The sequence below is a fragment of the Pseudomonas sp. ANT_J12 genome (assembly GCF_008370045.1).
Taxonomy (GTDB): Bacteria; Pseudomonadota; Gammaproteobacteria; order Pseudomonadales; family Pseudomonadaceae; genus Aquipseudomonas.
The window spans coordinates 56,904-114,574 of record NZ_VOBN01000006.1 but is presented as its reverse complement, the minus strand read 5'-3'; the positions used below and the strand labels follow the sequence as shown (position 1 = coordinate 114,574).

The following is a 57,671-nucleotide window of genomic DNA, read 5'->3' as shown; positions in this document are numbered from 1 at the left end:
GTCATCGGCCGCCGGCAAACGCTCGAACTGCAACTCGCCAGGGGCAGGAGAATGCGCGAAACCCGGCAACCCTTCGAGGATGCTCGCCCAAGGACGACCGTCGGCATCCACCGCGCCGAACAACATGAACGGCAGTTGCTGATAGAACTGGCGATGCTGGTCCGGCATTTCGCTGCGAATCACCCGGCGACCCAGGGTTTCCATGCGCTCGGCGACGCCCACGTGCTCCTGCAATTGTTTCTCGCCGGCGTGCCACGGTGAATGTTCCATCACAGCCTCTCCCCTGCGCCCAAGGCACAGCGTGTACCACTCAAGTAGGTCAGGCGCTTTGTTGCAGGCCGACGGCGGTGCGCGGCATGCCGACAAACCCGGGCAAGGCTTCGATCCGCGCCAGCCAGGCACGCACGTTGGCGTAATCCGCCAGGGACACGTTGCCTTCCGGGGCATGGGCGATGTAGCTGTAGGCCGCGACGTCGGCGATGGTCGGTTCGTTGCCCACCAGGTACTCGGAATGGGCCAATTCCTGATCCATCACTTTGAGCAGGTCGTGGGAACGGGCAATCACTTCTTCAGCGTTGTAAGACGCGCCAAACACGGTGATCAGCCGAGCCCTGGCCGGGCCGAAGGCAATCTGCCCGGCCGCTACCGATAACCAGCGCTGGACCTTTGCAGCACCCACCGGGTCCGTCGGCAGCCAGCGGCCATGGCCATACTTCTGCGCCAGGTAAACCAGAATGGCGTTGGAGTCGGCCAGTATCACGCCTTGATCATCCAGCACCGGTACTTGGCCAAACGGGTTGATCGCCAGGAACTTCGGCTGTTTATGCTCGCCTTTGGCCAGATCGACGAGGATCAGCTCGGTCGGCAGTTGCAGCAGCGACAGCATCAACTCGGCACGGTGAGCATGGCCGGAGCGGGGGAAGTTGTAGAGTTTGATGGCGTGCATGAGCGGCTCCGCTGGGTGATGGCGCCGTTCAGGGATGATCAGCACCGATGGCACGCATCATCTACCCATCGCCAAAACAACAGAATCACCAGCAAACGCAATCAATTGTTTCAGCCGGCGCAATAAACCAGCGCGCTTTCCCCTGTAGGAGCAAAGCTTGTGTGGCGAGGGAGCTTGCTCCCGTTCGGCTGCGAAGCAGTCGCCAAGCGTTGGGGCCGCTGCGCGACCCAGCGGGAGCAAGCTCCCTCGCCACACAATCCCACTGCGTCTTAGCCTAGGGCCGGGTGTTCACGCAGGGCCTTCACTGCAAAATCCACAAAACTGCGAATCCGCGCCGGGGCCTTGCGCCCGCCCTGATACACGACATGAATGGGCAACGGCGGCAGTTCGAAGTCCGCCAGGACGATTTCCAGTTCACCGTTCGCGACTTTGCTTGCCACTTGATAGGACAAGACTCTGGTCAGGCCCAGGCCCAGGCTCGCGGCGTTGATCGCCGCCTGGTTGGACGACACCACCAGCCGCGATTCCGCACGCACGCCCAGCGGCTGCCCGTCATCGAGAAAAGGCCAGGTCCTGAGTTGCCCGATGGCCGACGTCGCGACCACCGGCACGCCGTTCAAATCCTGGGGATGACGCGGCCGGCCATGGGTTTCCAGATAGGCCGGCGAGCCGCAAATCACCCGCCGCACTTCGCCCACCCGAATCGCGTGCTGGCTGCTGTCCGGCAGCTCGCCAATGCGCACGGCCACATCGATGCCCTCCTCGACCATGTTGACGATGCGATCCAGCAGCAACCCGTTGATCGTGACGTCAGGAAACCGGTTGAGATAACTCACCATCACCGGCGTGACAAACAACTCGCCGAACAACACCGGCGCCGTCACCGTCAGTTGCCCACGGGGTTGCGCGTGGCTGCCCGCCGCCGAATCCTCGGCTTCCTGCACTTCGGCGAGGATTCGGCGACAGTCTTCCAGATACCGCTGGCCCGCCTCGCTCAAATGCACGCTGCGGGTGGTGCGCGTCAGCAACTGCGTACCGATGCGTTGCTCCAGCGCCGCCACCGCCCGGGTGACGCTGGCCGCCGACATGCCCAAACGCCGTGCCGCCGCCGAAAAGCCCTGGTCCTGGGCGACGGCGGCGAAGACCTGCATTTCCTGGAAGCGGTCCATCGATGAACTCCTGAGCACTGAAATACCCCAGGCCAAGTGATCTCGATTGGCCCAGGATTCGCGGGAAGACGGGTTTTGCTGGCATTCTGATTAGTGTGACGTATAACCCTGAACGTTCGCGCTTTCAATTATTGAGACCGTCTCACGATGCCTTCCATTTACCAGCTCAAACCTGCCTTCCAGAATCTGTTGCGCCCGCTGGTGCAACGCTTGTTCGATAACGGCACCACCGCCAACCAGATCACCGTGCTGGCCGCCGTCATTTCGGTGGTGGTGGGCGTGGCGATTGCCTGTTTCGCCCAGCACCCGTGGGTGTTTGTGCTGATTCCGGTGTGGATGATCCTGCGCATGGCGCTGAACGCCATCGACGGTATGCTCGCCCGTGAGTTCGGCCAGCAGTCGCGCCTGGGTGCCTATCTCAATGAACTGTGCGATATCGTCGCCGACTGCGCGCTGATCCTGCCGTTTGCGCTGATTCCCGGCGTGAATCTGCTGGTTGTGCTGTTGGTCACGCTGCTGGCATTGTTCAGCGAGTACAGTGGCGTGCTTGGCCCGATGGTCGGCGCTTCGCGGCGCTATGACGGGCCGATGGGCAAAAGCGATCGCGCGTTTGTCCTCGGTGTCGTGGCCACCGGCATCGCCATTGGCTGGATCAACCCGTTGTGGATTAACGTGGTGTTTGGGGTGGTCGCCGTCCTGCTGGCATACACCTTGGTCAACCGGGTCCGTCAGGGCCTCAAAGAAGTGCAGGAAAACGTCCCCTCGGCGTAAGCCCTCTGAGCATAAGGAAGATGCAATGCGTGAACCCCAGCAGCAGACCTTCACCACCCACGACGGCGTCGAGCTGTTCTACCGCCACTGGCCGGCCACTGCAGCCAATCCGGGCGAGCCGCGCAAAGCCGTGCTGCTGTTCCACCGCGGCCATGAACACTCCGGGCGCATTGCCCACCTGGTGGATGAACTGGACCTGCCGGGCTTCGACTTCTTTGCCTGGGATGCCCGTGGCCATGGCCAATCGCCCGGTGCGCGCGGCGACAGCCCGAGTTTCGCCACCAGCGTGCGCGATGTGCAGACCTTCTGCGACCACCTGAGCGCCGCCCACCAGATCGACGCAGAGAACATGGCGGTGATCGCCCAAAGCGTCGGCGCCGTGATCGTCTCGACCTGGGTCCACGACTACGCGCCGCGCATCCGCTCGTTGGTGCTCGCCTCGCCCGCGTTCAAGGTCAAGCTCTACGTGCCGTTCGCCCGGTCGGGCCTAGGGCTGATGCGCAAGTTTCGCGGCAACTTTTTCGTCAACAGCTACGTCAAGGCCAAGTTCCTCAGCCACGACCCGGAGCGCGTGGCCTCCTACGACAGCGACCCGCTGATCACCAAGGCGATTTCGGTGAACGTGTTGCTCGGCCTGTACGAAGCCGCCGACCGCGTGGTGGCCGATGCCCAGGCGATCCAGGTGCCGACCCAGTTGCTGATCTCCGGCTCGGACTTCGTGGTGCACCGCAAACCCCAGGAACAGTTTTTCGAACGCCTGGGCAGCCTGAAAAAAGAGAAACACATCCTCCCCGGTTTCTTCCACGACACCCTCGGCGAACGTGATCGCGCCGTGGCCGTGGCCAGCGCCAAGCGTTTTATCCTGCAAAACTTCGACTACCCGCTGGACCGCGCCTCGCTGCTCGATGCCGACAAAATCGGCCTGACCTGCGCCGAATCCGAATCCCTCGCCGCCCCGCTGCCGCATAACTCGTTGCGTGACCTGTACTGGCGCATGACCCGCGCCAGCATGCGTTTGGGCAGCAAACTGTCCGATGGCGTGAAGCTCGGCTTCGACACCGGTTTCGACTCCGGCAGCACCCTGGACTACGTGTACCGCAACCAGCCCACCGGCAAGGGCGGGCTCGGGCGGATGATTGACCAGAACTACCTGAACTCGATCGGCTGGCGCGGCATTCGCCAGCGCAAACTCAACGTCGAAGAACTGCTGCGCCTGACCATGGCCAGACTGCGCGACGAAGGTCGCCCGGTGCGTATCGTCGACATCGCCGCCGGTCATGGCCGCTACATTCTCGAAGCCTTGCAGGGCGTCAGCCCGTTGCCGGAATCGATCCTGCTGCGCGACTACAGCGACATCAACGTACGCGACGGTGGCGCGCTGATCCGCGATAAAGGCCTGGGCGACATCGCGCAATTTGTGAAGGGCGACGCGTTTGATCGCGCCGACCTGGCTGCGCTGGAGCCCAAGCCAACCTTGGCGGTGGTGTCCGGGCTGTATGAATTGTTTGCCGACAACACGATGGTCGGCGGTTCGCTCGCGGGCCTGGCCGAAGCGGTGGAGCCCGGTGGTTATCTGGTCTACACCGGCCAACCGTGGCACCCGCAACTGGAACTGATCGCCCGCGCCCTCACCAGTCACCGTCAAGGCCAGGCGTGGGTAATGCGTCGGCGCAGCCAGGCGGAAATGGATCAACTGGTGGAAGCCGCGGGTTTCCGCAAGATCACCCAGCGTGTGGATGAATGGGGGATCTTCACCGTGTCCCTCGCGCAACGGGTGCAATGATGCCGGACGCCTCAAGCGCAAGAGAGCCAGGGCTGCTGAAACCGGCGGTGCTTTGGTTGCTGTTGCTGGCGCCGCTGTTTTTCGCCAGCTACGGCTTTGCCACGTGGTTCACCACCCAACGCAGCGACGTCGGCACCTTCGTTTTCGAGTGGGAAAGCGCCATGCCCTTCTGGGCGTGGACCATCGTGCCCTACTGGACGATTGATCTGCTGTACGGCTTTTCGCTGCTGCTGCCCAACAGCCGGCATGAACTCAAACGCCATGCCCTGCGTTTGCTCAGCGCCCAGGTGATTTCGGTCAGTTGCTTCCTGTTGTGGCCGCTGCGCTACACCTTTGAACGGCCGGAACTGGACGGGGTGTTCGGCTGGCTGTTCGCGGTACTGGCCGGGTTCGACAAACCGTTCAATCAGGCGCCGTCGCTGCACATCGCGCTGCTGGTGATTCTGTGGGTGATGTACCAACGGCACTCGCAAGGCGTGTGGCGTTGGCTGGTGCATGGCTGGTTCGCACTGATCGGGATTTCGGTGCTGACCACTTATCAACATCACTTTATCGACTTACCCACAGGTGCCCTCGCCGGTTGGCTGTGCGTGTGGTTGTGGCCGCTGGATCGGCCGAGTCCGTTGAGCAGCTTGCGGTTGGCCAAGGATCCGAAGCGCTGGAGCCTGGCGTTGCGTTATGGCCTCGGTGCCGCCGTGTTGGCCATTCCGGCCTTTGGCCTGGGCGGCGGAGGGTTGTGGTTGATTTGGCCGGCCGTGGCGTTGCTGCTGGTGGCGCTCAACTACGCGGTGCTCGACGCCGCCGGGTTTCAGAAACGCGCCGACGGCCGCTTGAGCCCCGCCGCCCGTTGGTTGTTTGCGCCATACGTGGCGGCGGCGTGGATCAACTCACGACTGTGGACACGCAAGCATCCACAGCCGGATGAGGTTGTGGATAACGTTTGGCTGGGCCGGCTGCCGAGTGCCGCGCAGCTGAGGCCGTTCAAAGCGGTGGTTGATCTGTGTGCCGAGTTGCCGCTCGACCCCGGCGGCCGCGCTTATCACAGCATTCCGGTCCTCGACCTGACGGCACCCAACGCAGAACAATGCCTCGCCGCCGCCCAGGCCATTGAACGCCTGCGCCAGCAAGGTCCGTTGCTGGTCTGCTGCGCGTTGGGTTATTCGCGCAGCGCCACGGCGGTGGCGGCGTGGTTGCTGCACAGCGGGCGAGCCACCACCGTCGATGGGGCCATGGCGATGATTCGAGCCGCACGCCCGCACGTGGTGCTACACCCGGCCCATCGCCAAGCGCTGGAGAACGCCTATGCCGGTTGATATGGAGCTGCAGGTGGTCGCCAGTCTGTTACGCCGCGGCCGCGCCCTCGATCAGTTATCCACAGGGCTGACGTTGCTCGGGGTGGTGTTCGGTCTGCTGCAACTGCTGCTGGTCACCCCGGTGGCACTGGGCCTGCTCCTTAGCGTCTGGCTGATCGTCGTGGGTCTGGTGCAAAAATACTGGGCGCTACGTGTCGCTTTCGATGCTGACTTGTTTGATGCGGTCGCCCAGGACGCTGACGCCGTGCCGCACCGCACGGTCGATCTCGATCAAGCCCTGCACAGCCTCGGCCTGCAACCGGCCAACCGTGCCGGGCGGCCCTGGGCCGAACGTCAGCGCGGGGCGCTGAACCTGCTGCGCAAACAAGCTGTCCTACTGGCCATGCAGGTGCTGCCGACATTGGCGCTGATCCTGGCCAGCCCTTGGCTGTCCTTCGCCGGATAAGGAAATCTTTTATGTTCGAACCTGTGGTCGCCACCCTCATCACCTCCATGGCCCGCACCGTCACCGGCGCCCGCAGCCTGTGGATGGGCTGCGCGCCGGAACCGGTGCAGCGGATTTATTTCGCCAACCACAGCAGCCACGGCGACTTCGTGCTGCTCTGGGCCTCGCTGCCGCCCGCCCTGCGCAAACTCACGCGCCCGGTGGCCGGCAGCGACTACTGGAACAAAAGCGCGGTACGCCGCTACATCATCAACCGGGTGTTCAACGGCGTGCTGATCGACCGCGAGCGCAAGGACCCTGTGGATAACCCTTTGCAGCCGATGCTCGACGCCCTGGCAACGGGTTATTCATTGATCATCTTCCCCGAAGGCACGCGCAACCCGGAAGACGGGCTGCTGCCGTTCAAAAGCGGCCTGTATCACCTGGCCAAAAGTTACCCACAGGCCCAGGTGATCCCGGTGTGGATCGCCAACCTCAACCGCGTCATGCCCAAGGGCCGGGTACTGCCGTTGCCGCTGCTGTGTACCACCAGTTTCGGCACGCCCCTGCAATTGGAAGAAGACGAGAGCAAAGAGCAGTTCCTGACACGCAGCCGCGACGCGCTGTTGGCCCTCGCCCCGGAGCATTCCTGACATGGATAGACAAACCCTGATGCTGTTCGGCGGGATCGGCCTGATTCTGGTGCTGGCGTCGCTGATCGGCCTGATCCTCAAGTTGCGCACCCGTGGCACACCGAATCCGGTGGTGGATAACCTCAACGCCCGCATCAATGCGTGGTGGGTGATGGTGGTGGTGATCGGCCTTGCCTTCTGGCTGGGCACCGGCGCGGTGATCCTGCTGTTCTACGCGGTGTCGTTCTACGCCCTGCGCGAATTCCTCACCCTCACGCCGACCCGGCGCAGCGATTACCCGGCGCTGGTGGCCGCGTTTTACCTGGCGTTGCCGCTGCAATACCTGCTGATCTATTTCGATTGGTACGGGCTGTTTTCGATCTTTATCCCGGTTTATGTGTTTTTGCTGCTGCCGATCCTCGCCTCCCTGGGCGGCGACAGCACGCACTTCCTCGAACGGGCGTCGAAAGTGCAGTGGGGCTTGATGATCGCGGTGTTCTGCGTGTCGTTCGTGCCCGCCCTGCTGACCCTGGACATCGCCGGTTATGAAGGCCGCAACCTGCTGCTGATCGCTTACCTGGTGATCGTGGTGCAGCTGTCGGACGTGTTGCAGTACGTGTGCGGCAAGCTGTTCGGCAAACACAAGATCGCGCCCAATCTGTCGCCGTCGAAAACCGTCGAAGGCTTTGTCGGCGGCGTGCTGCTGTCCTCGCTGATTGGCGCGGCGTTGTGGTGGACCACGCCGTTCAACCCGTGGCAGTCGTTCCTGATTGCCCTGCTGATCAACCTGCTGGGCTTTGCCGGCGGCATTGTGATGTCGGCGATCAAGCGCGATCGCGGCGTAAAGGATTGGGGGCACATGATCGAAGGCCACGGCGGGATGCTGGATCGGCTGGATTCAGTGTGTTTCGCGGCGCCGATCTTCTTTCACCTGGTGCGCTACTGGTGGACTTGAGAGCCTTGATCTAAAAGCCCCGTAACACTTTTCAGGTTCGCGTGTAGGATATGCCGCACTTTGCCAAGGATGCGCACCATGTTCGACACGTTCAAAAAAACCTGCCGCCGTTTTTTCGGTGTTTTTTTAAGCGTGATGGGTGCGCTTTTCAGCCTCATGGGCTGGCTGCTTAAAGCGGTCTTCGGCCAATGGCAGCCGCCGTCCTGGTTGGCTGCCCTCGGCAAACGCCTGGTTGCGTTGGGGCACAAGGCCCGGCCTTATCCAAAGCAGATTGCGGCGGCGGTGCTGGGTGTTGCGCTGCTGGTGGCGGCCGGTGTGTATGGCTGGCACTGGTATTCCCACCTGCCGCAACCGCACACCGTGACCTACTCGGTGCAATCGCCGAGCCTGACGAACTACGCCGTCACGCCGCCCACCGTCAACAACGTGCGAGTGCGCTTCACTGAATCCGTGGCGCCGTTGCAGGACATCGGTAAACCGGTCACCAAGGGCATCACCCTTAAACCCGCCGTCAAAGGCGTCTGGCGTTGGGAGGATGATCGCAATCTGGTGTTCACGCCGGAACAGGATTGGCCGATCAAGGCCGAATACAGCCTCGACCTCGCCAAGAAAGGCCTGCTGGCCGGCGGCGTGCTGCTGAACCAGTACGCCAGCAAGATAACCACCGACGCCTTCCGTGTGCGCCTGGTCCAGAACGAGCTGTATCAAGACCCGGTCAACCCGACGCTGAAGCAGCAAGCCGCAACCTTTGGCTTCACCCATCCGGTGGACGAAGACAGCGTGCGCAAACGCGTGACCGTCACCCTTGGCAAAGGCCTGGCCTACCGCGACGCCCAGGCACCGAACAAGCCTGAAATCACCTTCGACGAACACAAGCTCAACGTCTACGTCCGCTCCGCCGCCCTCGCCACTCCGCTGGAAAGCGTGGCGGTGACGATCAAGCTCGATGAAGGCATCAAGGCCCGGGACGGCGGCAATGCCAGCCCTGCTCCGCTGAGCGCTGAAGTCACCGTACCCGGCCGCTATCGCCTGACCTTCGGCAACGCCGACGTGCAGTTTGTCGACAACGAACGCGGCGAGCCGGAACCGGTGCTGATGTTCAGCAGTTCCAGCGCCGTGGCCGATGAAATGCTGGCCGGCAAGGTGCAAGCCTGGCTGCTGCCGGAAAAACCCGCCGACGATCAAACGCCCTGGTACGGCCAAGACATCGACGAAAAGCTGCTGGCCCGCAGCACCAAGGTCGCGCTGACCCACGTACCGAGCATCGAACCGCTCAACACCCAGCACGCCTTCAAGTTCAAGGCGCCGGCGGGGCGTGCGTTGTACATCCGCGTCCCGGCCAACCTCGAAGCCATCGGCGGTTACCTGGCGAAGAATCCGACGGTGTCGCTGGTCAGCATGCCGGCCTACCCGCGCAGTTTGCGCTTCCTGTCCGACGGCGCGCTGCTGAGCCTCACCGGCGAGAAACGCCTGGGCTTCATGTCCCGTGGCGTGCCCGGCGCCCATGTGGAAATCGCCCGTTTGCTGCCCAACCAGTTGCAACACCTGGTGGACCAGAGCAGCGGCAGCTTCGCCCGGCCCAATTTCAGCAATGACTATTTCGACCGGATGGTCGAGCGCATGTCCCTGGACATCCCGCTGAACGCCGCCGACCCGTCGAAAACCGTCTACGACAACGTCGACCTCAGCCGCTACCTCAACGCCAATGGCGGGCGTCGCGGGATTTTCGTGCTCAAGTTGAGCTCCCAGGATGATCAGGCCGAGCGCACCTTCGACCGCTACTCCGAGAGCACCACCAGCGACTTGCGCTTCATTGTGGTCACGGACCTGGGGATCATCGCCAAACGTTCCAGCGACGGCAGCCACGATGTCTACGTGCAATCCATCGGCAACGGCTCGCCGGTGAGCGAAGCTCAGGTCGACATCATCGGCCGCAACGGTTTGCCCGTGAGCAGCGGCAAAACCGACGCCGAAGGCCACGTGCACTTCGCCAAGCTCGATGAGTTGCGCCGTGAGAAAACCCCGTTGATGTACGTGGTGACCCGTGGCAACGACCAATCCTTCCTGCCGATTGCCCGCCAGTCCCAGCTACTGGACCTGTCGCGCTTCGACATCGGCGGCCTGGAAGAAGACGGCGCCACCGAGCGCCTGAGCGCTTACCTGTTTACCGATCGTGGCCTCTATCGTCCCGGCGAAACGGCGCACTTGGGCATGATCGTCCGTAGTGGCAACTGGAAAGGTGGTTTGCAAGGCCTGCCGGTGGAACTGAAAATCCTCGACCCACGGGGCATGGAAGTCATTCGCCAGCCGCTCAAACTGTCGGCTTCGGGCTTTGAAAGCTTTGATTTCCCCAGCAGCGAAGTGGCGCCCGCCGGGGACTACACCGCGACCCTGCAATTGATCGGCGAGAAGCAGTCGCGAACCGACCTGGGCAGCGTCAGTTTCAAGGTCCGCGATTTCGAGCCGGACCGCATGAAGGTCAACCTGACCCTGCACGACACGCCTGTTGTCGGCTGGATCCCGCCCGAGCAAGTGGTGGCCAAGGTCACCGCCCTGCACCTGTTCGGCGCCCCGGCCACGGGTCGGCGTATTACGGCAAAAATGTCCCTGAACCCGACGGCGGCGGCGTTTGATCGTTACCCGGATTATCGCTTCCACCTGCGCGATGCCCTGGAAGAAGCCAGTTCCGAAGACCTGGCGGAAGCCGAGGCCGACGACAACGGTCAAGCGGTGCTCGACCTCGACCTGCAACGCTTCGCCAACAGCACCTATCGCCTGCAAGTCATGACCCAGGTCTATGAGGCCGAAGGTGGCCGCAACGTTGCGGCCCAAAGCAGCCTGCTGGTGTCTTCCGCGCCGTATCTGGTGGGCGTGACCAGCCCGGATGCCCTCAGCTATGTCGCCAAGGACGCCCCACGCCAGGTGCAATGGCTGGCCATCGCGCCGGACCTCACGCCACGGGCGGTGGATGGCCTGAGCACCGAGCTGGTGGAACACCGCTACGTTTCGGTCCTGGTCAAACAAGCCAACGGCACGTTCAAATACGAGTCGCGGATCAAGAACATCAGCCAGCCTGCCACGCCCCTGACCCTGGGCAAGGCCGGCGCCAAGCAGACGCTGAACACCGCCACCCCGGGCGATTACACCCTGCAATTGAAGGACCCGAGCGGCAACGTCATCAACGCCATCGACTACAGCGTCGCCGGGCGTGCCAACACGTCGCGCTCCCTGGAGCGCAACGCCGAACTGCAACTGCGCCTGGACAAGCGCAGCTACGCCACCGGCGACGAAATTGCGATCAGCATTCGCGCGCCTTACACCGGCGCCGGGCTGATCACCATCGAACGCGACAAGGTCTACACCCAGCAATGGTTCAAGGCCGACAGCACCAACAGCGTTCAACACATCCGGGTGCCGGCCGGGATTGAAGGCAACGCCTACATCAACGTGCAATTCGTGCGGGACATCGGTTCGTCCGAGGTCTACATGAGCCCGTTGTCCTACGGCGTGGTGCCGTTCGGCATCAACCTCGATGCACGGCGCATGGCGCTGAAGGTCGAAGGCCCGGCGAAAATCGAGCCGGGGCAAGTGCTGGATATCAAGGTCACGGCGGACCGACCTTCCCGTGCCGTGGTTTACGCGGTGGACGAAGGCATCCTGCAAGTCGCGCGCTACAAGGCGCCGGACCCGCTGGCCTTCTTCTTCCAGAAACGCGCGCTGGAGGTCAACACCAGCCAGATCCTTGACCTGATCCTGCCGGAATTCAGCCGCTTGCTCAGCGGCGCGGCACCGGGCGGCGATACCGAAAACGCCCTGGCCTCGCACCTCAACCCGTTCAAGCGCAAACACCAGCCACCGGTGGCCTGGTGGTCGGGGCTGATCGACTTGCCGGCCGGGGAAACCGTGCTGCATTACCAGGTACCGGACAGCTTCAACGGCAAATTGCATCTGTTCACCGTGGCCGTGGATGCCGACAGCGTCGGTGTCAGCGAGGCCGCCACCGAAGTGCGCGGGCCGCTGGTGATCACGCCGAACGTGCCGGCGTTTGTCGCGCCGGGCGATGTGTTCAGCGTCAGCGCCGGGGTGTTCAGCAACCTCGACACGGCCGCCAAGGTGAAATTCGAGCTGCAAACCAGCAGCGGCCTGAAAGTCGAAGGCGCTCAGGACAACACCCTGGAGCTGCAACCGCGCAAGGAAGGCGTGGCGCAGTTCCGCATCAAGGTCCTGGAAAACCTCGGCTCGGCGGACCTGCGCTTTATCGCGGTGCTGCCGGACGGCAAACGGATCCAGGTCGCCGAAACCACGTCGATCCGCCCGTTGACCGAACACCGTGTGGCCCTGAACCTCGGCCGTTTCGACAGCGCCAGCAAAGAGCTGAAGCCGACCCGCGATCTGTTCGGGCAGTTGCGCAATGTGCAAGTAGGTGTCGCCGCCTCGCCGCTGGTCTGGGCCATTGGCCTCAAGCATTACCTGGATGACTACGGGTACGCCTGCACCGAGCAATGGGTGTCCAAGGCCATGCCGGCGTTGATCTGGGGTGGCACCGCACCCGAGGCCGAACAAGCCTTTACCGGCGCGGTACGGATGCTGCGTCAGCGGCAGAATCAGGCCGGTGGTTTTGGTCTGTGGGCGGCCAACCCGGACGTCGCGCCTTACGCCAGCCTGTACGCCACTGACTTCCTGATCGAAGCCAAGGAACGTGGCCTGGCCGTGCCGGAAGATCTGCTGGTGCGCGCCAATGCCTACCTCACCGACCTGGCCAACGGCCCGAGCGAAGGTTTGGCCGAACTGCGCAACCGCGCCTACGCCAGCTACTTGCTGAGCCGTCAGGGGATTCTGGTCAGCGGCGCCGTGAGCGATATCCGCGAGCGTTACGAAACCTACTTCAAAGCCTCATGGACCAACGACCTGGGCGCCGCTTACCTCGCCGCCAGCTACAAATTGCTCAAGCAGGATCGCCAGGCCGACGCGCTGTTCCGCAAGATCCCATGGCGCTCCGTCGCCGATGCCTGGGACAGCGACGGTCTGTATTACGACCCGCTGGTGCATGACGCCGAGCACCTGCATTTGCTCAGCCGCCATTTCCCCGAGTTGCTGGACGATGTGCCGGTGGCCCTGCTGGATAAACTCGGCAAACGCCTCAACGAGCAGCGCTACAACTCGCTGTCCGCCGCGCTGTTGTTGCGTGGCTTGGACAACTACGGCCAGCGTGCGCAAACCGACATGACCCTCAAGGCCTCGGCCTGGTTGGGCGACAAGCAGCAACAACTGTTGGAAATGGCCGGTCAACCGCCCCGCGCGCCCGTACCGGTCGGCACGAAGAAACTGCTGCTGGAAAAAACCGACGGCCCGGCGGCGTTCTACATGTTCAGTGAGGCTGGTTTCGATCGCGGCACCCTCAAGCCGATCAGCAATGGCCTGGAGATCATCCACGAATACCTCGACCTGGACGGCAAAGCGGTCAGCCAGGTGAGTGTCGGCGATGAGTTCCTGGTGCGCTTGCGGTTGCGCGCGACCGATCGCGACCAGGTGCAGCAAGTGGCTGTGGTCGATTTGCTGCCGGGCGGGGTCGAGCCGGTGTATCGCCTGCCACCGGAACCGAAAGCCGCCAGCGAGGAGGACGATGAGTCGCAATACAGCGACGACAGCGAAGAAGCCGAGGCCTGGCAACCTCCGGTCGGTGAAAGCGCGTTGAGCGACTGGTCGCCGAGCTACATCGATGTGCGTGATGATCGCGTGGTGTTCTACGGTACGGCGCGGCGCGATGTCGGCACGTTCGTCTACCGGGTACGCGCCACCAACGCCGGGACCTTCAAGACGCCACCGGCCTACGCTGAAGGCATGTACGAAACCACCCTGCAGGGCCGAGGCAAAGTCGGTCAGCTGGAAATCGTCAAACCTTGAGAACACCGGGGCGACGATTGAAATTCCTGCTAGCCGGTGGATTGGCGGTGGGGGCGACGTTGCTGGGGCTGAGGCTGTGGCCCCATGCGCCGCTGAGCGAAACGACGTCATCGTCACGCCAGGTGTTGGCGGACGATGGCTCGCTGCTGCGCATGACCCTGGCCGCCGATGGCCAATATCGGCTTTGGCTGCCACTGGAGCGCCTCTCGCCGACGTTGGTTGAAGCACTGCTGCTCAAGGAAGACCGCAATTTCTTCTGGCATCCGGGGATCAATCCGCCCGCCCTGCTGCGCGCGGCCAGCGCCACGTACAGCGGTGGCCAGCGTCAGGGCGGTTCGACGCTGAGCATGCAACTGGCGCGGCGCCTGTGGGACCTAAACACCCGACAGATCCCCGGCAAGCTGCAACAAATGGCCTTGGCCCTGTGGCTGGAGGCGCGCTACAGCAAGCACGAGATTCTTGAGGCCTACCTCAATCTGGCGCCCATGGGCGGCAACATCGAAGGCGCCGAAGCGGCGAGCCGGATTTACTTCGGCAAACCGGCGGCGCAGTTGTCGTTGTCCGAAGCCTTGGCGCTGGCGGTGATTCCCCAGCAACCGGGACGCCGCGCCAGTTTCGGGCCGTCGTTGCAGAACGCGCGGCTGCGCTTGATGGCGCAGTGGCGCGACACTTATCCCGATGACCCACGCAACAGCAGTTTGCTGGAGCTGCCGCTGGAAGCACGCAACCGCCAACAGATTCCGTTTCTGGCGCCGCATTTGAGCGAGCAATTACTGGCGGCCCAGACCGGCAATGAACTCAACAGCACGTTGAATGTGCCGTTGCAGCAACTGCTGGAGCGGCTGATCGGCGGGTTTATTGCCGAGCGCAAAAGCACCGGTGTCGAAAACGCCACGGCGATCCTGATCGACAGCCGCGACCAGAGCGTCAAGGCCCTGGTCGGCTCGGCGGACTACTTATCCACAGCCCTGCACGGGCAGGTCAACGGCATTCTGGCGCGACGCTCGCCGGGTTCGACCCTCAAGCCGTTTCTTTACGGGCTGGCGTTGGACCAGGGGCTGATCCACCCGATGAGCATCCTCAAGGACATGCCGAGCAGCTTCGGCTACTTCCAGCCGGAAAATTTCGACGGCAGTTATATCGGTCCGTTGACCGCCCGCGATGCCTTGATCCGCAGCCGTAATATTCCGGCGGTGTGGCTGGCCAGCCAGGTCAAATCCCCATCGTTGTACGGTTTTTTGCAGCAGGCCGGGATCAAGGGGATGCGCGGCGAAAGCCATTACGGTCTGGCCCTGGCCTTGGGCGGCGGCGAGATGACGCCCGAGGAGTTGGCGCGGCTGTACCTGATGCTGGCCGGCGATGGGCATTTGCGGCCCCTGCGTTATCTGCGCGAACAACCGCAAAGCAGCGGCGATGCCTTGCTGACGCCGCAAGCTGCGTTCATGGTCCGCGACATGCTGCGGCGTAACCCGCGCCCCGATGGCCTGCCCGCCGACAGCCGTGGCCGGCATTGGCGCACCGCGTGGAAAACCGGCACCTCGTGGGGTTTTCACGATGCCTGGAGCGCCGGCATCGTCGGGCCCTACGTGTTGGTGGTGTGGGTCGGCAACTTCGACGGCCGCCCCAACCCGGCGTTTATCGGCGCCAAAACTGCAGCGCCACTGTTCTTTCGCATCGCCGACGCCCTGCCGCTGGCCTTGCCCACGGTGGCGGATCGCGTCGACAAACCGCCCGCGGGCCTCAAGCGCATCGACATCTGCGCAGCTTCCGGCGAGTTGCCCAACCGCTGGTGCCCATTGACGCGCAAAACCTGGTACGTCCCCGGCGTCTCGCCGATCCGCGTGTCCAACCTGCATCGCCCGGTGCTGATCGACACCCGCACCGGCAAAGCCGCCTGCGCGCCATTCGACCCGCAATACACCCGCGAAGAAGTCTTCGAGTTCTGGCCCAGCGACGTGCAACGCCTGTACCGCGCCGCCGGCCTGCCCCGGCGCACACCACCCAACGTGGTCAAGAACTGCCAACCCAACCCCAGCGGCGATCAGAGCGAAGCGCCGCAAATCCGCTCGCCACTCACCCAGGTCAGCTATCAGCTGCGGCTTTCCCAGCCACAGGACAGCCTCTCCCTGAGCGCCAATGCGGCCAGTGATGCAGTGAACCTCTATTGGTTTGCCGACCAGACCCTCATCGGCCAAGGCCCGCCGCAGACCGCGCTGAATTGGCGGCCGGGCAAGTCCGGGGTGTATCAGTTGCGCGTCAGTGATGATCAGGGGCGAAGCGCGACGAGAGGGCTGCGCGTGGAGTTTGTGCCTTGAGCGACTGTATTAAACAGCCGCTCGATTAAGGCACTGCGCAGCAATCTCTATCCGTAACGTTTGTGGATAACTTATTCCACCGTCACCGACTTCGCCAGGTTGCGCGGCTGGTCAACGTCCGTGCCTTTCAACACCGCGACGTAGTACGACAGCAACTGCAACGGGATGGTGTAGAGGATCGGCGACAGGATGTCGTGGATGTGCGGCATCTGAACCACGTGGGTGCCTTCGCCATTGGTCATGCCGGCCTTTTCGTCCGCGAAGACGATCAGCTCGCCACCCCGGGCGCGGACTTCCTGGAGGTTGGATTTCAACTTCTCCAGCAATTCGTTGTTCGGCGCCACGGTGACCACGGGCATGTCGTTATCCACCAGCGCCAACGGGCCGTGTTTCAGTTCACCGGCCGGGTAGGCTTCGGCGTGGATGTAGGAGATCTCTTTGAGTTTCAGAGCCCCTTCCATCGCCACCGGGTATTGCGCGCCGCGCCCCAGGAACAAAGTGTGGTTCTTGTCGGCGAACAGCTCGGCGATTTTTTCCACGGTGCTGTCCATGGCCAGGGCTTCGCCCAGACGGGTCGGCAGGCGACGCAGTTCTTCGACCAGCGTGGCTTCGACGCCTGGGGCCAACGTACCGCGGACCTGACCGAGGGACAGGGTCAGCAGCAACAGGCCAACCAACTGCGTGGTGAAGGCTTTGGTCGAGGCCACGCCGATTTCGCGACCGGCCTGGGTCAGCAAAGTCAGGTCGGACTCACGCACCAGCGAGCTAATGCCGACGTTGCAGATCGCCAGGCTGGCGAGGAAGCCCAGTTCCTTGGCATTGCGCAGAGCGGCCAGGGTGTCGGCGGTTTCGCCGGACTGGGAGATGGTCACGAACAGGCTGTCGGGTTGCACCACGACTTTGCGGTAGCGGAATTCGCTGGCGACTTCGACCTGGCACGGAATCCCGGCCAGCTCTTCGAGCCAGTAACGGGCAACCATGCCGGCGTGGTAGCTGGTGCCGCAGGCAACGATCTGCACGTTGCGCACTTTGGCGAACAGCTCGGGGGCCTCTGGACCGAAGGCTTGCACCAACACTTGTTGCTGGCTCAAACGCCCTTCCAGGGTGCGTTGCACCACCGTGGGTTGCTCGTGGATTTCCTTGAGCATGAAGTGGCGGTACTCGCCCTTCTCGGCGGATTCGGCGTTGTCGCCATACTGCACCGCTTCGCGCTCAACGGCTTTGCCGTCGATGTCCCAGATCTGCACGCTGTCGCGGCGAATCTCGGCGATATCGCCTTCTTCCAGGTACATGAAGCGGTCAGTGACCTGACGCAGGGCCAATTGGTCGGAGGCGAGGAAGTTTTCCCCCAGGCCCAGGCCAATCACCAGCGGGCTGCCACTGCGGGCGGCGACCAGGCGATCCGGCTGATCGGCGCTGATCACCGCCAGGCCATAAGCACCGTGCAGCTCTTTAACGGTGGCTTTGAGGGCCACGGTCAGGTCGTGCAGGTCTTTGAGTTTATGCGCCAGCAGGTGGGCAATGACTTCGGTGTCGGTGTCCGAGGTGAACACGTAACCCTGGGCTTTCAATTGCTCACGCAGGGCTTCGTGGTTTTCGATGATGCCGTTGTGCACAACGGCCAGGTTCTGCCCGGAGAAGTGCGGGTGGGCGTTGCGTTCGCACGGTGCGCCATGGGTGGCCCAGCGGGTGTGGGCGATGCCCAGGCGACCGATCAGCGGTGTCTCGGCGAGGGCTTGATCCAGCTCGCTGACCTTGCCCGGACGGCGCAGGCGATCAAGGATCCCGTCATTGGTGAAAACCGCCACGCCCGCGCTGTCATAGCCCCGGTATTCGAGGCGCTTCAGCCCTTCGAGCAGGATGGCGGTGATGTTACGTTCTGCGACGGCGCCGACAATTCCACACATGCTATTTCTCCTGACTGACAGCCGCGAGGATCAAATTGATACCGCGAGCCTGAATCTGATCCCGTGCCTCAAGTGGCAGGCGATCATCGGTAATAAGGGTATGGACGCTGCTCCAGGGCAGTTCCAGGTTGGGAATCTTGCGACCGATCTTGTCGGCTTCGACCATCACCACCACTTCCCGGGCGACTTCAGCCATCACGCGGCTCAAGCCCAGCAATTCGTTGAAGGTGGTGGTGCCACGGACCAGATCGATGCCATCGGCACCGATGAACAACTGGTCAAAGTCGTAAGAGCGTAGTACCTGCTCGGCGACCTGCCCCTGAAAGGACTCGGAATGCGGGTCCCAGGTGCCGCCGGTCATCAACAGCACCGGTTCGTGCTCCAACTCGCTCAGGGCGTTGGCCACATTCAGGGAATTGGTCATCACCACCAGGCCCGGCTGCTGGCCGAGTTCCGGGATCATGGCGGCGGTGGTGCTGCCGCTGTCGATGATGATCCGCGCATGCTCGCGAATCCGCAGCACGGCGGCACGCGCGATGGCTTGCTTGTACTTGGACACCGGTTGGCCGAGGTCAGCCACCAGTTCCTGGGGCATGGTGATCGCGCCACCGTAACGGCGCAGCAGCAGGCCATTGCTCTCAAGGGCGGCGAGGTCTTTGCGGATCGTCACTTCCGAGGTCTCGAAGCGCTTGGCCAACTCGTCCACGCTGACTTCCCCCTGCTCGGTGAGCAAGGCGAGGATGTTGTGGCGGCGTTGTGGTGTATTGCGCTTCGACATGGGCTGGTAAGTTTCGATTCGAAAGATAACGAAAGCAATCAGAACCTATTGGCGAAACTTCGTCAAGGGGATGTTTGAGGCGTCGAGGGACGATTTCTAAGATGACCATTCATCGCAACTGTTATTTTTGACAGTTACAACGCCCGGGCAATGACGTTTTTAATCTGCGTAGGTACCGCCACGACCAGAGCCTCCCTCAATGAACACTCGCGTTAAAGACGTACTGGACAACGCCTTGAGCGCCCTGCTGGGCAAACAGCAAGCTGACGGCCATTGGGTCTTCGAGTTCGAGGCCGATGCGGGGATAACCTCTGAATATGTGTTGCTGATGCATTTCCTGGGCGAATCCCTTGAACCCACCTTGCAAACCAGGCTCGCGCGCTACTTGCGAGATCGGCAACAGGCAGAAGGCGGATGGTCGTTACTGCAAGGAGGCCGTTTTAACCTCAATGCCAGTGTCAAAACCTACTTTGCGCTCAAGCTGCTCGGACATACGAAGGACGAGCCGCACATGCAACGTGCTAGCACGCTTATTCGCCAGCACGGCGGGGCCGCTAACTGCAACGTGGTCACCCGCATCTGGCTCGCCTTGTACAACGTCATCCCCTGGCGTGTATTGCCCCTGATTCCCGTGGAAGTGATGTTGCTGCCACGCTGGTTTCCGTTTCATCTGTCGAAGATTTTCTGCATCCCTCGCCTGTTCACGGTGGCTGTTTCCGTGTTGCAGGTCTTGCGGCCCACGGCGCGTAATCCCCAAGACGTCGGCATCACCGAGCTGTTTATCCACCCGGCAAACGAAACCACTCCATTCCCCCGGGCGCCCCACCAAAACCGGGTCTGGTTTGTCTGTTTTTCCGCGATCGATCGTCTTTTGCACCGCATCGATCCGTGGCGTCCCAAGGGCCGACGTAAAAAAGCGTTGGATACAGCGGTGGCGTACGTGACCGGACAGCTCAATGGCGAAGATGGCTACGGCGCAACGCTGCCGACCATCGCGATCAGCTTGATCATGCTTCAGGCCCTGGGTTATCCCCGTGACCATCGCGCGATGCAAACGGCGCGTAGAGCCTGCGAAAAACTGTTGGTGGTGACCGAGCAGCAGGCTTACTGCCAACCATGCGTGTCGCCCGTCTGGGACACGGCATGGGCCTGTCAGGCATTGCTGGAAACCGGCAATCGCCGGGGATGGGAGGCGGCAGTGCGCGGCATCGACTGGCTCAAGCAACGGCAGATACTCGACGTGTACGGGGGCTGGGCGGTGACCAGGCCTCACCTGCGTCCCGGCGGCTGGGCGTTTCAATACGTGTTGCCCAACCATCCCGATGTCGACGACGCCGCTCTGGTCGCGACCGTCATGCACAAGGCCATGCAGGTCGTTCCCGGTGCTGACTACGGCGAGTCGATTGCCCGGGCACAGGAATGGATAAAGGGTATGCAAGGTCGCCATGGCGGCTGGGGCGCCTACGAGGCTGACAACACCCAGTATTACCTCAACAGTATTCCCTTTGCCGAACACGGCATGATGATTGATCATCCCACCGCCGATGTCAGCGGCCGCTGCCTGGCGCTGCTCGGGCAACTGGGTGCAACCCCGGTCTGCGATGACATCACGGGCAAGGCACTGAATTACCTGCTGGCGGAGCAGGAAACGGATGGCAGTTGGTACGGGCGATGGGGCATCAACTTCATCTATGGCACCTGGTCGGTGCTGGAGGGGCTTGCCGCCATGGGTTACGACACCCAGTCATCGGCTGTTCAAAAGGCTCGCCACTGGCTGATCCTGAGGCAGAACGAGGACGGAGGCTGGGGCGAAGATGCTTGCGGCTATTCCCTGGATCACCCACGCCATCAGCCTTCGGTCAGCACCCCATCCCAAACGGCATGGGCCTTATTGGGATTAATGGCGGCCGGTGCCGTGGAGCATCCCGTCACGGCAAAAGGCATTGAATACTTGCTCAAGGCGCAAAAAAACGAGGGCACCTGGACAGACCCGCATGCCACGGGCACCGGTGTACCTCGGGTGCTTTACACGACGTATCACGGATACGGTTTGTACTTTCCAATGTGGGCCCTGGCACGCTACTGCACGTTGCGCCAGGCCCGGACTCCAGCGACTGAGGTGATTTGAAGCATGGAAGAATCACTGATTCTGGTGGATCGCAATGATCAGCAAATCGGCACCGGTCACAAGTTGCCCATTCACCGCGAAGGGCTGCTGCATCGCGCGTTCTCGCTCTTCATCTTTGATGGCCAAGGGCGGTTGATGCTGCAGCAGCGCGCGCTGAGCAAATACCACTCCGGGGGCCTGTGGACCAACTCATGTTGTGGCCACCCTCGCCCGGGCGAGAGCACCGCCCAAGCGGCTCACCGCCGGCTTGGGGAGGAAATGGGCTTCGATTGCCCGCTGGAAGAAGTCACGACCCTGATTTACAAGTCTGAAGTCTCGGGGGATCTGATCGAGCACGAATTCGATCATATTTTCATCGGTCGGTTTGATGGCGAACCCGAGGTAAACCCGGAGGAAGCCGCGCAATGGCGGTGGATTGAAACATCCGAGTTATTGCAGTGGATCGATGCCGAGCCCGAAGCCTTCACCGTCTGGTTCAAGACCATCCTGAGCGCCCCGGCCTGCCAGCTCGAACAATGGCGATTACGGGCACAGTCCGACGCCTATGTTGACCCGACCCGTTATCAGGACGAGATCCTCACCCGGGTATCGCGCAGTTTTGCCCTGACCATCCCCCAGTTGCCGCCCGAACTTTACCCGGTGGTGACCAACGCCTACTTGCTCTGTCGGATTGCCGATACCATCGAAGATGAACCCGGCCTCACGGCCCGGCAGAAACGCCAGTACGAAAATGCGTTCCTGAATGTTGTATCAGGCGAGGCGGATGCCCAGGCCTTCAGTGATGATCTGAGTGAGCACCTGACGGATCAGACCCTTCAGGCTGAACACGACCTGGTCCGCCATCTGCCACAGATGTTGACGATATTCCACGCCCTGCGCCCTTTTCAGCAGGAGGCGATCCTGCAGTGCCTGAGCGTGATGACCCAGGGCATGAGCGAATTTCAGGAGAATGCCGGCGTGCAGGGTTTGGACACCTCTGAGCAGCTGGACCGTTATTGCTACTGTGTGGCTGGTGTCGTGGGAAAGCTGCTGACAGAGCTGTTCATCGATTTTGAACCCGCCCTGCTGCCCCAGCGAGAGAACCTGCATCGGCTGGCCCTTTCCTTTGGCATGGGCCTGCAGTTGACCAATATCCTCAAGGATCAGTGGGACGACCGTTTACGGGGCGCCTGCTGGCTGCCTCGGGACCTGCTCGCCAAGCATGGTGTCCAGTTCGCACAGCTCAAGGCCGGGCACAACGACCCACTTTATGCACAGGCCGTTGCGGAGCTGATTGGCACCGCCCATTCCCATTTGCAGCGGGCGCTGCAATACGCCCTGCTCATACCGGCCAGGCATTCGGGTATTCGGCGTTTTCTGCTGTGGAACATTGGCCTGGCGCTGTTGACCCTGCGTAACGTCCATAAAAATCCGCTCAGGCCGGTCAAAGTGTCCCACGCCGGTGTCGCGTGGATCATGCTGCTGACACGACTGTCCCAGCGCTCGGATTCAGGCTTGCGCATGCTCTACAAAATCGCTTCGCGCGCACTGCCAGTAACCCCGCTGGAAGCCGGGTGGAACACCACCTGTGGATAACCCATAAAAAAGATCGCAGCCTTCGACAGCTCCTACACGGGATACGTATCACCCTGTGGGAACTGCCGAAGGCTGCGATCTTTTTATTTTACGAGCTGTGGATAACTCAGCTCTTCTTGATTTTCTCCGGCCGCTTCCAGCCATCAATGTTCTTCTGCCGCGCCCGGCCTACAGCCAACTGCGCGTTATCCACATTCTGCGTAATGGTCGAACCCGCCGCAGTGGTTGCGCCGGACGAGATATCCACAGGCGCTACCAACGAGTTGTTGGAGCCGATGAACACATCTTCACCCAGCACGGTTTTCCATTTGTTCGCGCCGTCGTAGTTGCAGGTAATGGTGCCGGCGCCGATGTTGGTGCGCGCGCCGATTTCGGCATCGCCCAGGTACGTCAGATGACCGGCCTTGGCGCCTTCGCCCATATGCGCGTTTTTCAGCTCGACGAAGTTACCCACATGGGCCCGCGCCTCAAGCACGGTACCCGGACGCAAACGGGCGAACGGGCCGGCATCGCTGCCCTCGCCCAGAATCGCGCCTTCGATGTGACTGTTGGCCTTGATCACCACGCCTTTACGCAGGGTGCTGTCCTTGATCACACAGTTCGGGCCGATGACCACGTCGTCTTCGATCACGACGTTGCCTTCGAGGATCACGTTGATGTCGATGAGCACGTCGCGACCGACAGTCACTTCACCGCGCACATCGAAGCGAGCCGGATCGCGCAGGGTTACGCCCTGGGCCATTAACCGGCGACCGGCGCGCAACTGATAGTGACGCTCCAGTTCCGCGAGTTGCTTGCGGTCGTTGGCGCCCTGCACTTCCATGGCGTCATGGGGTTGTTCGGTAGCCACCACCAGACCATCGCTGACGGCCATGGCAATCACGTCGGTCAGGTAGTACTCGCCCTGGGCATTGTTGTTGGAGAGCCGGCTCATCCAGTCGCCCAGACGCTCAAACGGCACCGCCAGAATCCCGGTGTTGCCTTCGGTGATCTTGCGCTCGTCTTCATTGGCGTCTTTCTGCTCGACGATCGCGGCGACCTTGCCGTCGGCATCACGCACGATACGGCCGTAACCGGTCGGGTCGGTCAGCTCTACGGTGAGTAAGCCCAGTTGCTGCGGCGTCACCTGCTTGAGCAGGCGTTGCAGGGTTTCGACTTCGATCAGAGGCACGTCGCCGTAAAGGATCAGCACGGTATCGGATTTGATAAATGGTACGGCCTGGGCCACGGCATGCCCGGTGCCCAGTTGCTTGTCCTGCAACACGAAATTCAGGTCATCCGCTGCCAGGCGTTCACGCACGGCGTCGGCGCCGTGGCCGATCACCACATGGATGCGCTGTGGATCAAGTTGCCGGGCGCTGTGGATAACATGGCCCAGCATCGAGTTGCCGGCAATCGGGTGCAACACCTTGGGCAACGCCGAGCGCATGCGAGTGCCTTGGCCGGCAGCGAGGATTACGATTTCAAGAGACATGACTGGCTACCAATCCTGGGTGGTCAGCAACTGCGACCGGGTTATGAACATCGGAAAAGAAAAAAGGGTAGCCGAGGCTACCCTTTTTAATCAATCACACAACAAGCACCGGCCTATTAGTGGCCGAACTTCTTGCGGATCTGCTGGACGGTGCGCAGCTGAGCTGTCGCCTCGGCCAGACGTGCGGCGGCAGAACCGTAATCGAATTCTGCGCCACGTTCATGCAAGGCCTTCTCGGCAGCCTTAACGGCTTCCTGAGCGGAGGCTTCATCCAGGTCGGCAGCACGTTGCACGGTGTCGGCAAGAACCTTGACCATGTTCGGCTGAACCTCGAGGAAACCACCGGAGATGTAGAACACCTCGGTTTCCCCGCCCTGCTTGATCAGGCGGATCGGGCCTGGCTTGAGATTAGTGATCAGCGGCGCGTGACCCAGGGCGATACCAAGATCACCCAGTGCACCGTGCGCAATCACCATCTCGACCAGGCCGGAAAAGATTTCCCCTTCCGCGCTGACGATATCGCAATGGACTGTCATAGCCATCTGATTGCCTCAACCTAAATTAGCGCCCGTTGCCGGGCGCCGGGATTACAGTTTCTTGGCTTTCTCGATCGCTTCTTCGATGCCGCCGACCATGTAGAACGCTTGTTCTGGCAGGTGGTCGTAGTCACCGTTGAGGATGCCTTTGAAGCCAGCAATGGTGTCTTTCAGGGAAACGTATTTACCCGAGGCACCGGTGAAGACTTCAGCCACGAAGAACGGCTGCGACAAGAAGCGCTGGATCTTACGAGCACGGTTTACCAACTGCTTGTCGGATTCCGACAGCTCGTCCATACCCAGGATCGCAATGATGTCCTTCAGTTCTTTGTAACGCTGCAGAACGTACTGGACGCCGCGAGCGGTGTCGTAGTGGTCCTGGCCGATCACGTTCGGGTCCAGCTGGCGCGAAGTCGAGTCGAGTGGATCGACCGCTGGGTAGATACCCAGGGAAGCGATGTCACGGGACAGAACGACGGTGGCGTCCAAGTGGGCGAAAGTGGTCGCTGGCGACGGGTCAGTCAAGTCATCCGCAGGTACGTATACCGCTTGGATCGAGGTGATCGAACCGTTTTTGGTCGAAGTGATACGCTCTTGCAGAGTACCCATCTCTTCGGCCAGGGTCGGCTGGTAACCTACTGCCGAAGGCATACGGCCCAGCAGTGCGGATACTTCAGTACCGGCCAGGGTGTAACGATAGATGTTGTCGACGAACAGCAGAACGTCGTTACCTTCGTCACGGAACTTCTCGGCCATGGTCAGGCCGGTCAGTGCTACGCGCAGACGGTTACCCGGCGGCTCGTTCATTTGACCGTAAACCAGTGCCACTTTGTCCAGAACGTTGGAATCCTTCATCTCGTGGTAGAAGTCGTTACCCTCACGAGTACGCTCACCCACACCGGCGAACACGGAATAACCGCTGTGCTCGATGGCGATGTTACGGATCAGTTCCATCATGTTTACGGTTTTGCCTACACCGGCACCACCGAACAGACCGACTTTACCGCCCTTGGCGAACGGGCAAACCAGGTCGATAACCTTGATGCCGGTTTCCAGCAGGTCGTTGCCGCCCGCTTGTTCAGCGAAGGTTGGCGCAGGACGGTGAATGCCCCAGCGCTCTTCGGTGTCGATCGGGCCAGCTTCGTCGATCGGGTTACCGAGGACGTCCATGATCCGGCCCAGGGTCGCTTTACCGACCGGTACGGAGATGGCTGCGCCAGAGTCGGTGACTTCCAGACCGCGCTTCAAGCCCTCGGTGGAACCCATCGCAATGGTACGAACCACGCCGTCGCCCAGCTGCTGCTGAACTTCCAGGGTGGTTTCGGCCGCGCTTACAACTTTCAACGCGTTGTAGATGCTCGGTACGCTGTCGCGTGGAAATTCCACGTCGATAACGGCGCCGATGATTTGAACGATACGTCCGCTACTCATAGCTGGATCCTCTGAATATTTGAACCGTTAAACCGCGGCAGCGCCGCCGACGATTTCCGAGATCTCTTGGGTGATCGCAGCCTGACGCGCCTTGTTGTAGATCAGCTGCAAATCGCTGATCAAATCACCGGCGTTGTCGGTAGCGTTCTTCATCGCGATCATCCGCGCAGCTTGTTCAGCCGCGTTGTTCTCGACCACCGCCTGGTAGACCTGCGACTCCACGTAGCGAACCATCAAGCCGTCAAGCAGCTCTTTGGCGTCCGGCTCGTAGAGATAGTCCCAGTGGTGCTTGAGGCCTTGATCCGGGGTTGCAACCAGTGGAATCAACTGCTCCACGGTAGGCTGCTGCGTCATGGTGTTGATGAACTTGTTGGACACAACGCTCAAACGGTCGATACGACCATCGAGGTAGGCATCCAGCATCACCTTGACACTGCCAATCAGATCATTGATCGATGGCTCTTCACCCAGGTGGCTGATAGCGGCGACGACGTTACCGCCGAAGTTGCGGAAGAAAGCCGCACCCTTGCTACCAACAACACACAGATCGATCTCGACGCCGTTTTCACGGTTTTTCGCCATGTCCTTGACCAGGGCCTTGAACAGGTTGGTGTTCAAGCCACCACACAGACCACGGTCACTGCTCACCACGACATAACCGACGCGCTTGATTTCACGGTCGATCATGAATGGGTGGCGATATTCCGGGTTAGCGTTGGCCAAATGACCAATAACCTGGCGGATGCGCTCCGCGTAAGGACGGCTAGCAGCCATGCGCATTTGTGCCTTGCGCATTTTACTGACCGCCACTTTTTCCATGGCGCTGGTAATCTTTTGCGTGCTTTTGATGCTCGCAATCTTACTGCGAATCTCTTTTGCGCCTGCCATGTAACACCTATCAGGTTAGCAAGCGGGAGCCTTGCGGCTCCCGCTGCGGCTTACCAGGTTTGGGTGGCCTTGAACTTCTCGATACCGGCTTTCATGCCAGCGTCGATTTCGTCATTGAAGTCACCCTTCACGTTGATCTTCGCCATCAAATCGGCGTGATCGCGGTTGAAGAAAGCAATCAGCGCTTGTTCAAAGCTGCCGATCTTGGCGATTTCAATGTCAGTCAGGAACCCACGCTCAGCGGCATACAGCGACAGCGCCATGTCAGCGATCGACATTGGTGCGTATTGCTTCTGCTTCATCAGCTCGGTAACGCGCTGACCATGCTCAAGTTGCTTACGGGTCGCTTCGTCCAGGTCAGAAGCGAACTGGGCGAATGCCGCCAGTTCACGGTACTGAGCCAGAGCGGTACGGATACCACCGGAGAGCTTCTTGATGATCTTGGTCTGAGCGGCACCACCCACACGGGATACCGAAACACCGGCGTTCACAGCAGGACGGATCCCGGAGTTGAACATGGCCGATTCCAGGAAGATCTGACCGTCGGTGATGGAAATCACGTTGGTCGGAACGAACGCGGAAACGTCGCCAGCCTGGGTTTCGATGATCGGCAGTGCGGTCAGGGAACCGGTTTTGCCGGTCACTGCGCCGTTGGTGAACTTCTCTACGTATTCTTCCGAAACGCGGGATGCGCGCTCCAGCAGACGGGAGTGGAGATAGAACACGTCGCCTGGGTAAGCTTCACGGCCTGGTGGACGGCGCAGCAGCAGGGAAATCTGGCGGTAAGCCACTGCTTGCTTGGACAGATCGTCATAAACGATCAGCGCGTCTTCACCGCGGTCGCGGAAGAATTCACCCATGGTGCAACCGGAGTACGGTGCCAGGAATTGCAGTGCTGCAGATTCCGAAGCGCTCGCTGCCACGACGATGGTGTTAGCCAGTGCGCCGTTTTCTTCCAGCTTGCGAACAACGTTGGCGATGGTCGATTGCTTCTGACCGATCGCTACGTAGACGCAGAAAATGCCGCTGTCTTTCTGGTTGATGATCGCGTCGATCGCCAGAGCGGTTTTACCGATCTGACGGTCACCGATGATCAGCTCACGCTGGCCACGGCCGACAGGGATCATGGCATCGACAGCCTTGTAGCCAGTCTGTACAGGCTGGTCTACCGACTTACGCCAGATCACGCCTGGAGCAACTTTCTCGACCGCGTCGGTCTCGGTGTTGCCCAGTGGACCTTTACCGTCAACAGGGTTACCCAGTGCGTCGACTACGCGACCCAGCAGTTCCTTACCAACCGGAACTTCGAGGATGCGGCCAGTGCACTTGGCGCTCATGCCTTCAGCCAGAGACTGATAGGAGCCCAATACAACGGCGCCTACAGAGTCTTGCTCAAGGTTGAGGGCCATACCGAAGACGCCGCCCGGAAACTCGATCATCTCGCCGTACATGACGTCGGCCAGACCGTGAATCCGCACGATACCGTCAGATACGCTGACGACTGTGCCTTCGTTACGGGCTTGGGAGGTCACATCGAGCTTGTCGATGCGGCCCTTGATAATTTCACTTATTTCGGAAGGATTGAGTTGCTGCATTGCTCTGCTGCCCCTTCAAACTCAAGATTTCAATGCTTCGGCAAGGCTTGCGAGTTTTCCGCGAACCGAGCCATCGATAACCAGGTCGCCGGCGCGGATGACAATGCCCCCAATAAGGGATTTGTCTTCCTCGACTTGCAGGCGCACTTCCCGGTTGAGTCGTGCACTGAGAACCTTGGCGAGTTTGTCTTGCTGTTCTTGGTTCAATGCAAAAGCACTGGTCACTTCAACGTCTACCGACTTCTCTTGTTCGGCCTTGTACAGGTCGAACAGAGCGGATATCTCCGGCAAAAGCGGGAGACGGTCGTTTTCGGCAACGACGTGAATGAAGTTCTGTGCCTTGGCATCAAACTTGTCGCCACACACGTCAATAAACGTGGTGGCCTTGTCTGCGCTCGTCAGTCGCGGGGCCTTGAGCACGCGCTGCATGGTGTCATCTTGCGACACTGCTGCAGCCAGGCCGAGCATGGCTGACCAAGAGGCCAGTTGCTGGTGGGCCTGGGCGTGCTCGAAGGCTGCCTTAGCGTAAGGTCGGGCCAACGTGGTCAATTCTGCCATGATCGCCCTCGCTTAAATTTCAGCAGCCAGTTTGTTTACCAGCTCCGCGTGCGCGTTTTGATCGATTGTGGCACCCAGGATCTTCTCGGCGCCGCCGACGGCCAGTGCACCCAGTTGGGCACGCAGCGCGTCTTTGACACTGTTCAGTTCCTGCTCGATCTCGGCCTGAGCCTGGACCTTCACACGGTCAGCGTCGATACGGGCTTTTTCAACAGCCTCTTCAACAATCTGGTTACCGCGTTTCTTGGCTTGCTCAATGATTTCGGCTGCCTGAGCTTTTGCTTCGCGCAGTTGCTGACCCGCTTTATCTTGGGCCAGCTCCAGGTCGCGAGCTGCTCGGGCGGCAGCGTCCAGTCCATCCGCGATCTTCTTCTGACGTTCGTGCAAAGCCGCGATGACCGGAGGCCACACGAACTTCATGCAAAACAGTACAAAAATGAAGAACGCAACGGACTGGCCAATCAGGGTTGCATTAATGTTCACGCCAACACCTCGCTCGTTCGTTGCACATCAAACCAATCACTCGAAGGTTCGAGTGATTAGCCAGCGAGTTGACCAACGAATGGGTTCGCGAAGGTGAAGAACAGAGCGATACCAACACCGATCATGGTTACGGCGTCGAGCAGACCGGCAACGATGAACATTTTGACTTGCAGCATTGGAACCATTTCTGGCTGACGCGCTGCGCCTTCCAGGAACTTGCCGCCCAACAGGCCGAAACCAATTGCGGTACCCAGTGCGCCCAGGCCGATCAACAGTGCAACAGCGATAGCGGTTAGACCAACTACAGTTTCCATCTTTCCTCCCGACTTTTACGTCGTATGGTTTAGGTTTTTTAGATTTTAAAGCGGTAAAACAAATCGTTTCATAAGCCCTGTTCGGGCACCCACCCGTTTGACCGGGTGGGACATCAGACTAGTCGAGACTGGTCTTAATGGTTCTCTTCGTGCGCCATCGACAGGTAAACGATGGTCAGCATCATGAAGATAAACGCCTGCAGGGTGATGATCAGGATGTGGAACACAGCCCACGCCCACTGCAGAACTACGCCCAGGCCGCTAAGCCAGAGCAGACCGCTGCCGAACATCACGGCGATCAGAATGAAGACCAGTTCGCCGGCGTACATGTTGCCGAACAGACGCAGTGCCAAGGAGATTGGCTTGGCGATCAGGGTGACGAATTCCAGCAGGAAGTTCACCGGGATCAACAGCGCTTGCAGGAAAATGTTCTTGCTGCCAAACGGGTGCAGAGTCAGTTCGCCGATGAAGCCGCCGATGCCCTTGACCTTGATGCTGTAGAAAATGATCAACGCGAACACCGACAGGGCCATGCCCAGGGTAGCGTTCGGGTCAGTGGTCGATACGGCACGGAATGGAATGTGCGAATCGCCAGTGATCAGGATGGCCAAATGAGGAATCCAGTCGACCGGGATCAGGTCGACGGCGTTCATCAGGAAGACCCAGACGAAGATGGTCAGTGCCAGCGGTGCAATCACCGGGCTACGGCCATGGAAGCTGTCTTTCACGCTGCCATCGACGAATTCGACCAATACTTCAACGAAGTTCTGCAAAGCACCTGGTTGACCGGAAGTCGCCTTCTTTGCCGCCATGCGGAAAATCAGAACGAAGATCAGACCCAACGCGACCGACCAGCCGAGAGTATCGACGTGGAAAGCCCAGAAGCCCATTTCTTTGGCCTCTGCTGCGGTGTGGGCAAAGCCCCAGCCGCCGGTAGGATGCTGACCGAAGGTCAGGTTCTGCAAGTGGTGCTGGATATAGCCCGAAGCGGTTGTCTCTGCCATGGTTGCCTCAAACGCCCTAAGGTCTCGAAAGTCTTGTTCTCATCAGCAGGGGCGCGAACCAGCTGACCAGTTGGGTCAACACGAAGACGCCGAATACAGCTAGCGGCGCCAATGGCTTCACACCTGCAAACGTCAATGCAAAGAGCACTGCCGTCAGAATTAATTTGCCCGCCTCGCCAGCATAAAAAGACCGGACGATGGCTTGAGCTGCTCGGGCGCCGGAAAACCGAAATGCCCTGTGAGCGAAATAAACATTGGGTAACAAGGCTATCAGGCCTCCGCAGAGTCCTGAGTACCCGGCAACGACTCCGTACCATTGCCACAGCGCCAAAGCAGCGATGAGCAAAACGATAAATTGAGCCATTAGCACCGGAAAAACTGCCAGGCGATGGAACGGCAAGCGGTTTGGCGTGCGGGTTTCCATCACTTTTACTCCCCAATGGTCGGCTGCCAGAATTCAATAACTTGGCATAATTTGTGCCGACAAAATGCGCGCAGAGTATAGGGGCGGTTCAGCCCCTATTCAACTGTCAGGTAGTGATTTCCGACTGCGCGCTACATGAGGAAATGTTTCAGCGGATGTGCGCAAGCACACCTTGAAGCTCGTCGAGAGAGTTATAACCAATCACCAGCTGCCCTTTGCCCTTCTTTCCGTGGCGGATCTGCACCGCAGAGCCTAGGCGCTCGGCCAGGCGCTGCTCAAGTCGAGCGATATCCGGGTCGGGTTTTGCAGCTTCCACAGGCTCCGGTTTGCCACTCAGCCACTGGCGAACCAGTGCCTCAGTCTGGCGCACGGTCAGCCCGCGTGCGACAACGTGTCGCGCCCCCTCAACCTGCTGATTCTCCGGCAAACCCAGTAAAGCACGTGCGTGGCCCATTTCAAGGTCGCCGTGGGACAACATGGTCTTGATGACTTCCGGCAACGCGATCAGGCGCAGCAAATTGGCGACGGTGACGCGGGACTTACCCACAGCCTCGGCGACCTGTTGCTGGGTCAGCTGGAACTCCTGCTGCAAACGCTGCAGGGCCACCGCTTCTTCGATTGGATTGAGGTCTTCGCGCTGGATGTTCTCGATCAGCGCCATGGCGATGGCGGTTTCATCCGGCACATCGCGCACCATCGCCGGGATGGTTTCCTGGCCGGCCTGCTGGCTGGCACGCCAGCGGCGTTCGCCGGCGATGATTTCGAAACGACCGTTGCCAATCGGGCGAACCACGATCGGCTGCATGACGCCCTGGGCCTTGATCGACATCGCCAGCTCTTCCAGCGCCTGGGGATCCATGTCCCGGCGCGGCTGGTACTTGCCGCGCTGGATCAGGTCCAGGGGCAGGTGCTGCAGCTCACGCTGATCAGCTTGTACCGCTTGCTCTTCGAGCGAGCTGACAGTCGGACCACTCAGCAGTGCATCCAGTCCACGTCCGAGACCTCGTTTCTTGACGGCCATGGGGATTCCTTAAGTTGCCTGAGCAGCGGCGGTGCGTGAGTTTTTGCGCTGGCGGCGAACCAGTTCGCCCGCCAATGCCAGGTAGGCGATGGCGCCACGCGATGATTTGTCGTACGCCAGCGCCGGCATGCCATAGCTTGGCGCTTCGGCCAGGCGGATGTTGCGCGGAATCACGGTGTCGTAGAGCTGTTCGCCGAAGTGTTCCTTGAGCTGGGCCGAGACATCGTTCATCAGGCTCAGGCGCGGGTCATACATGGTCCGCAACAGGCCTTCGACTTTCAGGTTCGGGTTCAGCAGTTCGGCGATGCGCTTGATGTTATCCACAAGGTCGCTCAAACCTTCGAGCGCAAAGTACTCGCACTGCATGGGGATAATGACCCCGTCAGCGGCGACCAGTGCGTTCAGGGTCAACATCGACAGCGACGGCGGGCAGTCGATCAAAATGTAATCGTAGTTTTCACGGATCGGCGCCAATGCGCTGCGCAGGCGACTTTCCTTCATCTGCATTTCCAGCAGCACCACTTCGGCCGCCGTCAAATCGCGGTTGGCCGGCAACAGCTGGTAACCACCGTGCTCGGAGAAGTGCATGGCCTGGGCCAGGTCGCACTCACCGATCAACAGGTCATAGACCGAGTTTTCCAGGCCGTGTTTATCCACACCGCTACCCATGGTGGCGTTGCCCTGTGGATCGAGATCGATCAACAACACCCGGCGCTTGGTAGCGACCAGGGAAGCTGCGAGGTTGATGCAGGTGGTGGTCTTGCCCACACCACCCTTTTGGTTCGCTATCGCGAATACCTTAGCCATTCTTGCTTGTGTTCCCAATCATGCCGTGCGGCGCAGTATCAGCAGATGGCGTTGGCCTTGGCAACCAGGTACGGCCAGGGCGTGTTCGCTATCGAGGTGGAAGTCTGCCGGCAATGCTACCAGCTCATCGGCGGGATGAACGCCCTTCATTGCCAGCCAACGTGTATCGCGGTCGCCGAGGTGGCGCGTCCAGTTGCTGAAGTTTTCCATGCTGCTGAACGCCCGGGAGATGATCCCGTTGAACGGCTGTTCTGGCTGGAAACTTTCAACGCGACTGTGGATAACTTGCAGGTTATCCAGTTTGAGTTCGAGTTTGACCTGGGTCAGGAAGCGGGTTTTCTTGCCATTGCTGTCCAGGCAGGTCACTTGGGACTCTGGAAACAGGATGGCCAACGGAATGCCCGGCATGCCGCCGCCGCTGCCAACGTCCAGCCAGCGGCCGTTTTCCACAAACGACATGATGCTCAGACTGTCGAGCAAATGACGGGACACCATTTCGTCCGGATCACGCACGGCAGTCAGGTTGTAGGCCTTGTTCCACTTTATCAACAGGGCCAGATAACCCAGCAGCAACGCATGCTGGGTTTCTGTCAGCGTGACACCGAGCTGGCGAGCACCTGTGGATAACTCTTCTGCATGTTGCGAGGTGACCAACGAACTCAAGCGCTTTGCTCCAACTGACGGCCCGCGCCGCGTTTTTTCAAATGAATCATCAACAGCGAAATCGCTGCCGGGGTCACGCCCGGGATACGCGACGCCTGGCCCAACGTCTCTGGACGGGTCGCACCGAGCTTGCTCTGGATCTCTTTGGAGAGACCGGAGATGTTCGTGTAATCGATATCCACAGGCAACTTGGTATTTTCGCTGGCCCGCAGACGAACGATTTCATCCTGTTGGCGATCGATGTAGCCAGCGTACTTGGTCTTGATTTCGACCTGTTCCGCGACTTGTGGATCTTCTGCACCACCGCCCGTCACGGCGATCAGACCAGCGTAGTCGATTTCCGGACGGCTCAAGAGATTGAGCAAGTTGTATTCGTGGGTCAGCGGCGTGCCGAACTTCTCGGAAATCGCATCGCCCTGCTCGGTGCCCGGGCGAACCCAGGTACTTTTCAGGCGCTGCTCTTCCAGATCGATGCTTTCGCGTTTCTTGCAGAACGCCGCCCAACGGGCATCATCGACCAAACCGAGTTCGCGACCTTTTTCGGTCAGACGCAGGTCGGCGTTGTCTTCGCGCAAGATCAGGCGGTATTCGGCCCGGGACGTAAACATCCGGTACGGTTCCTGGGTACCCAGGGTAATCAGGTCATCGACCAACACCCCGATGTACGCCTCGTCGCGACGCGGACACCAGGCGTCTTTGCCCTGTGCACGCAGCGCGGCGTTGGCTCCGGCCAGCAAACCTTGGGCGCCGGCCTCTTCGTAACCGGTGGTGCCGTTGATTTGTCCGGCGAAGAACAGACCGCCAATCACTTTGGTTTCCAGGCTGTACTTCAGGTCACGCGGGTCGAAGTAGTCGTATTCGATGGCATAGCCCGGGCGAACGATGTGCGCGTTTTCCATGCCGCGGATCGATTGCACGATCTGCAATTGCACGTCGAATGGCAGGGAAGTGGAAATACCGTTCGGGTACAGCTCGTGGGTGGTCAAGCCTTCCGGTTCGATGAAGACCTGATGGCTTTCCTTGTCGGCAAAGCGGTGGATCTTGTCTTCGATCGAGGGGCAATAACGCGGACCGATGCCTTCGATCAGCCCGGCATCGGAATACATCGGCGAACGGTCGAGGTTCGCGGCGATGATTTCGTGGGTCCGGGCGTTGGTGTGGGTAATCCAGCAGCTGACCTGTTTCGGGTGCTGCTCTTTGGAGCCCATGAACGACATCACCGGGATCGGCGTATCGCCTGCTTGCTCGGTCATCACCGAGAAATCCACGGAACGGCCGTCGATACGCGGCGGCGTACCGGTTTTCAAGCGACCAACACGCAGCGGCAACTCACGCAAGCGGCGAGCCAGCGCAATCGATGGAGGATCACCGGCGCGACCGCCGGAATAATTCTGCATGCCAATGTGGATAAGTCCACCGAGGAAGGTGCCAGTGGTCAACACCACAGAATCGGCGAAGAAACGCAGACCCATTTGGGTGACAACACCGCGCACCGTTTCCTGTTCGACGATCAGGTCATCAGCGGCTTGTTGAAATATCCACAGGTTGGGCTGGTTTTCCAGGGCTTCGCGGACAGCCGCCTTGTACAAAACCCGGTCGGCTTGAGCGCGAGTCGCTCGCACGGCCGGGCCTTTGCGGCTGTTCAACACGCGAAACTGGATACCCCCCTTATCGGTGGCCATGGCCATCGCGCCGCCGAGGGCGTCGATTTCCTTGACCAGGTGGCTTTTGCCGATCCCGCCAATGGCAGGGTTGCAACTCATGGCACCGAGGGTTTCCACGTTATGCGTCAGCAACAGGGTTTTTGCCCCCATACGTGCTGACGCCAGTGCTGCCTCGGTACCGGCATGACCGCCGCCGATGACGATCACTTCAAAACGGGAAGGGAAATCCACCACGCACCTCGTGCCTGCTTCAGTTAGGTAATCCGGAATAGGTTGGTCTCAGGTTTTTGGACCTGGTCGGCAAGTATAGGGACTTCGCCCTTCCTAAAGAACCCTTTGCACAAAATTTAACCAGCTGTGGAGAAGTCGGGGTTATAGAAATTAAAAAGAGAGAAATTTATTAAATCTTTGTTTTTATGTTTATTTCTACTGAGCACCATTTCTGTGGATAGATCTCTACAGCCCTTTATATTCAATATGTACAGAGATTCAAAACCCTGTGGTCATGTGCCAAGGAGGCCCTTGGATAACCGGTGTAAGCCTGTGGATGAAAGGGGTGGTTATCCACAGAGGGGTTTATCTTCAGTTTTCAGGCCCTGTTATCAACTGCCCTTAGTGGCAGTTATTCACAGGGCTTAATTCACAGAAAAGCGTCGAAAGGACGATTTCCGGGCAGGAGAAATCCGCTCAAGCAGAAAGAATCTGTTCGGCACTGGGGGAAGTTTTCAGAAAAGGAGGGAACAGACAGGCACGAATGGCCTGTCTGTGAACAACGAAGGGGCTATTTACCGATGCAGAAGCTGGAAAAGATCCGCCCCAACAGGTCATCGGAGCTGAAAGCGCCGGTGATTTCACCTAAAGAGTGCTGCGCTTGACGCAGATCTTCAGCCAATAGCTCGCCGGCACCTGCCAACGTCAGCTGCGCACGGCCGTGCTCGAGGGAGGCACTGGCATGGCGCAGCGCCTCCAGGTGACGCCGGCGTGCGCTGAAGCTGCTTTCCGAGGTCTGCTCGTAGCCCATGCAGGTCTTGAGGTGTTCACGCAGCAGCTCAAGGCCCTCGCCCGCAGACTTGGCACTCAAGCTGATGGTGACATGGCCATCGTCGCTGACTTCCAGGGCAATCGCTTCGCCCGTCAGGTCAGCCTTGTTACGGATCAGCGTGACTTTGGCCGGGTCTGGCCGGGTTTCGAGGAATTCTGGCCACAGGGCAAACGGATCCAGGGCTTCCGGCGCGGTGGCATCCACCACCAGCAACACCCGATCCGCTTCGCCGATGGCTTTCAACGCACGCTCAACGCCGATTTTTTCCACCTGGTCATCGGTATCGCGCAGGCCTGCAGTGTCGACCACGTGCAACGGCATGCCGTCGATGTGGATATGTTCGCGAAGAATGTCCCGGGTGGTGCCGGCAATCTCGGTAACAATCGCCGCTTCACGACCGGCCAAGGCATTGAGCAGGCTGGATTTGCCGGCGTTCGGCCGTCCTGCGATAACGACGTTCATGCCGTCCCGCAGCAAGGCACCCTGCCCGGCTTCGCGCAGCACTGTGGATAATTCATCGCGGACCTTGTCGAGCATGCTCAGCACATGGCCATCGGCGAGGAAGTCGATTTCTTCTTCCGGGAAGTCGATGGCGGCTTCAACGTAGATGCGCAAACCGATCAATTGCTCGGTGAGGTTATGCACACGCTGGGAAAACGCACCTTGCAAGGAACGCAGGGCATTACGCGCAGCCTGTGCAGAACTGGCCTCGATCAAATCGGCAATCGCCTCTGCCTGGGCCAAGTCGAGTTTGTCGTTGAGGAAGGCGCGTTCGCTGAATTCACCCGGTCGGGCCAGGCGACAACCCAATTCCAGGCAGCGCTTGAGCAGCATATCCAGGACGATCGGACCGCCGTGGCCCTGGAGTTCCAGCACATCTTCGCCGGTGAACGAGTTCGGCCCGGGGAAATATAAGGCGATGCCTTCGTCCAGTACCTCTTCGGTTTCACTCAGGAACGGGCCGTAATGGGCGTAACGCGGTTTCAGTTCGCGACCGCTGATGGCTTTGGCCGCCACACTCGCCAGCGGCCCGGAAATACGGACGATGCCCACCCCGCCGCGACCTTGAGCGGTGGCGACGGCGGCGATGGTTTCACGAGGAACGCTCATAAACCGGTATCCAGACAAAAGTGACAGATAGCAAAACGCCCCACTAGGGGGCGTTTTGAGTGGTTATCCACAGAGTAAGTTACGCAGCGGCTTTTTTGGTAGCCGCTTCGATCTTACGCGTGATGTACCACTGTTGGCTGATGGACAGGCAGTTGTTGACTACCCAATACAGCACCAGACCCGCCGGGAACCACAGGAAGAAGAAGGTGAAGATGATTGGCATCAGCTTCATCACCTTGGCCTGCATCGGATCCGGAGGCGTTGGGTTCAACCGCTGCTGGATAAACATGGTTGCACCCATGATGATCGGCAGAATGAAGAACGGGTCCTTGATCGACAGGTCAGTAATCCACAGCATGAATGGCGCTTGGCGCATTTCCACGCTTTCCAGCAGAACCCAGTACAGCGAAAGGAAAACTGGCATCTGCACCAGGATCGGTAAGCAGCCGCCCAGCGGATTGATTTTCTCTTTCTTGTACAGCTCCATCATGGCTTGGGACATTTTCTGCCGGTCGTCGCCATGCTGCTCTTTCAGCAATGCCAGTTTCGGTGCCACTGCACGCATGCGCGCCATGGATTTGTAGCTGGCAGCCGACAGAGGGAAGAAAAGCCCCTTGATCAGCATGGTCAGGAAGATAATCGACCAGCCCCAATTACCGACAATGGCGTGGATATGTTGCAGCAACCAGAAGATTGGCTGGGCAATGAACCACAGAATGCCGTAGTCGACGGTCAGTTCCAGACCTGGGGACAACTCTTTCAGCACAGCCTGGCTTTTCGGGCCGGCGTACAGAACAGCGCTGATTTCACCTTTGGCACCTGGCGCAACGGTCACTGCCGGAGCGGTGTAACCGATGATGTAGTTGCCTTTGCTGTCTTTACGGGTCTGGACGACATTGTTTTCGCCCTTCGCCGGAATCCACGCGGTCACAAAGTAGTGTTGCAACCAGGCAACCCAACCACCGTTCACGGTTTCTTTTAGCTGAGCCTTGTCCATGTCCTTCATCGACACTTTCTTGTACGGCTCGTTACTTGTCCACAGGGCGGCGCCCAGGTAAGTCGCGGTGCCGGTGGCCGTGCTGGAAGAAGGATCGGAACTGGCGTCACGCTTCAGTTGCGCGAACATCGCGCCGGACCAAGGCTTGGCGCTTTCGTTGTCGATCAGGTAGGAAACGGTTACGTCATACAGGCCACGTTTCACGGTGAAACGCTTGATGTAGTTGACGCCGTCCTTGCTGAACTTCAGGTCCACGACCAATTGGTCCTGACCGTCAGCCAACTGATAAATCTTCTTCTCCGAAGCGTAAACCGGACGACCGGTTGGACTTGCGTCCGGACCGTCGGCGCCGATCAAACCGCTCTGGGCCAGATAAGTCCGCTCGTTGCCGTTATCAAACAACTGGAATGGAATTTCCGGATGGTCCTGGCGACGCGGATACAGCGGCAGCGTCAGCTGGGCAACATCACCACCTTGTGGATCGATGGCCAGGTTGAGCACATCCGTTTTGATCTGGATGAGGTCTTTACTGACAGCTACCGGAGTTTCGGCAGGTGCAGTGCTGGTATCGCTTGCGGCGCGGGGAATGTCGTCACTGACAGAAGCATTATTGCCAGTCGCCGTGTCCGGTAGGCCCGGTGCGGTAGTACTGGAAGCAACATTCTGAGTCGGCAGGGCAGCCTGGCCATAGTCCTGGTTCCATTTAAGAACCATAACGTAGGACACGATTGCCAGGGCGACGATCAGGATCGTGCGTTTGATATCCATGATTACTCGGCCATCGAAGAAGAACGGGAGGTAGGGATAGGCGGAACCGGGTCATAACCACCGGGATTCCACGGATGACAGCGACCTAAACGACGAAAGGCCAGCCAGCCACCGCGCAGAAGGCCATGATTTTCTATGGCTTCGTACGCGTAGCAGGAACAACTGGGGTAGAAACGACAGTGACTGGCCATCAGGGGACTAATGGCATAGCGATAAAACTGGATCGGAACGAGTGCCAGTTTACGCATCAGGACTGTCTACCCCTACAGTTTCGGTTTTAACTGCTGGTACTGGCGTGCTGCGTGCCAGACGCTTCCAGAGTTTGCCGAAATGCTGAATCAATTCGGGGTTTTCTACGTCCCCCAAACCTTTGCGCGCGACGATAACAATGTCCCAACCGACCAGTGAATCCTGGTTCAGGCGAAACGATTCGCGCATCAGACGTTTGAGGCGATTGCGCTCGACGGAGAGCTTTACGCTCTTTTTCCCGATAACCAGCCCGAGACGGGGGTGATCAAGATCGTTGTTGCGCGCAAGGAGCAGGAGATTTTTCCCCGGAACCTTGCCGGTAGGGGAGTCAAAGACTGCTTTGAAATGCCGGGGCGTAAGCAAACGCTTGTCCCGACTGAAGTCCTGACTCACCTCCAGTGCCGGATTATCAAACTGCCAGACGCGCACGACCTTTGGCGCGACGACGCGACAGGACGGCACGACCGTTTTTGGTAGCCATGCGAGCACGGAAACCGTGGGTACGAGCGCGTTTGATAGTGCTTGGTTGGAAAGTACGTTTCATTGTCGTGTTACCTGGTTCGTCCACAACGGGCCGGAATGGCCCCCGTTTTAAGAGACCGGGGATTCTAGAGAAAGCAAGCCTCTAGGTCAATTTCCAACCAGCGTTTCCTTATAAATAGATCTCCAGGGGTTTCTCGCCCGACGCTCCTTCGCTAGATATAGAAATAAAGAAGGGAATTATTTAAAGCTTTTCTGTAAAGCTTATAAAAGCTAGGGACGCCTTCTGCTGTGGATAACTGCCTTTAGCCCTTCTAATCCGTGCTGTACAGGGAATGACAACTACGGTGGAAAACGGTGGTCAGCCTGTGCTGCGCTGTCGGATAAGCTGTGTGTGGAATGGCAAGTTATCCACAGGCCAGTTATCCACCGAGTTTACCCCCCACTTGTCCAGTGCCCTCATGGGCGGTTATCCACAGAGCTTATGCACATACCGCTGGTCGCCTTTTAAGTAGTTAACGCGTTGATAATTCATGGGCTGTGCGCAACCTGCATGTGGATAAGTGCGCGTCTGGCCGCTACAATGGCCGCTTGTTTTTGCCTCACCGGCTTTCAACTTAGGGGATATCCGTGTCAGTGGAACTTTGGCAGCAGTGCGTGGAGCTTTTGCGCGATGAGCTGCCTGCCCAACAATTCAACACTTGGATCCGTCCACTACAGGTCGAAGCCGAAGGCGATGAGTTGCGTGTCTACGCACCGAATCGTTTTGTTCTCGACTGGGTCAACGAAAAGTACCTGGGCCGCGTCCTCGAACTGATGGATGAGCATGGCAATGGCATGGCGCCGGTGCTTTCCTTATTAATAGGCAGCAAACGCAGTTCGGCCCCGCGTGCGGCACCCAACGCCCCGCTGGCCGCTGCGGCGTCCCAGGCGCAAGTCTCCCAGGCACCGGTCAGCGCACCCGCGCCTGCCCCGGCCGCCACACAGACCAAACGCGCAACCCAAAAGATTGCCGACGTCAGTGAAGAGCCATCCCGCGACAGTTTCGATCCAATGGCCGGCGCCAGTTCGCAACAGGCCCCGGTTCGCGCCGAACAACGCACCGTCCAGGTGGAAGGCGCGCTCAAGCACACCAGCTACCTGAACCGAACGTTCACGTTCGAGAACTTCGTCGAAGGTAAGTCCAACCAACTGGCCCGGGCTGCGGCCTGGCAAGTGGCGGACAACCCGAAGCATGGTTACAACCCGCTCTTCCTTTATGGTGGCGTCGGCTTGGGTAAGACCCACTTGATGCACGCTGTGGGTAACCACCTATTAAAGAAGAACCCGAATGCCAAGGTCGTGTACCTGCATTCCGAGCGTTTCGTGGCCGACATGGTCAAGGCGCTGCAGCTGAACGCGATCAACGAGTTCAAGCGCTTCTACCGTTCGGTGGACGCCCTGCTGATCGATGACATTCAGTTCTTCGCTCGCAAGGAACGTTCCCAGGAAGAGTTTTTCCACACCTTCAACGCCCTGCTTGAAGGTGGCCAGCAGGTCATTCTCACCAGTGACCGCTACCCGAAAGAAATCGAAGGCCTCGAAGAGCGCCTCAAGTCCCGCTTCGGCTGGGGCCTGACGGTGGCTGTCGAGCCGCCGGAGCTGGAAACCCGCGTGGCGATCCTGATGAAAAAGGCCGACCAGGCCAAAGTCGATCTGCCCCACGATGCGGCGTTCTTCATTGCCCAACGTATTCGCTCCAACGTCCGTGAGCTCGAAGGCGCGCTGAAGCGCGTGATCGCCCACTCGCATTTCATGGGCCGCGACATCACCATCGAGCTGATTCGCGAATCCTTGAAAGATCTGTTGGCGCTGCAAGACAAACTGGTCTCTGTGGATAACATTCAGCGCACCGTCGCCGAGTACTACAAGATCAAGATCTCCGACTTGCTGTCCAAGCGTCGTTCACGCTCGGTCGCACGTCCGCGTCAGGTTGCAATGGCCCTCTCCAAAGAGTTGACTAACCACAGCCTGCCGGAAATCGGCGATGTGTTTGGCGGCCGCGACCACACGACCGTTTTGCACGCCTGCCGCAAGATCAACGAACTTAAGGAATCCGACGCGGACATCCGCGAGGACTACAAGAACCTGCTGCGTACACTGACCACTTGATGAACACCAGCGCAGCTTATTAAGGCAAGGGACTAGACCATGCATTTCACCATTCAACGCGAAGCCCTGTTGAAACCCCTGCAACTGGTCGCAGGCGTCGTCGAGCGCCGACAGACCTTGCCGGTGCTCTCCAACGTGCTGCTGGTTGTCGAAGGCCAGCAGCTGTCGCTGACCGGTACAGACCTGGAAGTCGAGCTTGTCGGTCGTGTGCAACTCGAAGAGCCGGCTGATCCAGGTTCCATCACCGTGCCTGCGCGCAAGCTGATGGACATCTGCAAGAGCCTGCCGAACGACGCGCTGATCGACATCAAGGTCGATGAGCAGAAGCTCGTGGTGAAGGCTGGCCGTAGCCGCTTCACCCTGTCGACCTTGCCGGCCAACGATTTCCCGACGGTGGAAGAAGGCCCGGGTTCGCTGACTTGCAGCCTGGAGCAAAGCAAACTGCGTCGTCTGATCGAACGCACCAGCTTCGCCATGGCCCAGCAGGACGTGCGTTACTACCTCAACGGCATGCTGCTGGAAGTGTCCGAAGGCATCATCCGCGCCGTGGCCACCGACGGTCACCGTCTGGCCATGTGCTCGATGAAGGCCGACATCGGTCAGCCGGATCGTCACCAGGTGATCGTGCCGCGCAAGGGTATCCTTGAACTGGCGCGCCTGCTGACCGAGCCGGATGGCCTCGTCAGCATCGTCCTGGGTCAGCACCACATCCGTGCGACTACCGGCGAATTCACCTTCACCTCGAAACTGGTCGACGGCAAATTCCCGGATTACGAGCGCGTTCTGCCGAAGGGCGGCGACAAGCTGGTACTCGGCGACCGCCAGGCCCTGCGTGAAGCCTTCAGCCGCACCGCGATCCTGTCCAACGAGAAGTACCGCGGTATTCGTCTGCAATTGGCCAACGGTCAGTTGAAGATCCAGGCCAACAACCCGGAGCAGGAAGAAGCGGAAGAAGAAGTCGGCGTTGAATACAACGGCGGCAATCTGGAAATCGGCTTCAACGTGAGCTACCTGCTCGACGTGCTGGGCGTGATGACCACCGAGCAGGTTCGCCTGATCCTGTCCGACTCCAACAGCAGTGCGCTGGTGCAAGAGTCCGACAACGACGACTCGGCTTACGTTGTCATGCCGATGCGTCTGTAATCATGCTCAGCAGAAGCTAGATGTCCTTAAGTCGCGTCTCGGTCACCGCGGTGCGCAATCTGCACCCGGTGACCTTCTCCCCCTCTCCCCGAATCAACATTCTTTACGGCGCCAACGGCAGCGGCAAAACCAGTGTTCTGGAAGCCATTCATCTGCTGGGGCTTGCCCGTTCGTTTCGTAGCAGCCGTCTTTTGCCCGTCATTCAGTACGAGCAATTGGCGTGCACGGTGTTTGGGCAGGTGGAATTGTCCGAGGGCGGGCACAGCGCCTTGGGGATTTCCAGGGACCGACAAGGCGAGTTCCAGATCCGCATCGATGGGCAGAACGCCCGTAGCGCGGCGCAGTTGGCGGAGATCCTGCCATTGCAACTGATCAACCCCGACAGCTTCCGGCTGTTGGAGGGTGCGCCGAAGATTCGCCGGCAGTTTCTCGACTGGGGTGTGTTCCACGTGGAACCGCGATTCATGTCCACCTGGCAGCGCTTGCAGAAGGCCCTGCGCCAGAGAAACTCTTGGCTGCGGCATGGTACACTTGACGCCGTTTCGCAAGCGGTTTGGGACAGGGAACTGTGCCAGGCCAGTGCAGAAATTGATGAATACCGCCGCGCTTATATCAAAGCCTTGAAACCAGTCTTTGAACAGACCTTGAGCGAACTGGTTGAGCTCGAAGGTTTGACGCTCAGCTATTACCGCGGATGGGACAAGGACCGCGAGTTGAGTGCAGTGCTCGCCGGGTCCCTGCAGCGGGATCAGCAAATGGGTCATACCCAAGCCGGACCACAACGCGCTGATTTGCGTCTTAGATTGGGCGCACATAACGCCGCGGACATTTTGTCCCGGGGTCAGCAGAAGTTAGTGGTCTGTGCATTGCGGATTGCCCAGGGGCACTTGGTTAGCCAGGCCCGACGCGGCCAGTGTATTTATCTGGTGGATGACCTGCCGTCCGAACTGGACGAGCAACACCGCCGTGCGCTTTGCCGCTTGCTGGAAGACTTACGCTGCCAGGTGTTTATCACCTGTGTAGATCACGAATTATTGAGGGAAGGCTGGCAGACGGAAACGCCAGTCGCTCTGTTCCACGTGGAACAGGGCCGTATCACCCAGACCCACGACCATCGGGAGTGAAGGCATTGAGCGAAGAAAATACGAATACCTACGACTCAACGAGCATTAAAGTGCTGAAAGGCCTGGATGCCGTACGCAAACGTCCCGGTATGTACATTGGTGACACCGACGATGGTAGCGGTCTGCACCACATGGTCTTCGAGGTAGTCGACAACTCCATCGATGAAGCGCTCGCTGGCCACTGCGACGATATCAGCATCATTATCCACCCGGATGAGTCCATCACCGTGCGCGACAACGGTCGTGGCATCCCGGTAGACGTACATAAAGAAGAAGGCGTTTCCGCAGCCGAGGTCATCATGACCGTGCTGCACGCCGGCGGTAAGTTCGACGACAACTCCTATAAAGTTTCCGGCGGCCTGCACGGTGTGGGCGTATCGGTAGTGAACGCCCTGTCCGAAGAGCTTGTTCTCACGGTGCGCCGCAGCGGCAAGATCTGGGAGCAGACCTACATCCACGGTGTTCCGAAAGAGCCGATGAAAATCGTTGGTGAAAGCGAAACCACCGGTACCCAGATTCACTTCAAGCCGTCCGACCTGACCTTCAAGAACATCCATTTCAGCTGGGACATCCTGGCCAAGCGGATTCGTGAACTGTCCTTCCTCAACTCCGGTGTCGGCATCGTTCTCAAGGACGAGCGCAGCGGCAAGGAAGAGTTGTTCAAGTACGAAGGCGGCCTGCGTGCGTTCGTTGAATACCTGAACACCAACAAGACTCCGGTCAACCAGGTGTTCCACTTCAACATCCAGCGTGAAGACGGCATCGGCGTTGAAATCGCCCTGCAGTGGAACGACAGCTTCAACGAGAACCTGTTGTGCTTCACCAACAACATTCCACAGCGCGACGGCGGTACTCACCTGGTGGGTTTCCGTTCCGCACTGACGCGTAACCTGAACACCTACATCGAAGCGGAAGGCCTGGCGAAGAAACACAAAGTTGCCACCACTGGTGACGATGCCCGTGAAGGCCTGACCGCGATCATTTCGGTGAAGGTTCCGGATCCGAAGTTCAGCTCCCAGACCAAAGACAAGCTGGTTTCTTCCGAAGTGAAGACCGCGGTCGAACAGGAAATGGGCAAGTACTTCTCCGACTTCCTGCTGGAAAACCCGAACGAAGCCAAGCTGGTCGTCGGCAAGATGATCGACGCGGCCCGTGCCCGTGAAGCGGCGCGTAAAGCCCGTGAGATGACCCGTCGTAAAGGCGCGCTGGATATCGCCGGCCTGCCGGGCAAACTGGCTGACTGCCAGGAAAAAGACCCTGCCCTGTCCGAACTGTACCTCGTGGAAGGTGACTCTGCTGGCGGCTCCGCCAAGCAGGGTCGCAACCGTCGCACCCAGGCCATCCTGCCGTTGAAAGGCAAGATCCTGAACGTCGAGAAGGCGCGCTTCGACAAGATGATCTCTTCGCAAGAAGTGGGCACCTTGATCACTGCGCTGGGCTGCGGCATTGGCCGTGACGAATACAACATCGCCAAGCTGCGTTACCACAACATCATCATCATGACCGATGCTGACGTCGACGGTTCGCACATCCGTACCCTGCTGCTGACCTTCTTCTTCCGTCAGTTGCCGGAGCTGATCGAGCGCGGTTACATCTACATCGCCCAGCCGCCGCTGTACAAGGTCAAGAAAGGCAAGCAAGAGCAATACATCAAAGACGACGACGCCATGGAAGAGTACATGACGCAGTCGGCCCTGGAAGATGCAAGCCTGCACCTGAACGAGGACGCTCCGGGTATCTCCGGACCAGCCCTTGAGCGCCTGGTGAATGACTTCCGTCTGGTCATGAAGACCCTCAAGCGTCTGTCGCGCCTGTACCCACAGGAACTGACCGAGCACTTCATTTACCTGCCTGCTGTCACCCTGGAGCAACTGTCCGATCACGCAGTGATGCAAGACTGGATGGCCAAGTTCGAAGTTCGCCTGCGTACCGTCGAGAAGTCCGGCCTGGTCTACAAAGCCAGCCTGCGTGAAGACCGTGAACGTAACGTCTGGCTGCCAGAGGTCGAACTGATCTCCCACGGCCTGTCGAACTACATCACGTTCAACCGCGACTTCTTCGGCAGCAACGATTACAAAACTGTCGTTTCCCTGGGAGCTCAACTGAGCACTTTGCTCGACGACGGCGCGTACATCCAGCGCGGCGAGCGCAAGAAACCGGTCACCGAATTCAAGGAAGCCCTTGAATGGCTGATGGCTGAAAGCACCAAGCGTCACACCATCCAGCGATACAAAGGTCTGGGCGAGATGAACCCGGATCAGCTGTGGGAAACCACCATGGACCCAGCTCAGCGCCGGATGCTCAAAGTGACCATCGAAGACGCCATTGGCGCGGACCAGATCTTCAACACCCTGATGGGTGATGCGGTCGAACCCCGTCGTGACTTCATCGAAAGCAACGCCTTGGCGGTTTCCAACCTGGACTTCTGATCCAGCGGCAGCGCCAAAACGAAAAAGGCCAACGCACATGCGTTGGCCTTTTTTATGGTTTCGGGAAAATCAAAAGTTCACGGCCTTCGGCAGCACCTACAGATATTGCATTTCAAATGTAGGAGCCGCCGAAGGCTGCGATCTTTTGATCTCATTCGTTTGTGGGGCCCACACTCTCCAACCGATACCCATACCCATAAATCGTCAGCAACTGCCAACCCCGATCCGCCGTCAGCCCCAATTTATTGCGCAGGCGATAAATGTGCGTGTCCAGCGGCCGTGAAGACACCATCTCTTCATGACTCCAGAACCGCCCATACAGATACTCCCGGGACAATGGCCGGCCGAGATTGGTAAACAAGCAACGGGCCAGGCTGTATTCCCGCTCGGTCATGCCGATTGGCGTGCCGGCGCGGGTGACGGTCAGTTCGGCGTCGTCGAATACCAGGTCATTGAAACTCAAGGCTTCGGTGGCCGTCGCCCGTTGCTGGCTATGTCTGCGCAACACGGCAGCGACCCGGGCTTTCAATTCGTTGGGGCGGAACGGTTTGCTGACGTAGTCGTCGGCCCCGGCATTCAGAGCCTGGACGATGTCGCTCTCGGCGTCGCGGCTGGTGAGCATGATGGCCGCTGGCGGCGCGTCCATGTGTTCGCGGGTCCAGCGCAGCAGCGAGAGTCCGCTGAGGTCCGGCAGTTGCCAGTCGAGGATCAACAGGTCGAAGGTTTCCCGGCGTAGCTGACGCAACAGGTCTTCCCCGCGCTCGAAGCTGTGCAATGACCAGGGCTGTTCGCCCGGTTCGGCCATTTGCCGCAGGGTCTGTTCCACCCGGCGTAATTCGGCGGGTTCATCGTCCAGTATCGCGACGCGCATGTGCGGCAGTTCCTTGATGGCGGGTGGGCGGTAGACGATACCGGCTCGGCCTGGGGAGCGAAAGTAAGCGGCGCCCCATTGGTCGTCGTCCGCTATGATTCTCCAGGTTCAATCTACCAATCAGACCAGTGACTCATGAACCTAATTCCCCGGCCCCTCCCCTATCCTTTTTTTCCATGACGAATCAGCGTCGCCGCGAGAGTCGCGAGCCCACTCAAGTTCAGCGTTTGTTCCGGCAATTGGTCCGTGAATGGTTGTGGATAAGTCTGACCCTGCTGCCGCTGACGGCGCTGCTTTCCTACAGCGCCCAATCGGATGGACCCGAAGGTTCGGGCGCGATGGGAGCGTTGATCTCGGTTAGCCTGGTGGCCTGTGTACTCGGCTTAATGTTGCTGCGCCCGCGCCTGGCGCTTTGGTTGACCTTGGGCGGCATGAGTTGCGCGCTACTGATCAGCGCCGGTCTGGCCGAGTTGCGTTGGTGGTGGTCCCCGACAGCGAGCCTGATGGGCATGTTGTTCGGTTACCTGATCTGGAACTGGCGGCGACTGAGCGTGGTGCTGACCTATTTCGGCTGGGAGCTGGCCCGTCTGGACAACGAACCGAAAGTGTTCCCGGAGCGCCGCCGCGTGCAGTTTCCTACGGGGGATCATTTGCAGCGGCAAATCATGGCCCTGGAACAAGCCATGAGTCGCACTCGCGACACGCGACGCTTTATCGCCGATGGCCTGGAATATTTGCCGGTCGCGACGTTGATCAGCGATCCCCAAGGCCGGATTTTGCTCGGCAACCGCAACGCTCGAGACGTGTTTGGCGCTGAGCTGGCCGGTGATGACGTGCTCGAGCAATTGGCGCGCCTGGGTTACCCGGAACTGCTCGATGGATCGCGACCGCCCTTGTCGACTTTGGCCCTGGTCGAGTTCAGGGATATCAAGGGTCGTAGCCTGCGCCTGGAGCGTGCTGCACTGCTGCCAGTGGACGGTGAGACGCCGATCGGTTGGCTGCTGAGCCTGACCGACCTGAGTGTCGAACGCGATGCCGAGGAACAACGTGGCGTGCTGCTGCGTTTTTTGTCCCATGACCTGCGCGCGCCGCATTCGGCGATCCTGGCCCTGCTCGATGTGCATCGCCAGCAAATCGGCGGCGATACGCAGCTGTTCGATCAGATCGAGCGCCAGGTGCGCAGGGCGTTGGACCTCACGGACGGTTTCGTGCAATTAGCCAGAGCCGAGTCCGAGACCTATGAATTCCAGCCCAGTCTGTTCGCCATGCTGGTGCTGGATGTGTTCGACCAGGCCCTGAGCATCGCGCAGCTGAAACAGATCGAGTTGGTCCATTACCTGGAGGACGATGCCCAGGAAAGCCTGATCATGGCCGATCAGGGGCTGCTGACCCGTGCGTTGTTCAACCTGTTGGAGAACGCCATCAAGTACAGCGATGCCGGCACGCGCATCAGTCTGCAAGTCAGTTGCAGTGCAGGATGGCTGAAGTGTGAACTGGCCGATCAAGGCAAAGGCATCGCCGCCCATGAGTTGCCTGAGCTGTTCAACCAGTACCGACGCTTTTCTTCGGCTCAAGGTATTGATGGCGTGGGATTAGGGTTGTCGATGGTTAAAGCCGTGGTGGATCACCACGGTGGGCAGATCGAGTGCCAGAGTGAGGTGGGCAAAGGCACCCGTTTCAGCCTGCATTTTCCCCTGCTGGATCAGTAAATCGCGGGCATAAAAAAACCGGCTATATCAGCCGGTTTTTTTACGTCCGAAAAAAACTTATGCACCTTTTCCGGAATTTTATGAGCTTAAGAAATATGTATATAAATCATAGCTATACAGACTAAATCCGCTGTTTTTCAACAAAACGGTACACAGGTTATCCACAGAATCTCAGACAGCCACTTGATCCGTCGCGGCGGGGGCCTGAGGGGCCGGTGGCAGCGAACCCATATCGCGTTGCATCTGTTCGTTCCAGGCCTGGACTCGATCGTTCAGCGCAGCAATGGCTCGCGGCCCGCTGCCCTCGGCGTACATCGGTTCGCCGATGATCACAGTGATCACGCCTTGCTTCTTTGCCCAACCGGTTTTCGGCCAAAACTTGCCGGCATTGTGTGCAATCGGCAGCACCGGAAGTGCGGCGTTGACCGCCAAAGCGCTACCGCCCCGTGAGAACTTTCCGACAGTGCCGTAGGGAACACGAGTGCCCTCAGGGAAGATCAGCACCCAGACGCCGTCCTTCAGCAACTCATCGCCCTTTTTCGCCACATGCTTGAGCGCGGCTTTCGGGTTATCGCGGTCGATGGCGATCGGTCGCAGCATCGCCATCGCCCAACCGAAGAACGGCACAAAGAGCAGGGAACGCTTGAGGACCTGGCTCAACGGCTCGAAATAAGCCGAGAGAAAGAACGTCTCCCAAGTGCTCTGATGATTCGATTGAATCACGCAAGGTTGGTCCGGCACGTTCTCGGCACCCTTCACTTCATAGCTGATGCCCAGGAACACTTTGCTCAACCACAGCGCGCAGCGGCACCAGTACACATTGATAAAGCGATAACGCGCCTTGAACGGCAGAAATGGCGCGATAAAAAAGCTCAGGCTGCACCAGAGCAACGAGCTGGTGCCCAGCAGCAGGTAAAAGAGGAAGGTTCTGATGGCCTGCAATATCGACATGGTGACGTTTACCGTGCGGGCTCTGCCCGTCTATATAAAGCGCAATCCCGATCAATCCTTGGTCAGGAATCTCGAAACGCTCTAATTGTGGATAAGTTCTGCGGCAATCGCCGCCAGATCGTCAAAAATCAAGGTGCCTGCCGGTAGGGCCTTGCCCAAAGTCTTTTCGCCTTTCCCGGTCTTTACCAAAACTGGCTGAGAATCGACGGCTTTTGCGGCTTCCAGGTCACCAAGGGTATCGCCGACAAACCATAGATCAGTCAGCGACACGTTGTAATGCGCGGCGATGGTTTTCAACATCCCGGGTTTTGGCTTGCGGCAATCGCAGCCGTCGTCCGGCCCGTGGGGGCAATAGACGATCAGCCCGACCTCACCACCCTGCTCCGCCACCAGTGAGCGCAAGCGCTCGTGCATGGCGTCCAGGGTGGCGATGTCGTAATAGCCGCGAGCGATGCCCGACTGGTTGGTAGCGACCGCCACCGTCCAGCCGGCCTTGCTCAACTGCGCGATGGCTGCGATCGAACCGGGGAGCGGAATCCACTCCTCCACCGACTTGATGTAAGCGTCGGAGTCGTAATTGATCACCCCGTCCCGATCGAGAATCAGCAGTTTCAAACTGTCTTACCCCAGCAGCGAAATGTCGGCAACGCCGAGGAACAGCCCACGCAGACGCGACAGCAAGGCATAACGGTTGGCGCGCACCTTGGCATCCTCCGCATTGACCATCACCGCTTCGAAGAACGCATCCACCGGCTCGCGCAAGGCAGCCAGGCGCGCCAGCGATTCGCTGTACTGACGCGCAGCGGCCATCGGCTGGACAGCCTGGTCAGCCTGCTGGATCGCCGAGTACAGGGAGAACTCGTTGGCGTTGTCGAAGTACTTGGCTTCCACTACCGACGGAATCGAGCCTTCGGCTTTGCTCAGCAGGTTCGAAACGCGCTTGTTCACCGCAGCCAGGGCGGCGGCTTCCGGCAATTTGCGGAACGCTTCTACCGCTTGAACACGCTGATCGAAGTCCAGTGCGGAACCCGGTTTCAGCGCACGCACCGACAGGTAAGTGCCGACATCCACGCCTTCGTCTTCGTAACGGGCACGCAGACGGTCGAAGATAAACTCCAGCACCAAATCGTTCAGGCCGGCAGCCTTGATCTTGGCGCCGAACGCGTTCACGGCAAAAGCCACGGCGTCGTTCAGGTCGAGGTCGAGCTTCTTGTCGATCAGGATGCGCAACACGCCCAGTGCCGCACGGCGCAGGGCATACGGGTCTTTGCTACCGGTAGGCAGCATGCCGATGCCGAAGATGCCGACCAGGGTGTCGAGTTTGTCGGCGATGGCCACGGCCGCACCGGTCAGGGTGGTCGGCAGTTCAGCGCCGGCACCGCGAGGCATGTACTGCTCGTTCAGCGCCAGAGCGACTTCTTCCGGCTCGCCGTCGTTGAGGGCGTAGTAGTAACCGGCGACGCCTTGCATCTCCGGGAACTCACCGACCATCTCGGTCGCCAGGTCGCACTTGGACAGCAGGCCGGCACGGGAGGCCCAGGCTGCGTTGCCGCCAATGCGCTGCGCGATGTACGCGGCCAGTTTGGAAACGCGCTCGGCCTTGTCATAGACGCTGCCGAGTTTTTCCTGGAACACCACGTTTTGCAGGCGCAGGTTGAAGTCTTCGAGTTTCTGCTTCTTGTCTTGCTTGAAGAAGAACTCGGCGTCGGTCAGGCGTGGGCGAACCACTTTCTCGTTACCGGCGATGATCTGCTGCGGGTCTTTGCTTTCGATGTTGGCCACGGTAATGAAACGTGGCAGCAACTTGCCGTCGGCATCCAGCAGGCAGAAGTACTTCTGGTTGTCCTGCATGGTGGTGATCAGGGCTTCTTGCGGCACATCGAGGAAACGCTCCTCGAACGAGCACACCAGCGGCACCGGCCATTCAACCAGCGCGGTCACTTCATCGAGCAAGGCTGGAGGAACGATGGCGGTGCCTTCCTGCAGGGTCGCCAGTTCTTCGGTGCGCTTGCTGATGATGGCGCGACGCTCGTTGGCATCGGCCAATACGTAGGCTGCACGCAGGTCGGCCAGGTAGTTGGCCGGCGCCGTGATGCGCACGCTTTGTGGGTGATGGAAGCGGTGGCCACGGGAATCGCGGCCAGCCTTCTGGGCGAGGATCGTGCAGTCGATGACCTGGTCACCGAGCAGCATCACCAGCCACTGGGTCGGACGCACGAATTCTTCCTTGCGAGCACCCCAGCGCATGCGCTTCGGGATCGGCAGGTCGTTCAGGGAGTCTTCGACGATGGTCGGCAGCAGGCTCGCGGTCGGTTTGCCGGCGATGCTCTGGCTGTAACGCAGTTTCGGGCCGCTCTGATCGATTTCGCTCAGGTCGACGCCGCACTTCTTGGCAAAGCCCAGTGCTGCTTGGGTCGGGTTGCCATCGGCATCGAAGGCAGCCTGACGCGGCGGGCCGTCGAGGTTGATGCTGCGATCCGGTTGCTGGGTCGCCAGCGCGGTGATCAGCACGGCCAGGCGACGCGGCGCGGCGTACACGGTTTTGGCTTCGTAGTTCAGGCCAGCGGCTTGCAGGCCTTTGTCGATACCGGCCAGGAACGCATCGGCCAGGGTGTTCAGGGCTTTGGGTGGCAGTTCTTCGGTGCCCAATTCAACCAGGAAATCCAGAGCACTCATTGTGCAGCCTCCAGCTTAGCCAACACTTCATCACGCAGGTCCGGGGTTGCCATCGGGAAGCCCAGCTTGGCGCGAGCCAGCAGGTAGGCTTGCGCAACGGAACGCGCCAGGGTGCGTACACGCAGGATGTATTGCTGACGCGCAGTCACCGAGATTGCCCGGCGCGCATCCAGCAGGTTGAAGGTATGGGAGGCCTTCAACACCATTTCGTAGCTCGGCAACGGCAGCGGCTGGTCGAGTTCGATCAGGCGCTTGGCTTCGCTTTCGTAGAAATCGAACAGCTCGAACAGCTTCTCGACGTTGGCGTGTTCGAAGTTGTAGGTCGATTGCTCGACTTCGTTCTGGTGGAACACGTCGCCGTAGGTGACTTTGCCCATCGGGCCGTCAGCCCAGACCAGGTCGTAGACCGAATCCACGCCTTGCAGGTACATGGCCAGACGCTCAAGACCGTAAGTGATCTCGCCGGTTACCGGGTAGCATTCGATGCCGCCCGCTTGCTGGAAGTACGTGAACTGCGTCACTTCCATGCCGTTGAGCCAGACTTCCCAGCCCAGACCCCAGGCGCCCAGGGTTGGCGACTCCCAGTTGTCTTCGACGAAGCGAATGTCGTGGACCAACGGGTCCAGGCCAACGTGCTTGAGGGAGCCCAGGTACAGTTCCTGGAAGTTGTCCGGGTTCGGCTTCAGGACTACCTGGAACTGATAGTAGTGCTGCAGACGGTTCGGGTTTTCGCCGTAGCGGCCGTCAGTCGGGCGACGACTGGGCTGCACATAAGCGGCGTTCCAGGTTTCCGGGCCGATGGCGCGCAGAAACGTGGCTGTGTGGAAAGTGCCGGCGCCTACTTCCATATCGTAGGGCTGAAGTACCACGCAACCTTGCTCGGCCCAGTATTGCTGGAGGGCGAGGATCAAGTCTTGGAAGGTACGCACGGCTGGCGTAGGCTGGCTCACGTAATTCACCTGTTTCTTGGGCTGCGATTTAAAGAGCGGGAGTATACCCGATTCGTTGCTGCGCACGCCCCCTGGAGCCTTATGCCACGCTGCTTTTGGTGTTCCGAAGATCCGCTGTACATGGCTTATCACGATCAGGAGTGGGGCACGCCGCTACGCGATGCGCAGGGATTGTTCGAGTTGCTTTTGCTCGAAGGGTTCCAGGCCGGCCTTTCATGGATCACCGTGTTGCGCAAACGTGAGCGTTATCGCGAGGTGTTGTTCGGCTTCGACGTACAACGCGTGGCGCAGATGAGCGACGCGGAAATCGATGAATTGATGCTCGATCCCGGCATTATCCGCAACCGCCTCAAACTCAACGCGGCCCGGCGCAACGCCCAGGCCTGGCTGGTGCTGGAGGACCCGGTGGCGTTTCTCTGGTCCTTCGTGGGTGGCAAACCGCTGATTAATCATTTCAAGGATCGCAGCCAGGTGCCGGCCGTGACGCCGGTCGCCGTGGAGATGAGCAAAGGCCTGAAAAAGGCTGGCTTTACGTTCGTTGGCCCGACCATTTGTTACGCGCTGATGCAGGCCTCGGGCATGGTCATGGACCATACCCAGGATTGCGATCGCTACGCGACGCTGGCGAACGGCGGTTAGAATGGCCGCCTCGCACACAGCACAAGATCAGGAGTGACCTGTGGATAAGTTTAAAGGCGCCTTGCTGGTAGGCGCTCTGCGGCTGTTTGCCCTGCTTCCGTGGCGGGCCGTGCAAGCCGTCGGTTCGGCCATTGGCTGGATGATGTGGAAAACCCCCAACCGTTCCCGCGACGTGGTGCGGATCAACCTGGCCAAGTGCTTCCCGGACATGGACCCGGCCGAACGCGAGCGTCTGGTGGGCCAGAGTCTGAGAGACATCGGCAAGTCCCTGACCGAAAGCGCCTGCGCCTGGATCTGGCCGGCCCAGCGCTCCATCGACCTGGTGCGTGAAGTCGAAGGCCTCGACGTGTTGAAGGATGCGCTCGCGTCCGGCAAAGGTGTGGTGGGCATCACCAGCCACCTCGGCAACTGGGAAGTGTTGAACCACTTCTATTGCAACCAGTGCAAACCGATCATTTTCTATCGTCCGCCGAAGTTGAAAGCCGTGGACGATTTGCTGCGCAAGCAGCGGGTGCAATTGGGCAACCGCGTGGCCGCTTCCACCAAGGAAGGCATCCTCAGCGTGATCAAGGAAGTGCGCAAAGGTGGTGCAGTGGGCATCCCCGCTGACCCGGAGCCGGCCGAATCCGCCGGGATCTTCGTGCCGTTTTTCGCCACCCAGGCGCTGACCAGTAAATTCGTACCGAACATGCTCGCCGGCGGCAAAGCGGTCGGCGTGTTCCTGCATGCCCTGCGCCTTCCGGACGGTTCGGGGTACAAAGTGATCCTCGAAGCCGCACCAGACGCCATGTACAGCACCGATACCGAGACGTCCTGCGCAGCGATGAGCCAGGTGGTCGAGCGCTACGTGCGGGCGTATCCGAGCCAGTACATGTGGAGCATGAAGCGCTTCAAGAAGCGTCCACCGGGTGAAGAACGCTGGTACTGACATAAATGGCACGATCTGTGGATAACTACGCCCTGTAGGAGCGAGGCTTGCCCGCGAAGAGGCCATCAAATTCAACATTGATGTTGGATGGGATGTCGCCTTCGCGGGCAAGCCTCGCTCCTACAAGTCCAGGTTATCCACAACCCACGTTCAGCAAGGGCGCAGAAGATGTCCGAACACCGCAAATCATTGCGCATCAAGATCAGTCACGAAAGCTTCGGCGAATGCCTGGGCCAGACCCGTAACCTCTCGACGACGGGCGTCTACGTCCAGCACCCGAGCCTGTCGGCGTTGCCCAAGGGCGCGGTGGTTTATGGCCAGGTGCAGGGCTTACCCACAGGCGCGCCGCGCGTGCGCATGGAAGTGGTGCTGGTGGACGCCGAGGGGATTGGCCTGCGCTATCTCTGATCAGTGGGCCTGACGATCAAGCTTCTTCAGGAACACCGTCATCTCCTTTTCCGCCTGCTTGTCGCCATGGGCGCGGGCGGCTTCCAGGCCTTGTTCCCAGGCCTGACGCGCGGCGGCATGATCCGACAGCGCCAGATGGGCCTTGCCCAGCAACTTCCACGCCGCCGAATACTTTGGATCGAACTCGACGCAACGCTGGAAATGCTCGGCGGCCTTGGCATTTTCCCCAAGATCCAGATACCCCTTGCCCAGGCCGAAGCGCAGCAATGAGTTATCCACACCCTTGGCGAGCATTTTTTCCAGGGATTCGAGCATGGTTGGCACCTTTGGGTTATGTGGAAAGGTTCAGCGATCGTTCCCACGCTCCGCGTGGGAATGCAGCCCGGGACGCTCCGCGTCCCATCCAAAGCCGAACGCGGAGCGTCCGTTGAGGCATTCCCACGCTCCGCGTGGGAACGATCAGCTATTCAATCTGTAGGAGCGAGGCTTGCCCGCGAAGAGGCCCTCGGATCAGAAGAAGCTCAACCCGACATGAAACAGCTTCTCCACATCCCGAATATGCTTCTTATCCACAAGGAACAGAATCACATGGTCGCCGGTTTTGATCACCGTATCGCCGTGGGCAATGATCACTTCTTCGTCACGAATGATCGCGCCGATGGTGGTGCCCGGCGGCAAACCGATGTTCTCGATGGCCTTGCCAATCACCTTGCTCGACTTCGCATCGCCATGGGCAATCGCCTCGATGGCTTCCGCCGCGCCCCGGCGCAGTGAGTGCACGCTGACGATATCGCCACGGCGCACGTGGGCCAACAGGGTGCCGATAGTCGCCAATTGCGGGCTGATGGCTATGTCGATGTCGCCGCCCTGGATCAGATCAACGTAGGCCGGGTTGTTGATGATCGTCATCACCTTCTTCGCGCCCAGGCGCTTGGCCAGCAACGACGACATGATGTTGGCTTCGTCGTCGTTGGTCAGGGCCAGGAACAGGTCGGCGTCGGCGATGTTCTCTTCCAGCAGCAGGTCCCGGTCCGAAGCGCTGCCCTGCAGGACGACGGTGCTGTCGAGGGTGTCCGAGAGATGACGGCAGCGTGCCGGGTTCATCTCGATGATCTTCACCTGGTAACGGCTTTCAATGGCCTCGGCCAGCCGTTCACCGATCTGTCCGCCACCGGCGATGACGATGCGCTTGTAGCTTTCATCGAGGCGGCGCATTTCGCTCATCACCGCGCGAATATTCGCCTTGGCCGCGATGAAAAACACTTCGTCGTCGGCCTCGATTACCGTATCGCCCTGGGGCAGGATGGGTCGGTCGCGACGAAAAATCGCCGCTACGCGGGTTTCGACGTTCGGCATGTGCTCGCGCAATTGTCGCAGTTGCTGACCCACCAACGGCCCGCCGTAATAGGCCTTCACCGCCACCAATTGCGCTTTGCCTTCGGCGAAGTCGATCACCTGCAAGGCGCCGGGGTGTTCGATCAGGCGCTTGATGTAGTTGGTGACCACTTGTTCCGGGCTGATCAGCACGTCCACCGGGATCGCGTCGTTGTTGAACAGCCCGCCGCGCGTCAGATACGCGGCTTC

Annotated in this window: 49 protein-coding genes (2 of these 49 cut by a window edge); 18 read left to right on the top strand and 31 right to left on the bottom strand. The window is 59.7% G+C overall.

Annotation, left to right across the window (positions count from 1 at the left end; genetic code table 11):
- The 3 genes from FQ192_RS15380 to FQ192_RS15370 all read right to left on the bottom strand — a co-directional run.
- A protein-coding gene (locus FQ192_RS15380; protein WP_149659360.1) for a pyridoxamine 5'-phosphate oxidase family protein crosses the window boundary here: on the bottom strand, positions 1–270 show its 5' portion. The gene continues 1,761 nt to the left of window position 1, outside the view; 270 of the gene's 2,031 nt are visible here — the first part of the coding sequence; it begins with the start codon at positions 268–270; its stop codon lies off the left edge, out of view.
- 49 nt (positions 271–319) lie between these two features.
- Positions 320–946: a glutathione S-transferase family protein gene (locus FQ192_RS15375; RefSeq protein WP_149659359.1), complete on the bottom strand. Its 627-nt coding sequence runs from the start codon at positions 944–946 to the stop codon at positions 320–322.
- Between the two features lie 269 nt (positions 947–1,215).
- Positions 1,216–2,115: a LysR family transcriptional regulator gene (locus FQ192_RS15370; RefSeq protein ID WP_149659358.1), complete on the bottom strand. Its 900-nt coding sequence runs from the start codon at positions 2,113–2,115 to the stop codon at positions 1,216–1,218.
- Between the two features lie 147 nt (positions 2,116–2,262).
- On the opposite strand from FQ192_RS15370, the gene FQ192_RS15365 reads away from it, so the two are divergent.
- The 8 genes from FQ192_RS15365 (at position 2,263) to pbpC (ending at position 16,212) form a co-directional block, all read left to right on the top strand.
- Positions 2,263–2,886 (top strand): CDP-alcohol phosphatidyltransferase family protein, encoded by a 624-nt coding sequence (locus FQ192_RS15365; protein WP_149659357.1) that lies wholly within the window; start codon positions 2,263–2,265, stop codon positions 2,884–2,886.
- A gap of 25 nt (positions 2,887–2,911) precedes the next feature.
- The gene (locus tag FQ192_RS15360) at positions 2,912–4,669 is read left to right on the top strand and encodes a bifunctional alpha/beta hydrolase/class I SAM-dependent methyltransferase (RefSeq protein ID WP_149659356.1); all 1,758 of its coding nucleotides are present in this window, start codon (positions 2,912–2,914) and stop codon (positions 4,667–4,669) included.
- Positions 4,669–5,982, top strand: a complete 1,314-nt coding sequence (locus FQ192_RS15355) for a phosphatase PAP2/dual specificity phosphatase family protein (protein WP_149659355.1) — start codon at positions 4,669–4,671, stop codon at positions 5,980–5,982. Before FQ192_RS15360 ends, FQ192_RS15355 begins: the two co-directional genes overlap by 1 nt.
- Positions 5,972–6,427, top strand: coding sequence for a hypothetical protein (locus FQ192_RS15350; protein WP_149659354.1), 456 nt, complete (start codon positions 5,972–5,974; stop codon positions 6,425–6,427). The genes FQ192_RS15355 and FQ192_RS15350 overlap by 11 nt, the downstream gene beginning before the upstream one ends.
- A gap of 11 nt (positions 6,428–6,438) precedes the next feature.
- Complete coding sequence (locus FQ192_RS15345; RefSeq protein WP_149659353.1) at positions 6,439–7,059, top strand: 1-acyl-sn-glycerol-3-phosphate acyltransferase; 621 nt, start codon at positions 6,439–6,441, stop codon at positions 7,057–7,059.
- Between the two features lies 1 nt (position 7,060).
- Positions 7,061–7,993: a phosphatidate cytidylyltransferase gene (locus tag FQ192_RS15340; protein ID WP_149659352.1), complete on the top strand. Its 933-nt coding sequence runs from the start codon at positions 7,061–7,063 to the stop codon at positions 7,991–7,993.
- A gap of 78 nt (positions 7,994–8,071) precedes the next feature.
- Positions 8,072–13,897, top strand: a complete 5,826-nt coding sequence (locus FQ192_RS15335) for an alpha-2-macroglobulin (RefSeq protein ID WP_149659351.1) — start codon at positions 8,072–8,074, stop codon at positions 13,895–13,897.
- Between the two features lie 17 nt (positions 13,898–13,914).
- Entirely contained in the window at positions 13,915–16,212 is a 2,298-nt protein-coding gene (gene pbpC / locus FQ192_RS15330; protein ID WP_149659350.1) for a penicillin-binding protein 1C, read from the top strand.
- Positions 16,213–16,283: 71 nt separating this feature from the next.
- On the opposite strand, the gene glmS is transcribed toward pbpC, so the two are convergent.
- Both glmS and FQ192_RS15320 read right to left on the bottom strand, forming a co-directional pair.
- Positions 16,284–18,119: a glutamine--fructose-6-phosphate transaminase (isomerizing) gene (glmS, locus tag FQ192_RS15325; protein WP_149659349.1), complete on the bottom strand. Its 1,836-nt coding sequence runs from the start codon at positions 18,117–18,119 to the stop codon at positions 16,284–16,286.
- Position 18,120: 1 nt separating this feature from the next.
- Positions 18,121–18,897, bottom strand: a complete 777-nt coding sequence (locus FQ192_RS15320) for a DeoR/GlpR family DNA-binding transcription regulator (RefSeq protein WP_149659348.1) — start codon at positions 18,895–18,897, stop codon at positions 18,121–18,123.
- Positions 18,898–19,096: 199 nt separating this feature from the next.
- Between FQ192_RS15320 and shc the strand changes: the two genes are divergently transcribed.
- Together shc and idi are read left to right on the top strand one after the other, a co-directional pair.
- Positions 19,097–21,025 (top strand): squalene--hopene cyclase, encoded by a 1,929-nt coding sequence (shc, locus tag FQ192_RS15315; RefSeq protein WP_149659347.1) that lies wholly within the window; start codon positions 19,097–19,099, stop codon positions 21,023–21,025.
- A 3-nt stretch (positions 21,026–21,028) separates the two neighbouring features.
- Positions 21,029–22,600 (top strand): isopentenyl-diphosphate Delta-isomerase, encoded by a 1,572-nt coding sequence (gene idi / locus FQ192_RS15310; protein ID WP_256672287.1) that lies wholly within the window; start codon positions 21,029–21,031, stop codon positions 22,598–22,600.
- A 106-nt stretch (positions 22,601–22,706) separates the two neighbouring features.
- Here idi and glmU read toward each other — a convergent pair whose 3' ends face one another.
- The 19 genes from glmU to rpmH form a co-directional block, all read right to left on the bottom strand.
- Entirely contained in the window at positions 22,707–24,074 is a 1,368-nt protein-coding gene (gene glmU, locus FQ192_RS15305; RefSeq protein WP_149659346.1) for a bifunctional UDP-N-acetylglucosamine diphosphorylase/glucosamine-1-phosphate N-acetyltransferase GlmU, read from the bottom strand.
- A gap of 116 nt (positions 24,075–24,190) precedes the next feature.
- Complete coding sequence (locus FQ192_RS15300; RefSeq protein ID WP_149659345.1) at positions 24,191–24,616, bottom strand: F0F1 ATP synthase subunit epsilon; 426 nt, start codon at positions 24,614–24,616, stop codon at positions 24,191–24,193.
- 45 nt (positions 24,617–24,661) lie between these two features.
- Positions 24,662–26,041 carry a F0F1 ATP synthase subunit beta gene (atpD, locus tag FQ192_RS15295; RefSeq protein ID WP_149659344.1) on the bottom strand — a complete coding sequence of 460 codons (1,380 nt, stop codon included), beginning with the start codon at positions 26,039–26,041 and terminating at the stop codon, positions 24,662–24,664.
- Between the two features lie 27 nt (positions 26,042–26,068).
- A complete protein-coding gene (gene atpG / locus FQ192_RS15290; protein ID WP_149659343.1) occupies positions 26,069–26,929 on the bottom strand; it encodes a F0F1 ATP synthase subunit gamma in 861 nt (286 codons plus the stop codon).
- Positions 26,930–26,979: 50 nt separating this feature from the next.
- Entirely contained in the window at positions 26,980–28,524 is a 1,545-nt protein-coding gene (gene atpA / locus FQ192_RS15285) for a F0F1 ATP synthase subunit alpha (RefSeq protein ID WP_121732610.1), read from the bottom strand.
- Positions 28,525–28,545: 21 nt separating this feature from the next.
- Positions 28,546–29,082, bottom strand: coding sequence for a F0F1 ATP synthase subunit delta (locus FQ192_RS15280; RefSeq protein WP_149659342.1), 537 nt, complete (start codon positions 29,080–29,082; stop codon positions 28,546–28,548).
- A gap of 12 nt (positions 29,083–29,094) precedes the next feature.
- Complete coding sequence (locus FQ192_RS15275; RefSeq protein WP_008027535.1) at positions 29,095–29,565, bottom strand: F0F1 ATP synthase subunit B; 471 nt, start codon at positions 29,563–29,565, stop codon at positions 29,095–29,097.
- A 56-nt stretch (positions 29,566–29,621) separates the two neighbouring features.
- Positions 29,622–29,879 (bottom strand): F0F1 ATP synthase subunit C, encoded by a 258-nt coding sequence (gene atpE, locus FQ192_RS15270; RefSeq protein ID WP_002555987.1) that lies wholly within the window; start codon positions 29,877–29,879, stop codon positions 29,622–29,624.
- Positions 29,880–30,013: 134 nt separating this feature from the next.
- On the bottom strand, positions 30,014–30,883 hold the full coding sequence (gene atpB / locus FQ192_RS15265; protein WP_123515495.1) for a F0F1 ATP synthase subunit A: 870 nt from the start codon (positions 30,881–30,883) through the stop codon (positions 30,014–30,016).
- A gap of 16 nt (positions 30,884–30,899) precedes the next feature.
- On the bottom strand, positions 30,900–31,307 hold the full coding sequence (locus tag FQ192_RS15260) for a F0F1 ATP synthase subunit I (RefSeq protein WP_054048155.1): 408 nt from the start codon (positions 31,305–31,307) through the stop codon (positions 30,900–30,902).
- A 148-nt stretch (positions 31,308–31,455) separates the two neighbouring features.
- Complete coding sequence (locus FQ192_RS15255) at positions 31,456–32,328, bottom strand: ParB/RepB/Spo0J family partition protein (RefSeq protein ID WP_133835238.1); 873 nt, start codon at positions 32,326–32,328, stop codon at positions 31,456–31,458.
- 9 nt (positions 32,329–32,337) lie between these two features.
- Positions 32,338–33,135, bottom strand: a complete 798-nt coding sequence (locus FQ192_RS15250; protein ID WP_133835237.1) for a ParA family protein — start codon at positions 33,133–33,135, stop codon at positions 32,338–32,340.
- A gap of 18 nt (positions 33,136–33,153) precedes the next feature.
- Complete coding sequence (gene rsmG / locus FQ192_RS15245; RefSeq protein ID WP_149659341.1) at positions 33,154–33,798, bottom strand: 16S rRNA (guanine(527)-N(7))-methyltransferase RsmG; 645 nt, start codon at positions 33,796–33,798, stop codon at positions 33,154–33,156.
- On the bottom strand, positions 33,795–35,693 hold the full coding sequence (mnmG, locus tag FQ192_RS15240) for a tRNA uridine-5-carboxymethylaminomethyl(34) synthesis enzyme MnmG (RefSeq protein WP_149659340.1): 1,899 nt from the start codon (positions 35,691–35,693) through the stop codon (positions 33,795–33,797). Before mnmG ends, rsmG begins: the two co-directional genes overlap by 4 nt.
- Positions 35,694–36,243: 550 nt before the next feature.
- On the bottom strand, positions 36,244–37,614 hold the full coding sequence (gene mnmE / locus FQ192_RS15230) for a tRNA uridine-5-carboxymethylaminomethyl(34) synthesis GTPase MnmE (protein ID WP_149659339.1): 1,371 nt from the start codon (positions 37,612–37,614) through the stop codon (positions 36,244–36,246).
- Positions 37,615–37,693: 79 nt separating this feature from the next.
- Positions 37,694–39,379 (bottom strand): membrane protein insertase YidC, encoded by a 1,686-nt coding sequence (yidC, locus tag FQ192_RS15225; protein ID WP_149659338.1) that lies wholly within the window; start codon positions 39,377–39,379, stop codon positions 37,694–37,696.
- 2 nt (positions 39,380–39,381) lie between these two features.
- A complete protein-coding gene (gene yidD / locus FQ192_RS15220) occupies positions 39,382–39,627 on the bottom strand; it encodes a membrane protein insertion efficiency factor YidD (RefSeq protein WP_080761984.1) in 246 nt (81 codons plus the stop codon).
- A complete protein-coding gene (gene rnpA / locus FQ192_RS15215; RefSeq protein ID WP_218585769.1) occupies positions 39,620–40,021 on the bottom strand; it encodes a ribonuclease P protein component in 402 nt (133 codons plus the stop codon). Before rnpA ends, yidD begins: the two co-directional genes overlap by 8 nt.
- Positions 40,022–40,037: 16 nt before the next feature.
- Complete coding sequence (rpmH, locus tag FQ192_RS15210; protein ID WP_003213577.1) at positions 40,038–40,172, bottom strand: 50S ribosomal protein L34; 135 nt, start codon at positions 40,170–40,172, stop codon at positions 40,038–40,040.
- A gap of 566 nt (positions 40,173–40,738) precedes the next feature.
- On the opposite strand from rpmH, the gene dnaA reads away from it, so the two are divergent.
- The 4 genes from dnaA to gyrB are packed head-to-tail and all read left to right on the top strand — an operon-like array spanning position 40,739 to position 46,955.
- On the top strand, positions 40,739–42,259 hold the full coding sequence (gene dnaA / locus FQ192_RS15205; protein WP_149659336.1) for a chromosomal replication initiator protein DnaA: 1,521 nt from the start codon (positions 40,739–40,741) through the stop codon (positions 42,257–42,259).
- A gap of 39 nt (positions 42,260–42,298) precedes the next feature.
- The gene (dnaN, locus tag FQ192_RS15200) at positions 42,299–43,402 is read left to right on the top strand and encodes a DNA polymerase III subunit beta (RefSeq protein ID WP_054048133.1); all 1,104 of its coding nucleotides are present in this window, start codon (positions 42,299–42,301) and stop codon (positions 43,400–43,402) included.
- A 20-nt stretch (positions 43,403–43,422) separates the two neighbouring features.
- A complete protein-coding gene (recF, locus tag FQ192_RS15195; RefSeq protein WP_149659335.1) occupies positions 43,423–44,526 on the top strand; it encodes a DNA replication/repair protein RecF in 1,104 nt (367 codons plus the stop codon).
- Between the two features lie 5 nt (positions 44,527–44,531).
- Complete coding sequence (gyrB, locus tag FQ192_RS15190; protein ID WP_149659334.1) at positions 44,532–46,955, top strand: DNA topoisomerase (ATP-hydrolyzing) subunit B; 2,424 nt, start codon at positions 44,532–44,534, stop codon at positions 46,953–46,955.
- Between the two features lie 151 nt (positions 46,956–47,106).
- Here the strand turns inward: gyrB and FQ192_RS15185 are convergent, their stop codons facing one another.
- Positions 47,107–47,826 (bottom strand): response regulator transcription factor, encoded by a 720-nt coding sequence (locus FQ192_RS15185; protein ID WP_149659333.1) that lies wholly within the window; start codon positions 47,824–47,826, stop codon positions 47,107–47,109.
- A gap of 176 nt (positions 47,827–48,002) precedes the next feature.
- Between FQ192_RS15185 and FQ192_RS15180 the strand changes: the two genes are divergently transcribed.
- Entirely contained in the window at positions 48,003–49,535 is a 1,533-nt protein-coding gene (locus FQ192_RS15180; protein ID WP_149659332.1) for a HAMP domain-containing sensor histidine kinase, read from the top strand.
- Positions 49,536–49,706: 171 nt separating this feature from the next.
- On the opposite strand, the gene FQ192_RS15175 is transcribed toward FQ192_RS15180, so the two are convergent.
- The 4 genes from FQ192_RS15175 to glyQ all read right to left on the bottom strand — a co-directional run bounded on the left by FQ192_RS15175 (position 49,707) and on the right by glyQ (position 54,112).
- Positions 49,707–50,486: a 1-acyl-sn-glycerol-3-phosphate acyltransferase gene (locus FQ192_RS15175; RefSeq protein ID WP_149659331.1), complete on the bottom strand. Its 780-nt coding sequence runs from the start codon at positions 50,484–50,486 to the stop codon at positions 49,707–49,709.
- Between the two features lie 81 nt (positions 50,487–50,567).
- Positions 50,568–51,101 carry a D-glycero-beta-D-manno-heptose 1,7-bisphosphate 7-phosphatase gene (gmhB, locus tag FQ192_RS15170; RefSeq protein ID WP_149659330.1) on the bottom strand — a complete coding sequence of 178 codons (534 nt, stop codon included), beginning with the start codon at positions 51,099–51,101 and terminating at the stop codon, positions 50,568–50,570.
- Between the two features lie 6 nt (positions 51,102–51,107).
- Entirely contained in the window at positions 51,108–53,162 is a 2,055-nt protein-coding gene (gene glyS, locus FQ192_RS15165; RefSeq protein WP_149659329.1) for a glycine--tRNA ligase subunit beta, read from the bottom strand.
- Positions 53,159–54,112 (bottom strand): glycine--tRNA ligase subunit alpha, encoded by a 954-nt coding sequence (gene glyQ / locus FQ192_RS15160; protein WP_008155694.1) that lies wholly within the window; start codon positions 54,110–54,112, stop codon positions 53,159–53,161. The genes glyS and glyQ overlap by 4 nt, the downstream gene beginning before the upstream one ends.
- A gap of 81 nt (positions 54,113–54,193) precedes the next feature.
- Here glyQ and tag point away from each other — a divergent pair, with 81 nt between their 5' ends.
- From tag to FQ192_RS15145, 3 genes are all read left to right on the top strand, one after another.
- The gene (gene tag, locus FQ192_RS15155) at positions 54,194–54,751 is read left to right on the top strand and encodes a DNA-3-methyladenine glycosylase I (protein WP_149659328.1); all 558 of its coding nucleotides are present in this window, start codon (positions 54,194–54,196) and stop codon (positions 54,749–54,751) included.
- 40 nt (positions 54,752–54,791) lie between these two features.
- Positions 54,792–55,679, top strand: a complete 888-nt coding sequence (locus FQ192_RS15150; protein WP_149659327.1) for a lysophospholipid acyltransferase — start codon at positions 54,792–54,794, stop codon at positions 55,677–55,679.
- Positions 55,680–55,847: 168 nt separating this feature from the next.
- Entirely contained in the window at positions 55,848–56,087 is a 240-nt protein-coding gene (locus FQ192_RS15145; RefSeq protein ID WP_149659326.1) for a PilZ domain-containing protein, read from the top strand.
- Here FQ192_RS15145 and FQ192_RS15140 read toward each other — a convergent pair whose 3' ends face one another.
- Positions 56,088–56,402, bottom strand: coding sequence for a tetratricopeptide repeat protein (locus FQ192_RS15140; RefSeq protein WP_149659325.1), 315 nt, complete (start codon positions 56,400–56,402; stop codon positions 56,088–56,090). It abuts the gene before it with no gap.
- 195 nt (positions 56,403–56,597) lie between these two features.
- Positions 56,598–57,671, bottom strand: partial view of a Trk system potassium transporter TrkA gene (trkA, locus tag FQ192_RS15135; protein WP_149659324.1) — the 3' portion only. The gene runs 300 nt beyond the window's last position; 1,074 of the gene's 1,374 nt are visible here — the last part of the coding sequence; the start codon falls outside the window, past its right edge; its stop codon occupies positions 56,598–56,600.

What these genes read in the sequence shown, in the direction of transcription:
- FQ192_RS15375 (WP_149659359.1), bottom strand. Translation starts at nt 946, where the DNA reads ATGCACGCCATCAAACTCTACAACTTCCCCCGCTCCGGCCATGCTCAC.
- FQ192_RS15370 (WP_149659358.1), bottom strand. Translation starts at nt 2,115, where the DNA reads ATGGACCGCTTCCAGGAAATGCAGGTCTTCGCCGCCGTCGCCCAGGAC.
- FQ192_RS15365 (WP_149659357.1), top strand. Translation starts at nt 2,263, where the DNA reads ATGCCTTCCATTTACCAGCTCAAACCTGCCTTCCAGAATCTGTTGCGC.
- FQ192_RS15360 (WP_149659356.1), top strand. Translation starts at nt 2,912, where the DNA reads ATGCGTGAACCCCAGCAGCAGACCTTCACCACCCACGACGGCGTCGAG.
- FQ192_RS15355 (WP_149659355.1), top strand. Translation starts at nt 4,669, where the DNA reads ATGCCGGACGCCTCAAGCGCAAGAGAGCCAGGGCTGCTGAAACCGGCG.
- FQ192_RS15350 (WP_149659354.1), top strand. Translation starts at nt 5,972, where the DNA reads ATGCCGGTTGATATGGAGCTGCAGGTGGTCGCCAGTCTGTTACGCCGC.
- FQ192_RS15345 (WP_149659353.1), top strand. Translation starts at nt 6,439, where the DNA reads ATGTTCGAACCTGTGGTCGCCACCCTCATCACCTCCATGGCCCGCACC.
- FQ192_RS15340 (WP_149659352.1), top strand. Translation starts at nt 7,061, where the DNA reads ATGGATAGACAAACCCTGATGCTGTTCGGCGGGATCGGCCTGATTCTG.
- FQ192_RS15335 (WP_149659351.1), top strand. Translation starts at nt 8,072, where the DNA reads ATGTTCGACACGTTCAAAAAAACCTGCCGCCGTTTTTTCGGTGTTTTT.
- glmS (WP_149659349.1), bottom strand. Translation starts at nt 18,119, where the DNA reads ATGTGTGGAATTGTCGGCGCCGTCGCAGAACGTAACATCACCGCCATC.
- FQ192_RS15320 (WP_149659348.1), bottom strand. Translation starts at nt 18,897, where the DNA reads ATGTCGAAGCGCAATACACCACAACGCCGCCACAACATCCTCGCCTTG.
- shc (WP_149659347.1), top strand. Translation starts at nt 19,097, where the DNA reads ATGAACACTCGCGTTAAAGACGTACTGGACAACGCCTTGAGCGCCCTG.
- idi (WP_256672287.1), top strand. Translation starts at nt 21,029, where the DNA reads ATGGAAGAATCACTGATTCTGGTGGATCGCAATGATCAGCAAATCGGC.
- glmU (WP_149659346.1), bottom strand. Translation starts at nt 24,074, where the DNA reads ATGTCTCTTGAAATCGTAATCCTCGCTGCCGGCCAAGGCACTCGCATG.
- FQ192_RS15300 (WP_149659345.1), bottom strand. Translation starts at nt 24,616, where the DNA reads ATGGCTATGACAGTCCATTGCGATATCGTCAGCGCGGAAGGGGAAATC.
- atpD (WP_149659344.1), bottom strand. Translation starts at nt 26,041, where the DNA reads ATGAGTAGCGGACGTATCGTTCAAATCATCGGCGCCGTTATCGACGTG.
- atpG (WP_149659343.1), bottom strand. Translation starts at nt 26,929, where the DNA reads ATGGCAGGCGCAAAAGAGATTCGCAGTAAGATTGCGAGCATCAAAAGC.
- atpA (WP_121732610.1), bottom strand. Translation starts at nt 28,524, where the DNA reads ATGCAGCAACTCAATCCTTCCGAAATAAGTGAAATTATCAAGGGCCGC.
- FQ192_RS15280 (WP_149659342.1), bottom strand. Translation starts at nt 29,082, where the DNA reads ATGGCAGAATTGACCACGTTGGCCCGACCTTACGCTAAGGCAGCCTTC.
- atpE (WP_002555987.1), bottom strand. Translation starts at nt 29,879, where the DNA reads ATGGAAACTGTAGTTGGTCTAACCGCTATCGCTGTTGCACTGTTGATC.
- atpB (WP_123515495.1), bottom strand. Translation starts at nt 30,883, where the DNA reads ATGGCAGAGACAACCGCTTCGGGCTATATCCAGCACCACTTGCAGAAC.
- FQ192_RS15260 (WP_054048155.1), bottom strand. Translation starts at nt 31,307, where the DNA reads ATGGAAACCCGCACGCCAAACCGCTTGCCGTTCCATCGCCTGGCAGTT.
- FQ192_RS15255 (WP_133835238.1), bottom strand. Translation starts at nt 32,328, where the DNA reads ATGGCCGTCAAGAAACGAGGTCTCGGACGTGGACTGGATGCACTGCTG.
- FQ192_RS15250 (WP_133835237.1), bottom strand. Translation starts at nt 33,135, where the DNA reads ATGGCTAAGGTATTCGCGATAGCGAACCAAAAGGGTGGTGTGGGCAAG.
- mnmE (WP_149659339.1), bottom strand. Translation starts at nt 37,614, where the DNA reads ATGAGCGTTCCTCGTGAAACCATCGCCGCCGTCGCCACCGCTCAAGGT.
- yidC (WP_149659338.1), bottom strand. Translation starts at nt 39,379, where the DNA reads ATGGATATCAAACGCACGATCCTGATCGTCGCCCTGGCAATCGTGTCC.
- yidD (WP_080761984.1), bottom strand. Translation starts at nt 39,627, where the DNA reads ATGCGTAAACTGGCACTCGTTCCGATCCAGTTTTATCGCTATGCCATT.
- rpmH (WP_003213577.1), bottom strand. Translation starts at nt 40,172, where the DNA reads ATGAAACGTACTTTCCAACCAAGCACTATCAAACGCGCTCGTACCCAC.
- dnaN (WP_054048133.1), top strand. Translation starts at nt 42,299, where the DNA reads ATGCATTTCACCATTCAACGCGAAGCCCTGTTGAAACCCCTGCAACTG.
- recF (WP_149659335.1), top strand. Translation starts at nt 43,423, where the DNA reads ATGTCCTTAAGTCGCGTCTCGGTCACCGCGGTGCGCAATCTGCACCCG.
- FQ192_RS15185 (WP_149659333.1), bottom strand. Translation starts at nt 47,826, where the DNA reads ATGCGCGTCGCGATACTGGACGATGAACCCGCCGAATTACGCCGGGTG.
- FQ192_RS15180 (WP_149659332.1), top strand. Translation starts at nt 48,003, where the DNA reads ATGACGAATCAGCGTCGCCGCGAGAGTCGCGAGCCCACTCAAGTTCAG.
- FQ192_RS15175 (WP_149659331.1), bottom strand. Translation starts at nt 50,486, where the DNA reads ATGTCGATATTGCAGGCCATCAGAACCTTCCTCTTTTACCTGCTGCTG.
- glyS (WP_149659329.1), bottom strand. Translation starts at nt 53,162, where the DNA reads ATGAGTGCTCTGGATTTCCTGGTTGAATTGGGCACCGAAGAACTGCCA.
- tag (WP_149659328.1), top strand. Translation starts at nt 54,194, where the DNA reads ATGCCACGCTGCTTTTGGTGTTCCGAAGATCCGCTGTACATGGCTTAT.
- FQ192_RS15145 (WP_149659326.1), top strand. Translation starts at nt 55,848, where the DNA reads ATGTCCGAACACCGCAAATCATTGCGCATCAAGATCAGTCACGAAAGC.
- FQ192_RS15140 (WP_149659325.1), bottom strand. Translation starts at nt 56,402, where the DNA reads ATGCTCGAATCCCTGGAAAAAATGCTCGCCAAGGGTGTGGATAACTCA.